Below are 57,671 nucleotides of genomic sequence, written 5' to 3' on the forward strand. Positions count from 1 at the left end.
ACAAACTGGACGATATGGAACTGGACATGGTAACTGGTGGGGCAATAAAGCAAGCCTCTCCTACAAGCAATCCTAATCCTGAAAATCCATTTCGTAAACTTATAAAAGGTTTAAAAGACTTATGGAATTGGGATAAAGAAAAACCAATGCCAAAACCGACTCCTTCTGCTCCCCCAAAACCCACCATCGACCCTGAGGAAGCAAGGAGACAGTACATGAAGGAAATGAAGGACATATTGAATAAGCAGAAACCTATCACTGACACCTGGCCTTGACCCTGAAGAACCAGACAGAGGGCATATCATCAGATGTGCTCTCTTTTTTTTGTGTGCAAGGAAATTTCCTCGAATCGGAGAAAGGATTGTCCTGCTAATCTGCCGAACCTGCACGAAAAGGAGTTGATTATCATGGGATTTACCGCATTGTGTGTGCTCGGTCTGTTGTTCTTTGTGGCATGGGCTACTGATGATTGGCAATAATACCCCCGTTTTTCTGCCGTTTTTCCTAGTCTAATAGTCTATTTCTGACACCTCCAGAGCATTGCCCTATGGTTGGTATACCCCTGCTGATTTTAGGTGTCGATTTTCCTGTAAGTTATCATAGTTTGGATTTGCCGTAACGCCCGTAACGCAAAAAAAGCCCCAAAAGCTGCACAGTAACACCCGTCCTGTTATCGTTGGCAACCTTTGAAGCCTTGAAATTGCTAGGCTCACGCCTAAAAATCGTTACAACTGCCACCTTATTGATAATAATTGACAATATTTCTTAATGACATTATGTCTCGATACTGTTTGTAATAATCCGTTTTCCGTTGAACATAATGCTCCATTTCGGACAATCTGATTTACGATATATGAAAATCTTGCCCCACTATAACCTAATAGTATACCTATATCATTTTTTAGAGCGAGTTCTACGCATAAAATATACAGGCATATCCTTACCACAATATCTGCATACTTTTGCTTCTTTCTTTATATGTTCAGCACAAAACGGACACACACGATAATCCTGCTCATAGTCCTTTACCAATAGCGAATGTACCAACGCTATCGGCCATAAAAAGAAAGCATAGACAAACCATAGGCAAGCGATTGGAATGGGAGAGAAGAAATTTCAAAAAAATCCTAAAATCGTCTAATTTGTCACTGCAAATATATATAAATGGGTGAAAAGTCACTGACAATATATATGGGATTGTGTTTTTTATGTTCCTAGTATGTTGGCGGTGATTTTTTTTATAGAGGTTGAGAAGGGAGGTGAAATTATGACACCACAAAACGCGAGCAGGTTAGGTCGCAAGCTATGGCGCAATAGGGCGATGTATGAGCGTAGGCGCAAGTTTGGCGAAGAAGAAAATCGAATCGAGGAACTGAGGAAATCAAGATACAACTATTTTCTTGTGGACAATTTCAGAACACGGCGAGAAAACAAACAGTTAGCGCGAAAAAATAGGAGGTGTTAGAGTGGCGCGATATGCAAATTTAGAGACAGGCGAAATAGAGGAAGGTGAATTAGCACGAAAAGGAGACAGGATAATTAGGAAGGAGTCTTTACAGTACATAAAATTAGGATTGCAATTTGTAAGACTCCACGAATATCCTAAAGAGCTAACCAAAACAGAGCAGAGAGTTATGCACTATGTATTAGACCACAATCATTTAAGAGGGAAGGACAACGCTATACTAACAGGCAATAACCATGAAATAAAAAAAGCTACTGACTTAGGTGTAGCGGCAGGAATTAAGGACAAGAGACAAGGGCGCAAGGCGGTTGAATCGTTAGTAGGAAAAGGGCTTATAGCTAAATATGGCGGTAAATTTCATCTAAATTGGAGAATAGGCACGATTGGACAAGACACTATATTGAAGGAAATCCATAACTTATTTCAATAAACGGGTTCAAACTGTACCGTTTTTTTAGCAAATACGGGTTCGAACTGTACCGCTTTTCAAATTGGTGTATTCCGCATGGCTGTAAGACTGAACAGCATTTTTAGGCGAGTTCGTCTCTCTGTATATTATCTATCTTAACAATTGACGTAATCTAAAACTTATAGCCGTTGTTATCTGCTCAACTTCGTTTCGCACCATTTGCAAGCAAACGGGTTTTTATTATCGAATCGGAAAAATGAGTATAGGACAAAAGGGGAGTGAGGCGTAAGCCGAATTGAGGGAGTGACCGAAGGGAAGGAGCGAAACAATAGGACGGCGTAACCAGTAGACAGGCTGATTACTAGGCGGGGCGTGAACGAATCAGTTACCCCAAGGATAGGCGCGCAATCAAAATATAGCGCTATTACTGGACGGGGTACGGCGCAACAAAGATTAAGCATGGCAACAGGAGAATTCTTCCGATGTGGTAAAAACATAATATGTAACCTCAATGAATCATGAGTAGGTGCTTTAGAGCCACGCATGATTGAACGAAGTGATTTAAGAGAACGCATATTTCCTGTCGAAAATGATATAGATGGAGGGGAGATAGCACCTATACATATATAGCTTTATGAGAACTAATGAATATGATTTTTTAATATGTTGGCATATTGAACACGTATGGCATTTATGATGGGATTGTTATATCGTTGAGATTTTTTGATGTGCTATAGTATTTGGAAATGTAGGAGGAGTGTTTTTATGAAAAGAAAAATAACAATAGATATGGTACGAGAAGAGGCTAGAGAAAGAGGATATGAATTATTGAGTAAGGAGTATATTAATTGTGAAACTTTATTGGCGTTTTATTGTCCTAAAGAAAATCATCGGGAATTCCAACTAACGTATCATAAATTCCATGCTGGCAGAGGATGCCAAAAATGTAGTGAAATAGAGAAATTGAAAAAGATTAGTTTGTCTTATGATAAAGTGAAAGAGTATATTGAATCGAAAGGGTATGAATTACAGGACAAAGTTTATACTAATAATAGGGTTAAATTAAATTTAAAATGTCCAAATCCTAATCATAAACCGTTCAAAATGGCTTATGCACAATTCGCAAGTGGACAGCGGTGCCCTAAATGCTCAGGTGTGAAAAGACATACATTGGGATATGTAAAAAAATATGCTCAAGAGTATGGATATAAAGTGCTATCGAAAAACTATACGAATAATAAACAAAAGTTGGAATTTTTGTGCCCTAAAGGACATTCGTTTCCTATGAGATTTAATGATTTTCAACAAGAGGCTAGGTGTCCGATTTGTAAGGGGAATGATTGTAGTGAACGGCAATCGTATAGCAATGATAAGGTTAAGAAAGAATTTGCAAAAGAAGGATATACGCTTTTGTCTACATATGTGCATAGTCGTGATGAATTGGAGGTGATTTGTCCTAAGGGGCATGAGATTAAAATTAGATATAATGATTTTCAACAAGGTGTTAGATGCGACCAGTGTGTACGAGAAGGGTTAAGGGGGGGGAATAGCCCTAATTGGAAAGGGGGGAGGACTGAACTGTATCATGCATTAAGAGGGTGTGTAGAAAATTGGAAAATAGAGCAATTTCAAGCAGCGGGAAATAGATGCGAACTTACAGGTGAAAAAACTAGCAGAAAAGATGTGTTGAATGTACATCATATAGAGGTTAGCTTTCGAGAAATATTAGATATGGCATTTTTAGAATTGAAGTTACCGATATTAAAAAAACTAAGCGACTATTGTACGGACGAAATAATAGCGATAGAATCAGAGGTGAAAATGCTAAATAAAGAGTTTGCTGTTCCTGTGGTGATGAAAAAAAGTATTCATAGGGCTTTTCATAAGTTTTGTGGTGGCAATGATAAGCCTACTTCTTTTGAACAATTAAAAGAATTTTGCGATATTAACAATTATATTTTCCCGAAAAGATATATAGAGAAGTTGTGTGAAAAACGTCGACAGTAAGCTGATATCTATCAAAAAAATAAAGTGATAAGGGTGTATAGATATTTTTCGATCTGGAGAACGAATAATGATAATTAACAATAGTAAAGCATAAGTGTTGAGGGATAACTTGCGTAGGTGTGATATTTACTGGTAACCAGTTCTACAAGCACCAGTCCAAATTATCTACTGGATTAAACTTGTCATACTGAGTTTGAATTTCCTTTTCGTTCAAGTTCAAATAACGTTTAGTCGTGGTCAAGTCAGAATGCCCCATGATTTTTTGCAAGCTGAATATATCCCCGCCGTTCATTAAGTAGGATTTAGCGAAGGTGTGCCGCCACGTATGGCAGGAAACACGCTCTCCTTGTAACCCTGACTTCTCCTTGATTCGTTTGAATATACTGTTCACCGTTGGTATGGATAACCTTGCACCGTGGATATTCACAAAATAATATTTACTACGGATAAAAAAATTTTTGCTGTCCCTAATCTCTCTGTATTCGCCTAACGCCCTAACCACCTTCCTACCTATTGGAATAATCCTCTGCTTGTCGCCCTTGCCTGTCACCTTAATTATGCCGTTCTCTATATCCACATCGGAAAGGAGTAGCCCGCACAACTCTGATTTTCTTATTCCTGTGCCTAACAACAATGTCAGCATTGCTTTTTCTCTTTTACTGGTAAAGCCGTACCCCTCGCACTGCTTAAACATAGCCTGCACTTCCTGCGCCGTAAAAGTTCTAGGAATTTTCTTTCCCTGCTTTGGTGATTCGATTTCGTCAGCTATACAATTAGGTATATAAGATTTCTTCTTTAAGTACCGATTCCACGCTTTTATGGCTCTGTAACTATCATGTACGGTAACCTTCCTAACCTTCCGATTCGTCAACAACTCATTATAAAGATAACTTTGTAAGTGCTCCGCCGTTACTTCCTGCCAGTCCAACACGCCTAATTCTGCTACATATCGTGCGAAGTCCTTGCACCAATACGCATAATATTTAATTGTGTTCTCGCTCACCAGTTCCCCGCGCTTTGCCAGTAGGAAAATATCCATGCTCCTTCCTAACATCATTTTTCATTCCTCCGATTCGTGTCCGCGTGTACCGTAAATTACTACAAATAATCCACGCTTGTTTTTTTAAGTTTTTTTCTTACCTTTTACAAGTCTTATATAGTCCCCCTCAGAAGGTGCTTGTTTTACCTATACTTGACTTGTGTTTTTGTACCACATCGAAGAAGTTAAGTAGCTCCAGTTGGGAAAGCCGTTGGCGTGAATACGAAAAAAGACCCCTAGTAAGTATACTAGAAGTCTTATAAACAGCCATTTGACGTGGCTATCATATTTCAAAATGGTGACCCAGGAGGGACTCGAACCCCCGACCCTTTGATTCGTAGTCAAATACTCTAATCCAGCTGAGCTACTGAGTCATGGTTGATATTCTGTTTGCTGACCGCTATCGCAATCAACGGATATTATAATATCACTGGCAGGGGGATATGTCAACAGGTTTTTGTGATTTATTTTAAAATTTTTTTCGATTGTTTTCTGGTGGATGCAGTTGTTGGTAAAATTATGAATATAGTTCATTTTTCTCTTTTCAGCGAAATAGTTTTCGATTATAATAAAAGAGAACGATAATATAGAATGAGCATTAATACAAAATGCAGGCATAGTTAGGAGAGCGATGGAGATGGAGGAGAAGATGGGGCGCCGGGAGCGAAAGAAAATGCTCTCTCGCCAGGCCATCCTTGCTGCGGCTGTGGAGCAGTTCAGCCACAAGGGATTCAAGGAGACTTCCGTAGCAGATATCATGAATGCCGCGGATCTGGGCATCGGAACGTTCTACAATTACTTTCAGTCCAAGGAGGAAATCCTTGTCCAGCTGATGCAGGAAATGGTGCGCGAGGTGGCAACGGAGCTGAAGGAATTGCGCGCCCAGAACCGGCCGGCCAGAGATCTCCTGGAGGCTGGCTGCCGCATCACGGCGGCCTTCCTGGACAAGAACCGCTATGTGCTGCCGCTGTTTTTGTCGGCAGCTGACCATTCCGGCCTGCCGGAGGGGAGCGATAAGCAGACGAAGGTTCTCTCGCCAGGGTTCAAGGTGATCTTTGAGCGTATCCTGCGCGAGGGACAGGAAAAGGGCGAGGTGCGCAGTGATGTGCCGGCAGAACTTATCGCGGAGATGTTCCATTCGATTTATCAGGCGGCGGCATTCAGCAAGCTCAATATCTCGTTCCAGGAGAATGTGGCGATGAAGACGCGCCTGCTGCTGGATGGTATCCGTGCGGAGTGCGCCAACGTTTGATTTGTGTGTGATTCAGTGTGATTTAGGAGAGTACGAAATAATGATCAGTGTAACGAAGCTTTTATTTGCCCGCGATTATTTTGGCGATGGCCTGCGGTATACGAAGAATGCCCATACGATGCGCAATGGAGCAGCGGAAGGGATGGGGCCGGTCGTTGTCTGGAATTCCACGAAAACCTGCAATCTCAAATGCATGCATTGCTATATGGGCTCGGATGCGCAGAAATATAAGGACGAGCTGACGACGGCGGAGGCCAAGAAATTCATCGATGATCTGGCAGATTTCCATGTGCCGGTACTGTTGTTTTCGGGCGGTGAGCCGCTGATCCGGCCGGATTTCTTCGAGCTGGCCGAGTACGCGCAGCAGAAAGGCGTGCGTCCGACGCTGTCGACGAATGGCACGTTGATCACCCGTGAAGTTGCGCAGCGCATCAAGGATATCGGCGTGGGATATGTCGGCATTTCCCTGGATGGCCTCAAGGATGTCAACGACAAGTTCCGCGGGGTCGAGGGGGCTTTCGAGAAAGCCATGCAGGGCATCAAGAACTGCGTGGCAGTTGGCCAGCGCGTGGGCCTGCGCTTTACCATCAACCATCACAACATCAAGGAACTCGATAATATCTTTGACTTCATCGAGCGCGAGAACATCAATCGTGTCTGCTTCTATCATCTGGTCTATTCGGGTCGTGGCGAGCACATGGTGGATCAGGATGTGACGGCAGAGGAATCCCGCCGGGCAATGGATACGATCATCCGCCGCACGAAGGATTTCGAGGAGCGCGGTCTTGAGAAGGAAATCCTGACCGTAGACAACCACTGCGATGGCGTCTATATGTATCTCAAGGCACTGGCTGCTGGCGAGGATAAGGTGGCTGAGCAGATCAAGAAGTATATCGCGATGAATGGTGGCAACCGTTCGGGCATCGCGTTTGGCGAGGTCGACCCGCTCGGCTATGTGCATCCGGATCAGTTCACGCAGCACCATACGTTCGGCAATGTGCGTGACCGCAAGTTCGGCGATATCTGGTCGGATGTATCCAATCCCATCATGGCTGGACTCAAAGACCGCAAGCATCTTCTCAAGGGACGCTGTGCCAAGTGCAGATGGCTGGACAACTGCAACGGCAATTTCCGCACGCGGGCTGAGGCAGTCACGGGAGACTTCTGGGAATCTGATCCGTCCTGCTACCTCACGGATGAGGAAATCGGTCTGACGGAGGGCAAGTAAGATGAAAATCATTTCCTGGAATACGACGAATGCCTGCAATATGTACTGTGCGCATTGCTACCGTGATGCGGGCTGCAAGGCTGAGGAAGAGCTGAATACCGAGGAGGCCAAGAAACTCCTGCGTGAGATTGCCAAGGCCGGTTTCAAGATTATGATCTTCTCGGGCGGTGAGCCGTTGACGCGCCCCGATATCTTTGAGCTCGTGAAGTATGCGTCGGATCTGCACTTGATCCCGGTGTTCGGCACGAATGGTACGCTGATCACGCCGGAGGTGGCCAAGAAGCTCACTGAGGCCGGTGCGCGTGGCATGGGCATCTCTCTGGACTCCCTCGACAAGGCAAAGCACGATAAGTTCCGCAGCTTCCCCGGTGGCTGGGATGGCGCGGTGCAAGGTATGAAGAACTGCAAGGCAGTTGGCCTGCCGTTCCAGATCCATATGACAATCATGGATTGGAATCAGGCAGAAATCGAGTCTATGGTTGATTTCGCCGTCGAGCTTGGTGCCAAGGCTGTCCATTTCTTCTTCCTCGTGCCAACGGGGCGAGCTAAGACCATCGAGGAAGAATCGCTGCGGGCAGAGCAGTATGAGAGCGTGCTTACACGCATCATGAAGAAGCAGGAAGAGGTGGACATCGAGCTCAAGCCGACGTGTGCGCCGCAGTTCCTGCGCATTGCCGATCAGCTTGGTGTCAAGAGCCGTTTCCATCGCGGCTGCCTGGCGGGACTGTCCTACTGCATCATCAGCCCGCGAGGCAAGGTGCAGCCGTGCGCCTACCTCAATATGGAGCTCGGTGATGTGCGCGAGACGCCGTTTGATGAGATCTGGGCGAACAATGAGGTGCTCCAGAAACTCCGCACGCTGGATTACAGCGGCGGCTGCGGTACTTGCCAGTACAAGGGTGCCTGTGGCGGCTGCCGGGCACGTGCAGCCTATTATCATGAGGGCGACTATATGTCAGAGGAGCCGTGGTGCCTGTACCATGGCCGACGTGGCGAATAAGCAGGAAACTCCGTGCGGAACATTGTTCTGCACGGAGTTTGTGTCAGGAGGCTGCCGATGATCAGACTGATACTGTCGGATATGGATGGGACATTGCTGGATGACAAGGGGCGCTTGCCCGCAGGTTTTGATGATATGATCCAGCAGCTGCATGCGCGCGGAATCCTCTTTGCGCCGTGCTCCGGGCGCCAGTATCCATCATTGCTGACGCTGTTTGCCCCCTATCAGGAGGAATTCCTGTTCATCGCGGAAAATGGAGCCTTGGCTCAGTATCGGGGCCAGGAGATTGTTTCGTGTGCGCTGGAGCGGCAGCTGGCGGCAGATCTTTTGGCAAGGTTTGCGGCAGATGAGCAGGTCTGCGTCCTGCTCGGGGGCAAGCGGGCCGCTTATCTGCGCCGCAGGAAGATCGATATGCGGCTGCGGGCCGAGCTGGCACGTTATGGCACGCGGTGGGAGCTGGTGGACGATTGGGCGGCAGTGGACGATGAGGTGCTCAAGCTGGCCTTTTTTGTGCCGGAGGGGCGGGCAAAGCAGCGGATCTGCCCGCAGCTCAGGGAATTCGGTGCGCGGGTGCAGATTGCCTATGCGGACGACCGCTGGGTGGATGTCATGGCCCCGGGGGTGAACAAGGGCGCAGCTGTCAAGCAGGTGCAGCACTATCTGGGGCTGGAAGCTGAGGAATGTGTGGCGTTTGGCGATTATGCCAACGATGCGGATATGTTGAAGGCAGTAGCTTATAGTTTTGCTGTGGCAAATGCCCAGCCGGCCATCAGATCCCTGGCACGTTTTGCAGCACCGGCCAATACCGCTGGTGGTGTCATGCAGGCCGTTGGCCGGCTCATCCAGCAGGGACTCTGCGACAAATAAAGAAATGGTGTAAACCTGTAACTTCGTGAGCGGATATGCTACAATGGGGTTGCAGGTTTTTTGATGGGGAGGTTGATACGATGAAGATCGATTACCATATGCATTTTGAGAAGGGGGCCTACGACAAGGATTGGGTGGAAGGTTTCTTCACGGCGGCCAAGGCACGGGGACTGGCGGAAATCGGCATTTCCGAGCATTCGCATACATTTCCGGAATTCAAGGAGCTCTACTATGAGGACCTGGTGCTCGATGATTCGTTCATCGGACGGTTCCAGCAGCAGTGGCTCAAGTCGAACAAATTCAAGTATACGCTCGATGAATATTTTGCCTTCATGGCGGAGCTGCGCAGGACGCATACCGTGCGGACCGGGATTGAGGTCTGCAACTTCCAGGATCAGGGAAAGGTCAGGGATATCCTCAAGGAGTATCCGTTTGACTATGTGATCGGCTCCGTGCACTTCCTGCATGGCTGGGCGTATGATTCGGCGGAGATCAAGGCGGAATGGGAAAATCATCCGCTGGAAGATATCTACGAATGGTATACGGAGGAAATCGAGAAGCTGGCTGCGGCTGGTTTGTATGATGTGCTCGGTCATCCTTTCAATATCCGCCTGTTCAAGTTCCTGCCTGATTTTGATGTGACCCCGTATCTCGAGCGGGCGGTCAAGGCACTCAAGCAAGCGGATATGATTGTCGACGTAAACACGGGGACGCTGTACCGCTATCCGATTGCCGAGATTTCCCCGTATCCGGAGTTCATGCGGCTGGCAGCGAAATATGACCTGCCGATCATCACGACCTCCGATGCCCATAAGCCGGAGGATTGTGGCGCGTATAACCAGGAAGCTGTTGATTACGCGAAGGGATTTGGCTATACAACGACTCTGCAATTGGCGGGGCGGAAACGCAAGGTTATCGAGCTGGATTAAGTTGATAAAGATTGTTTATCGACTATAAAAAATATTCTAACAAATCTATTGACATGATACCTGCGTGGTAGTAGAATAAGAGTACAAAGTGATATCAAAAGTGGATTAAGGATTTTACATATTTTTGTTACGTGAGCTTAAGTTTTTCGTGATAATCAGCGATATAACTTGTAACAGAGGAGCAATGACAGAGGATTGTACTTGCATGATTGGGAATTGGTCGAGATAATGTGGAGGGTTATTTCATCAATTCGATCAATTGCAATCAGGATTTTTGTTACAAGGAGAGATTATCATGAAAGTGCAAATTTATTCTCAGTGGATGGAAGATGTGTTTATTCCCGTCCGCGTAAAACAGTTCACGAAAGCAGCTAAACTGATGGGCCATACCGGTTTTAAAGCTTATGCTGAAAATCATGACGTGGTCGGCCGGACTTTGTCAGACCGCAAATCTGCAGAGTATCAGGCAGTAGCTGAATGGCTCGATAGCCGTGAGATTGATAACAACGTGGCTGAAGGTGTCGCGTAACAAAATATGTAAGAATGGCGTCCCTGTTTTATCGTGCAGGCGGCGCCTTTATTTTATGCCTTTATTCAGTGCAGGTTCTGTGGCGGCTGGGGAACGGTGATGTCGAGCTTGACTTCTTGGACGGCACAGGCTTGTTCACGCATTTGTGCAGAGGTCTTCTGGGCCCAGATCTGCTGGACTTTCTTGCGATAGCCTTCGGGGGAGAGCGGTTTTTGCTGCTGGTGCTTGACGTGCTTGCGCAGGATGCTCATGAATTTCTCGTTTACCTGGACCTCACGCTGGGCCAGCAAGATCTGCAGAGTAGTGTCGACAAGATAGAGATGCAGTACGGAGTCCCGCAGGCTTTTCTCGGTCGGCATGAGTTCGGGCTTGATGCCCGTAAGCGAGAAGGGCGCATCGCCCCAGCCTTCCTTGAAGATGCCGTCAATCTGATAGAGGAAGAACAGCAGACCATCCTGCTCGTAGAGCGCGAGCTCCATCTTGCCCGTGCGGAAGGCTTCCGTGGCGATGACGTCAGTGCGCGAGAGCTGCAGGATGAACATGCTGCCGTTGGCATCAATCTGGAACATGCCGCCATCCTGCTGGCTCTTGATGGGCAGCGGGAAGCGTTCTCCTACTTGGAAGTTCGTATAATCACTCATGGATGAAGACTCCTTTGTTTCTGTTGATGTACCCATACAGTGTATCATATTTTGATGGGGCTGTGCTATACTGAATAAGAAGAAGGACGCAAGGAGTGAGTAGAAATGAGTCTTAATGATACGCCGCGGGCCAACCGGCTGCACATCGGCCTGTTTGGCAAGCGCAATAGTGGCAAGTCGAGTTTGGTCAATGCATTGACGGGGCAGCAGGTGGCAACGGTGTCGGCTGTACCAGGGACGACAACAGATCCGGTTTACAAGGCGATGGAGCTTCATGGCATCGGACCAGTGGTATTCATCGATACGGCCGGTTTCGATGATGTGGGGGAGCTCGGCGCACTGCGTGTGGGCCGGACCGAGCAGGCCGCCAAGGAAACAGATATTGCGCTGGTGCTTTTCAGCGATGAGGATATGGCTGGCGAGTGCGAGTGGATAAAGCGCCTGCAGGCGGCGAAGACACCTGTGGTAGCTGTGGTCAGCCAGGCCGATGTGCGGGCTGATGGTGGGCAGGAGCTATCCCGGAGGATACAGGAACAGACAGGCCTGACGCCGCTGGTGGTGAGTGCTGCGGAAAAGAGCGGCCTGGACGCGCTGCGGGCAGAAATGATCCGCCAGCTGCCAGAGGATTATGCGGCCGAGAGTATCACCGCAGGGCTTTGTGCTGCAGGCGATACAGTCCTGCTGGTCATGCCGCAGGATATACAGGCACCGAAGGGGCGGCTGATCCTGCCGCAGGTACAGACTTTGCGGGAACTGCTGGACAGGCATTGTCATGTGCTCTGCTGCACGACGGATGAGATGGCAGCGACGCTGGCTTTGCTCAAGGAGCCGCCACAGCTCATCATCACGGATTCGCAGGCATTCCGCAGTGTCCATGCACAGAAACCGGCAGCGAGCCGGCTGACGTCATTTTCCGTGCTGTTTGCAGGCTATAAGGGCGATATTGCTTATTTTGCCGCATCGGCCCGCAAGCTGCTGGAGCTTCCGGCTGATGCGCATATCCTGATTGCTGAGGCCTGTACCCACCGGCCGCTGACCGAAGACATCGGCCGGGTGAAGCTGCCGCAGCTGCTGCGCAAGCGCCTGGGCGGGCAGCTGGAGATCACGGTGACAGCAGGCCGCGATTTTCCCGCGGACCTGCGGCAGGCGGGCATTGATTTTGTCATCCATTGCGGGGCGTGCATGTTCAATCGCAAGTATGTACTGAGCCGCGTCGAAGCGTGCCGCAGGCAGGGCGTGCCGATGTCGAACTATGGCATTGCGATTGCGGCGCTGCTGGGCATCCTGGATGATGTGGAGATGCTGGGCGGGGAAAATGACAGGCAGGAAATTTGCCAGTCACACGCAAATACGGTACAATAATACATATTCCGATAAAATTACCGCTGATAAAGAGGTGGATAGCAATGAGAAAAGAAGCAAGGTATATCTTGGGGCTGGGGGCCTGCTCGCTGTGGCTTTTCCTGGCCGCACCGGTGTCGGCTAAGACGGTCGTGCATACGGATCCTGGGACGGCGACGATACGCCTGGCTGCGACGCAGGCAGAGGCACAGCCAGTAAGCAAGCCGGCACCAACGGGCTGGTTTTGGCTGAGCTCCGACGATAATTACAGCAAGTATATCGATTACCAGTCTGTCGTGACGATGCCACGCCGCAGCAAGGCAGGGGAGGCAGCCTATGAGACGGATGTACAGGCCTGGACAAAGACGGAATACAGCTATGAGGGAGCCAAGGAAACCCTGACGGCATATGGTCTGCTGGATAAGATCGGTGATCCGGGGAAACTTGCGTATAGCACGGCATTGCTGTCGATAAACCCGCAGACGCGTCAGGTGTGGTATATGGAGGAACATTTCCATGATAAGACGGGCGCGGTGATCTGGTCGCATGCCAATGATGCGGCTTATCGCAACAACGATGCCAAGGGCAAGGAAATCAACTCGCAGGCCTTTGATGCGGCATTCTATCAGGCTGCCATCGACCGGGCTTTCCCGGGCGCCGGTGAGACGGCACGGGCTGAGGCGAAAGACCGTTGGTACGATATCTTTACGAAACAGACGCCCGATGGCATCCGCTATACGATCGCTGCCGATACGACGACGATGCGCATGGAAAAGAATAACCTGATCTTCTGGAGCTGGCAGGAGACAAAGGATACCGATGGCAAGGTCGTCGATGTCAAGTTCCTCAAGATGGCGATGAACCTGCCAGAGGCTACATTGCTCGTCATCAATGGCACGCATTGGGCACCTCAGACGGGCTGGCAGTCGCTGGAAAATGAGCTCGATGGCCACTACCGCATGATCCCGCCGACCTCGGATGAGTATCAGATGGTCACGGCCTTGCGCGACTATGCCAAGCAGTATGATACGTGGGTCAACCGCTACTATCGCTTATATGCACCGAAAAAATGAAATGGACATGAGCCGGTTCTGCAAGGAACCGGCTTATTTTATTGTAAGACTGTAAATGAATGGCGCCATTTATGGTATAATGGAAAAAGTATGTGCTCAAGTGTAAAGCTTGGGCGAGATTGCGAAACGAAGGAAGTGGTTGAATGCCAATCAAGATACCGAATGCGCTGCCTGCGGCGCATATTCTCGAGAGTGAGAATCTGTTTGTCATGGATGCGGACCGAGCTTATAGCCAGGATATCCGTCCGCTGAAGATATTGATCCTGAACCTGATGCCAATCAAATACATCACGGAGACTCAGCTGCTGCGCCTGCTGGGCAACTCGCCGCTGCAGGTAGAGGTTGACTTCATCTACACGGAGACTTACGTGCCCAGCCATACGCCCAGCGATTATCTCGCGCAGTTCTATGGCACGTTTGATGAGGTGCGCCATAAGAAATACGATGGCATGATCATCACCGGGGCGCCGGTCGAGAACATGAAGTTCGAGGAGGTAGCCTACTGGGATGAGGTTTCCGAGATCATGGAGTGGAGCAAGACGCATGTCTATTCCACCTTCCATATCTGCTGGGGCGCCCAGGCTGGACTCTACTACCATTATGGCATTCCGAAGTATCCGGTACCGGAGAAGATCTTCGGTGTCTTCAAGCATCATACCTGTGTGGCTCATGAGCGCCTGCTGCGTGGTTTTGATGATGAGTTCTATGTGCCGCATTCGCGCCATACGGAGGAGCATAAGGAAGACATCCTGAAGGTGCCTGAGCTTACGATCCTGGCGGAATCGGATGAGGAAGCCGGCCCGTATATCATCGCGAACCTGGCCAAGCGGCAGTTCTTCATCACTGGCCATGCCGAATATGATCCGACGACTCTCAAGCAGGAGTATGACCGCGACCTCAAGGCAGGTATGAACCCGAATATCCCGCAGAACTACTACCCGGATGATGATCCCTCGCGCCCGCCGATTGTCCGCTGGCGCAGTGTGGCACATCTGCTGTTTGCCAACTGGCTCAATTACTACGTCTATCAGGAGACGCCTTATGAGCTGGATGAACTCTACAAGGAGATGGAAGACTGAGTTCATTGTGTTTTCAGCTGATGGTGTTATACTTACTGACATTTGAATGAATCAATTGCTAAAGGGGAAGATTACATGAAGATGCGATGGGGAGCGGGATTGCTCGCGGCAGCGTTGCTGTTTGCCGCAGCTCCGCAAGCAGACGCAGAGGAAACGATTTCGGAGGAAATCTATCAGTGGGTGCAGTCGACGGCCCGTCAGAATTATTATTTCAATAAGCAGCATATCTATTTCGGCAAAGATGAGAAGGGGAATATCAATCTCGATATCCTGACAGTGCCGGTACTCAAGACGTATGATTCCATCCAGATCCAGGATGTCGTCTCCAAGCGCCGCTGGAAAGGCCAGTCGACGGCAGGCTATGGCGATCTGGCAGGCTGTGCGGAGTATCTGCTGTTCCATGTCAAGGAGCAGACCGTGGAGATCGTCAAGCACGAAGACCTCGATAGCGACTGGGGGACTTTGGGCACGACGACGGTGAAGCGCACGGTCAAGATCGCTGACCTGTCCGAAAAGGATGTTGACGCGAAATTCTATCATGCCATCCTCGAGTATGCAGAGCAGCATGGCTCTGAGATCGCTGCCCGCACGGAAAAGGAAAAAGGCGCCAAGCTGACAAAAGAGGCGCAGAAGCAGCTCGAAAAGGGGCAGCAGACGGATAAGGATGGCAAGGATGCCAAGAAGAATAAGAAAGAGCAGAAAAAACGCAGATAAAGTGTGGCGTATAGCATGAAGAATTATGTAGCAATAGATATCGGTGGAACGGCCATCAAATATGGCCTGACCGATGCACAGGGCAATTTCACAGCCAAGAAGAACCGGCCGACACTGGCCCGGGAAGAAGGCGGTGCAGGTATCGTCCGCAAGGTGGTGGAGATTGTCCGCCAGTATCAGGCAGAGATGCCGATCGCCGGTGTGGCTATCGATACGGCGGGCATTGTCAATCCCGTGACGGGCGAGATTGTCTTTGCCGGTGAGACCAGTTTCCCAGGGTACAGCGGGACTCCGCTTGGTAAGCTGGTACGCGAGGCTTGCGGGGTCCCGTGTGTGGTCGAGAATGATGTCAATGCGGCTGCGCTGGGCGAGTATTGGCAAGGTGCTGCCAAGGGCGCGTCGTCGGCTTTCATGATGACGGTCGGCACGGGAATCGGCGGCTGTTTCATCCTTGAGGGCAAGGCCTGGCATGGTGCGGGATTCAGCGCCGGCGAGGCCGGCTTCATGCGCCTGCATGGTGAGCAGCGCATCTTTGAGGAGGCAGCTTCGACACGGGCGATGCTCGTGGAGGCTGCTGCTTCCCATAATGTCTCCCCGGCAGAGCTTACGGGTGAGCAGGTCTTTGCCTGGGCTCTTGCAGGGGATGCCGATGCGGTGCTGGCCATCGAGCACATGGTGGACAACCTCGCAGAGGGAATCGCCAATATCTACTGCCTGCTGAATCCTGAGGTGTTTGTACTCGGTGGCGGTGTCATGGCCCAGCAGGATTATCTGCGCCCGCGGCTGGAGCAGCGGCTGGAGGCGCTGGTGGTTCCAGCCATGCGTACGTCGACCCGGCTCGAATTTGCCCGTTTGGGCAATGATGCAGGTATGGTGGGGGCGTTATACTCTTTGTTGACTTCTACAACTATTTAATCAAATTTAAACCCTGTTTCAAGAGGATTTTAAGAGAATTTGTTTAATATACAGTTAGGTAAATAACTGGAACAAATACCTTTGCAAAGAAATGAGGGGAAGAAAATGATGAGAGTATCCAAACTCATGGCAACTGTTGTTGCTATGACCGCCATCATGGTGCTGTCCATGACGACGGTTTTTGCCGCGTCAAATGACCATGTGGACTGGGACAACAGCGTCATCCGCGCAACGGGCGGCGGCGTAGCACCGTCACGGGCGCGCACGCAGTCGCAGGCCCGTATGATGGCTCGCCGGGCGGCTATCGTCGATGCCTACCGCCAGTTGGCTGAGTATGTTGGTGGTGTCAACATCGACTCGGAGACGACGGTGGAGATGGCTGAGGTGACGAGCGATGTCATCCGCACGAAAGTCAATGCCACGATCCGCGGTGCCCGGATCGTCAGCGAGAGCGTGACGAGTGACGGCGGCTACGAAGTCACGATGGAGGTGCCGATGTTCGGCGTATCTTCGTCGCTGGCAAGCGCTGTCATGGAGCGTCCGTCAGCAGTGGAGACGTTCCCTGAGCCGGTGCCCTCGGTAGCTCCGTCCATGCCGTCGTCGGTCCATATCGATATCAATGTGGGAACAGGGACGACGACGCCTGGCACGAATACGGGTACGACTGGCTCGGCAGCATCGTCCAAGGGTTCGTCGGCAGCCTCGGCACCGTCAGGACGTGCCATCGGCGGCTATACGGGTCTCATCGTTGACTGCCGTGGCCTGGGACTCAAGCCTGTCATGAGCCCGGTCATCAAGAATGAGAGCGGCCAGCCGATCTACGGTTACAAGAACCTCGACTATGACAAGGTCGTTGCCAATGGTATGGTCGGCTATACGACGGATATGAACCGCGCTGCCCGCGCAGGCAGCAATCCGCTCGTCGTCCGGGCCGTATCGCTCGACAACCACAATGGCAATCCCATCCTCTCGACGGCAGATGCCAACCGCGTATTGATCGAGAATGGGGCAACCCATTTCCTCGATGCGACGAATGTCGTATTCCTGCGTTAAAATGAGGAATATGGAATAACAGCATATATTTGAGCGGCAATGTAGAACTTACATTGCCGTTTTTTATGTAGAAGAAGGAGGTCAGGGGAGAAAACGCGAATGAATATAATAGCATGATTAAAAAATGATAGCGAATTATTGTAAAATGTGTGGTACGAAATTGCAACCTGGGAATAAATTTTGTATGAAATGTGGAACACCAGTGCAAGAGCAAATGGCTGTGCAACAGACAGCAATGAAAGATCTTCAAGCCACGAGAAGCCCAAATCATGGCAATAATCTTGTAGGTATGGCGTTGATTGCAGCGGTGTTGTTATTCATCGGTGCTGGGGGGTATTATTTACATACGCAATCGATGGCGGGCGATATAGAAAAAACTGCGATTGTTGATAAGACAACTGCTAATGATATGAGCAAGGGGCATCAGAAAAATCAATCAGCCATGGTATCGGCAGCGAAAGGGGATAGTTTAGAGGAATTCGTGCGGGAAAAAGATATGCTTGATACGGATATTGGTACGACAGCAAATCGTGTCAATGAATATTTGGCTAATCATTCGAGCTTTCGAGGTTATGATGGTTTGAAAAATGATGTACGTAATTTAGTGGAGCGAGCAAATCAAGCTCGTGTACGTTTGGATTCTACAGCGGCAGCAGATTCGAAGAAAAAGCAGGCATTACTGGAGTTGTTTTCGCTGGAGGAAGATAGGGCGCGTGGTTTATATAAAGGAATTGTTGATAATCAAAATGGTGGTGATTACAGCGCAGGATTTAAACAGGGGACACAGGCTTCCTATGCGTTTGATTCAGCGAATAGCAAGTTCAATGTTAGTTTTCGGTAATGGAGATATCCTATAAGGAAAAAGAATAGTATGTTCTGTTTAAGATACAACGAAAGGGAGCTGTTGCATGTTTCGATGCAACAGCTCCCCTTCGTTGTAGATATAATGTATGAAGCGTTATTTATATTTTGTAATAGAACGAATCTCTATAGATATAAGATGATTTTCCTAGAAAGGAATTATATTGAGGTAGTAGGCTGGACTTTAGAATCATAATCATAGCCTTTTATTGGCATGACGATGATACTTTTTCGTAGCAGGAGTAAGACAATATATTGTCGAATATAAATTTGATTAGCCTTATTGTATCCTTTGACCTTGGAAGCGATACTTGGGAAAGGCGTCTTCTGTAAGAAATTTAAGAATTAAACCCATTGTTTCGATATAATTATATATGGGAAATATTATATGATTACGAAATGATATGGGAATAGATGGGAGCTATGTAGATGAAATCGTTCAAATCGTTGGGGGTATCTCTTGTTGTGGGGATTTTGGCAGGGAGTTATGCGATGCCTGCCGCAGAAGCTGAAATGGGACCAGATGTTGCTGGTATTCAGCTGGAAAAAGACCGCAGGGATATGGAACGGGAGCGTGTGCGGGAACAGATAGCAGAGGATGAAGCTGCGAAGAATAAAAAGGTGGAGCAGGAAAAAAAGAGCCAGGAAGCAGAAGCAGAAATAGCAATTAACTTCGAACTCAGGCAGGTAACGTATAATTCCTCGGAAATCCTTACCCCCGAAGAAATTCATGCGGTAACGGCAGAGTATATCGGCCGTAAAGTTACCGTAAAGGATTTGCAAGCGATGGCAGAGAAAATCACGGCGCTTTATCAGCAAAAGGGGTATATGACTTGTGGGGCGGTACTGCCGCCGCAGCGTATTCATGAGGGCGTAGTTGAAATTCGTCTCATAGAGGGAAAAACAGGCGGGATTACTATCACAGGAAACCAGCATACCAGAGCGGGATATATCACAGACCGACTGGGGCTGAAGTCTGGAGAAGTTACTAATACGGATAAGTTGAATCGTGATTTGCGCTGGTTTCACGGTACCAACGATGTTCAGCTGCGGGTAGTGGTAAAGCCTGGAAAGCAGGAGGGGACTACCGACTATGAGATCATAGCCTTTGAGCCACAGAACCAGACGGTTACGCTCTATATGGATAATGATGGCTATGACAGCAGCGGGCGCTGGCGGCAGGGAATATTCTACACACTGCGGAGCCTGACTGGTAGCCGTGATGTTTTACGGGCCACGTTCCTTCGCAGTCAGGGAACCAGGGCCTGGTCGCTAGGATATAGTGTTCCTATCTCGCAGAAGGGGATGCGGCTTGAGCTGGATTATTCGGCCAATAAGACGGAAGTGACGAATGGGGAGTTAAAACCTTTCGGTGTAGAAGGTAAGTCAACCTCTTATTCGCTGACTTGGCGTGTGCCGTTTCAGATTACGGAACATTCTCGTCATGAGGCAGGTCTTCAGTATGCACACCAAACTGCCAAAACGGAAGCGGGACATGGAACAAAATCAATAGTTCCCTGGGTCGATGATAAGATACAGCGGATTATCCCCTATGTTTCCTTTACCCATTATGGCGACAACAGTGTATTCTATCATAAACATTCTTTCGTCTTTTCACGCAGCAGCGAACTTGATGGCAAATCGGATACGGCAAGGATATACCGGCTGAATTCCTTTTGGCAGAAGCGCTACCATGGCGGTCAATTCTTGCAGGCGCGTCTGGATGGCCAGTGGAGTTCGAGCAGCTTTCTGACAGCATCGTCGAATCGCTTCTTTATCGGCGGCGTCAATAGCGTCAGGGGCTATGAAGAGGGATTCATTGGCGGTGAACGGGGCTTGTCGGCAGGCGTGGAATATCATATTCCCTTAGATAAGGCAAGGTATTTTTCTGTGTTTCCTTTCTTTGATTGGGGAACGGTGGCGGGCGATACAGCGCCTGAGCATCGTACCTTGATGAGTGCAGGTTTTGGCTTTGAGGAGAGGTATAGAAATTGTTATAGTACCTTGACTGTGGGGTTCCCTTTGAAAAAAGATTTTTATGAAAAACGTCAGGACAGCGCACGGATCGATTTCAGTGTAGCGGCTACATTCTGAGTGAGTTGCAAGGCTTTTGCTGCCCTGATAATGCAAGGATAGCAAACAATATCGACACCGAGAAAGTGGGTGCTTATTATGACATACGGATATAAAGTAAAAAAGACGGGTAGCGATTGGCAGCTTTATGATGAGACTGCAACGAAGTGGATGCCAAGACGGGAGCGCAGAAAAGCCACGGCCAAAGCCCGCCAGCGGGAGCAGCAGCGGCTGTTGGCCTCGCTGTCTATGGCTGCGGGTATTTTTGCCTATCCTTATGGCCTTAGCGAAGCTGCTATTGTGGATAGTGAGGATAAGACGCTGAGTGCTTCGGGTAAGGTATATAATATCAATCCGCAGCATGAGAGTGGCGATTTTGCTTATAACCGCTTTAAAACATTCAATTTGGAGCAGGGCTATATTGCCAATCTCAAGTTTGGCAGTGCGTCTATGCTGGCTAATCTTGTGCGTGATAGAATAACCATCAATGGTATTGTCAATGCTGTGCGTAACAATAATATTGACGGTCATCTTTTGTTCCTGAGTCCTAACGGAATCGCTGTGGGCGCTACTGGTGTCATCAATGCGGGACAATTTACGGGTGTTGTGCCGGCACAAACGGATTTTGACAAGCTGTACAATTCGGCAAATCCGGCTGTGGATATCACAAAGACGGCTATTGAAAAACTTAGGGATGGTTCCTTTGCTAAGGGGGGGACCATCGATATCAGCGGGCAGATCAACACGCATAGTGGTGTCATACTTGGTGCGGGAATCATTAACCTCAAGGATGGGGCGAAAATAGATAGCACAAAAAATCTGAATTTTACCAATTTGGTAAATATCAATGGTGGAGCAAGTGCTGGGCTGGGTAGCTTGACGGCGGTTGCAGGTTCAGGTGGCGACATTATCCTGAAAGCAAAACAGGAGTCTGTGGTTAAGGATACGAACGAAGCGAATCCTATCCGTTGGAGTGACCGCTCCACGGATATTACTGCTGCTATAAATATTGGCAAAGACGAGATAGCTAAAGGGGTGGCTGTTGCCAGCAGTGACGGGGCGGTAAGGCTTACTGCAGAAAGCAGCAGCACTTATGAAGACAGCACCCCGATGACCCTGACGGATACTCTGAAAGGCATTGTTCTTGGGGATGACAGCAAAATGCTGAATGGGCTGACAGACAAGCTGGCTGGCAAAGAAGCTGGCGCGAACAAGTATCTCTTTGTCAACTATTCCAGCAAGAAGAATAAGGCATCTGTCAACATTGGGGAAAACAGTGCCATTACAGGCAAAAATATCGATATTGCTGCCACTTCCAAGGTGGAGATAAAGCAGACTATTACGGTGCCTGCGGGAGAGAATAAAAAAGACAGCGAAGGCAATACGGTGCCAAATGGCGCCAAAGCGGTAGCTGCCGTTGCTGTTTCCCGTGTTTACAATACGGCTGATGTCGTTATTGATGGCAATCTGACGGCGAAAAATGCGGATACGGATGGCAATGCCATAAAGATTGCGGCCAATGCTGATACGAAAGCGGCTATTTCTGCTACTGGCAAGGGCAGCGATGCTAATGCTGTGGCGGTAGGTGTGGCAGTCTTGACGGGGGATACCAAGTCCAAAGTAGCGGTGAATGCTCCAGCAAATGCAGAGGCGCTTTCGGCAAAAAAGGGGAAGGCGTCTATCGAGGCTATTACCAATAGTGATGTCAACATCAATGTGGGTGCCGAGGGAAATACGAGCTATGTGGTTTCCAGTGTGGGCGTGGCCAATTACGATACCAGCGCCGATGTGACGATGGACCGCTCCCTTACGGCAGGCGCCGTGAATATCAAAGCGGAAAACGGCGTTACCGGACTGAAGATGACTGTAGACAATACCGTGAAGGCACCTTCGGAAGGCAATAAGGGGAAAGATACTGCTGTGGCGAGTGATAAGGATAAGCAGGATGATGAGGCTGCGGCAACGGCAGAGAAAAACAAACCGGATTCGGAGAAGTCTGAGGACGAGAAAAAAAGTGAGAAAAAATCTGGCGATCCGGCAAAGGTAATCAAGGATGCTTCGGTAGATCCAGCGAAAGATGAAAAGACGAAAGACGCTGCCGGGACGGACGGCAAAGGCGGTGTCAAGGATGTCAAAGACAAGTTGGAAGGAACGAATGAAGGCGGCAATAATGCAGCGAAAACTTCGGCCTTTGGCTTGGGGGCCAGCGTAGGCGTTGTGGCCAATCAAAACGATGTCAATGTAACCTTGGGGAAGAATGCTGTCATTACCGCTGCTAAGCAGGATGGGGCAGCAACGGCGGACGGTTCTGTCAATGTTGCGGCTAAAACTTTACTGACTGCATCCACCGGCAAGGAGGATAGCCTGCAGTTTACGGTAAAGAATGCCCAGGCTAACTCAGCTAAAGTAGAGATTGGTGCTGCTGTATTGGTCAGCAATGTAAAGAATAATGCAAAAATTTTGCTTGACAACGAAGGGGATAAGTCTGCCCAAATCAAGGGCAGCGGCACAGTAAAGCTGGATGCCCAGGCAGGCATGGGAAAATATAAGAAGACAGAAGACAAGGTGGAAACGAGCGTCCTTTCCTACACGGTTAATACGGAGGGGGCAGCGGACAAAGATAGATCGGCTACGGCAATACTCGAAGGTTCTGTGGGCATTAATACCCAAAAGAACGATGCTGTTGTACTTTTGGGGCAAAAAAGCAAGATCGAAGGGACGGAGGTAAGTCTGTCTGCAGATGCAGTGACCAACGTCAAGGGCAGCTATGGTGCAAAAGAAGAAAACAGCAAAGTTGGAATCGGCGCGACTGTAGGCCTGCAGAATATCCGTGGCAATAGCCTGCTCATGGCCGGAAAAGGCGTAGAAATTACAGGAACGAAGTCTGTAAGTATGACAGCAGACAATTCCTTCGATGCGAAGAATGAAGTCAAAAATGCCGGCAAAGGAGATTCTTTAGGCATCGCGGGCATGGTTGCTTTGAGCTATGGCGATAGCAATAGCATCCTATCGCTCGATGATGAGGTCAAGGTTAAAGCGCCGGAAGGGGTCAACATGACGGCGACCAATGCCACATCTGTGGACAATTCTGCGCGCAGTGAATCGGAAGGTAAGGAAAGCTCCAAGGCATTTGGCATTGGCGTAGGCATCATCAATTATGATGTAAACAATATCGTGCTGGTCAGTGATAATGGCAAGGGGATTCTTGCGCCTTCTGGCAGCACGACGGATGCAGAAAAGGCTGCACAGAAAATCTATCAGGATGCTGCTTTGGCACAAAATATCGCTGGCGAAACGTTTACGGCAAAACTGGGGCAGAAAACGGCTGCAAATGCAGAAAAAGGCAATATCGTTACGGATAGCCTTACGGCGTCTGCAATTACCACTGGCTCGTTGCAGAATGATGCAAAGGCCAAGGTCGTTTCCAAGACTGCTGAAGATAAATCAGAGAATGCAAACAGCCGTAAAGACTCTGAGAAGTGGACACAGTGGTCCAAGAAGGGGAAGGAAGGCGCGGACGACGCCAAGAAGAATACGGAGCAACTGGAGCAGGATAAAGTAGAAGCACAGAATGAAAGTCCTGCACCGCCAGCAGCAGGGGCGGAAACGCCGAAAAATAATGCATCGCAAGCAGCCGGAGAAGCCAGTAAGGCAGCAAATCCGGATGAAACGCCTAAGGATGAAGGTTCGGCACCTGCTGCTGGTTCATCGGCAAGTGCCGGTGCATCTATCGGTATCGAGGGGAGCGCAGCGCTGACTTTTTTGGGCGGGCGAACGGACGCCATTTTGAATCATGTGACAGTGAAGAATGAGACGGCAGAGCAGGCAATTGCTGCTGTAGATACCGTTAAACTTTCTGCGATGGATATCCTCAATACGATGACGACGGGCGGTACGGATATCAAAAATTCCGTGAAATCGGGGAATTCTGCTACCAAGGTTGGTATTGGCGGCACGTTTGCTATGAACAGCGCCAATCGGGATGTGGACTCCATTTTGCGTAATTCCGAATTGCAACAGGTGAAGTCTGTCGCCAATTCGGCTTCCAAAGTGGGGATTGAACTTGCTGCGGGCATGGGAGTTACTGCCTCCAAAGGCAATGGCACCAACGTTTCCGGTGCAGGTGTCGTGTACTACAATAAAGCCAAGCAGGACATCCATGCGCTTATGATCGATAATACGATTACAGCTGCAGAAAACAGTACGATTCTCAATAATGCCGGCAGCACGGACTTCCAGATCGCGGGGGGGCTTGCGGCCAATTCTGCCAGCGGTCAAGGTACGAATGTGGGCGTGGGCGGTGCTGTGGCCATCAGCAATCTGGAAAACAATATGTCCAGTGGCATCATCGGCGGTACCTATGCGAATAAATTCCAGTCGGTAGACGTGACGGCGCAGAAAGGAACCACGCAGATTAATGGGGCATTAGCGGCAACTTTTGCCGGCGGCAAAAGCGGGTATGGCTTTGAGGGCGCCTTTGCTTATGGCAACGTGAAGAATACCACGCGTGCGTATATTTCGGGTGCTGCAGGCGAGGGGCTTAAAGCGGAGACTGTGAATGTCAAGGCAGGCGAGATTCCTCTGCCGGATGCAGAAGATAGTCAGGCGAAAAAGAATAAGGACTTACTGACTGAAAAAGGCATTGATACCACGGGAAAACAATACCTGGATGAAAATGCAGTGACTTCTAATTTGGACGCCAAGGCAACAGGTACTGATGCTGGCAACGCAGCGAATGAGGCGGCTCAGGATGAAAACGATGCCAAGGCAGAATTGGGGCAGAACAAGAATCTCATTATCAGTGCTGCAGTTGCTGGTGGCTGGAATGGCAAAGCCGGTGTGGGTGCAGGTATTTCCTACAACTATGTGAAGAACGATATCGCGGCTGATATCAAGGATTCGGTCATTCACGCCGGTAATCTGAGTGGCGAAGCAGCCAGTGATTCCGTGATCGTTTCCGTAGGTGCAGGTGTTGCCATTGGCGGCAAATCGTTCAATGGAGCGGGGTCCGGCAGCTGGAACGACCTGAAAAACGATACCAAGGTTACGTTTGCCAACAATACCATCACAGGAAAAACGATTACGGAAAAAGCGGCTAATTCTGCATCTATCATCAATGTTGCGGGCGAAGTAGCAGGTGGTCAAGGATCTGCTTTAGGGCTGAGCCTTGCATACAATTCGCTGAACAATACCACGGGTACCTATTTACAGGGCAATGCTATCACGCTGGATAAAGAGGTGGATAATGCGATTATCCTTGAGGCAAGCAACACGGGCAAAGCACTGGCCGTTGCAGCCGGGGTACAGGTGAGTGCAACGAGTTCGGGCCTTGTAGGGGCTTCTGGGACGGTGGCCATCAATAAGGGCACGAACAGCACGGAAAGTGTCATTGACGGTAAGAAGGAAGGTAATACGTTTACCAATACCAAGCTGGATAATGTGAAAAATCTTTCCGTCAAGGCAACGGATGTAACGAAAAAGACCACTGTAGCCGGCGGTGTATCGGCAGGTGGCACGAAAGTTGGCATTGGCGGCTCTGTAGCTTATACGGCAATTGGCAACTCGGACAACAAGGAAAAACTGCGGGCAGAAATCAACCATGCGGATATTACAACCAGTGTGGATGGGAATATTCAAGTTTCTGCCGCAGATAGCAAGACGGATGGAGCTAATCTGGATAAATCCCGTATTACCACTGTGGGGGCGGGCATTGGCGTGGCCTGGGGCAAGAACTTACTCAACCTTCAGGGCGCAGCCGCTGTTTCGGATCTCTACAAGGATACCCATGCGGCCATCAATAATACGAATATCAACCCGCAGAATTCTGACGCGCATCCTGAGATTCGCGTTGAAGCGGATTCCAAGGGGAAAATCAATACGGTAGGTGCCGTGGGCGATATCAATGTAACAGGTACGGTAACAGGTGCAGCAGGGATTGCCATCAATCGCCTGAATCAGGATATTACGGCAGAAATGGCTACGGATACGGGCAAGATAACTACGGTGAACGCCGGACTTACGCAGGTGCGGGCAACTGGCGACAGCGATATCCATTCGGTAGGAGTAGGTGGTGCTGTATCCGTTGCTGGACAGGTCGCTGTTGCTGGTTCTGGCAGTTACAACTATCAGGGCAATAATGTCAATGCACTGGTCAAAAATCAGAAACTCGCGGCTAATAGCAGTGTGGGCGTAGTAGCGCGCAGTGATGACCGTATTTATAACTTTGCTGGAGGCTTTTCAATCGGCATCAACAGCAAGGCGGCTATTGGTGCGGCGGTATCTATCAACAAAATTACAGGCAATACGAATGCGCTGGTACAGGGTGGCTCAATTACAGCGGCCAATACCGGTTCTATTAAGGTTACCCGTCCGCAGGATGGTAAGTTATTTACCACGGATACGTTGGCTCTTACCACGGATAGTGACAAATTGAGTGCTAGCCGCGAAGAGAAAGACAAAACAGGTATTGTGGTGGATAGCTCGGCTACGCATACCCTTATCTCGCAAATGGCTTCTGGTGGTGTAGCAGCTTCCTCCAGCGTGGGTGTGGGGCTTGCGGGTACCGTGAATCTCAATACGGTCAAAGGGGATACTGCGGCCAAAATAGAGAATACCGCAATCAACGCCAACGTGGAAGATAGCAATGATCTTTCTGATGTGAATGTGAATGCTTTGGATTATACAAACTTTGGCACCTTCACGGGGACTCCGTCTGTGGGAGCAGCGGCAACTGCAGGTGTCTCCGTTGGTGTATCCGCTACCTGGGAAACCTTTGACCGCAAGACGACAGCAGCACTATCTTCGGCTAGTGCTGCTGACCGGAAGACGGTCAAGGCCAAAGACCTGACGGTAAATGCCGTGACCAAGCATGGTTCTTCGAATTTGTCCTTTGCGGCAGCTGTGGGGGCAGCGGCGACAGCGGGCGTAGCTTCTGGTGACAGCATTGTCCGTCGTAATAACACCAGTGAAACGACAGCATTGCTCAAAAATACGAATGTGACCTTTGCGGGAAAGGCCGACATCTTGGCCCAGCATCTGGCCAACAGCCGCAGCAAGAATATTTCGGTAAGTGCTTCTGGCGGGTACGCTGCCGTGGCGGCTGGAGCCGGTGTGTCCGTCATGGATGATAGTTCCAAGGTTAAAGCAGATGTGGCAGACAGCGATTTGAAGGAAACGCAGAAAGCCACGGGTGACAGTGATAAGAAGACGATATCCGTACAGGCTAAGAATGAGAATAATTGGAATAATACGCTGGTTACGGCCAGTGCCGCCATTGGTATCGGTGCGGCTTTGGCGGGGAATGTAGGCATCAACAACACCACGAGCGAAACTGCGGCTACGGTATCCGGCAACAGCCATCTGCAAGCGACGGAAGTTTCGGTAAAGGCAGAGGATAAACTCACTGCGGATGCTACGGGTGGTGTGGGCGCAGCCGGTCTGGCTGGCGTCGGTGTATCTGTGGCGCTGAACAATATCAACAGCAGTGTTAGTGCCAATGTCACGGGTGGCACGGTTGAGGCCTCTAAGGATGTGCAAGTGAGTGCGGAAGAAGTGCGCAAATTTGCCAGCAGTGTAACAGGCGTAGCTGCTGGTGGTCTGGGGGTAGGCGTCAACGTGGCGGTCACCTCTGTGAATAAGGGCATTACCGATGCGCAGCTCAGCAATACCAGCGATGAAAATGGCAATTCCACGAATACGGATAAAATTACCAAAGATGAAATCAACATGCATCTGAAAAAGGTGAATGACGCCAAAGGGGCAGTGGGTGTTGACAACGGGCGGTTCTTTGGCCTGTCGGCAGAAGGCAGGGAAGCCCTGGCAGACGCTAAAAATGTGACGGTCAGCCTTGCAACGCCGGATAACAAGAAACAGGGCGTGCATACGACTGTTCAGGAAACGACGCTTACTGCTGATGGTGATGTCAAGGTGTTGGCGCAGGAGAAAAATGATATTTCTGCGCAAAACACGACGGTCACGGTCGGTGGCAGTGCTGTGGGCGTGACGGATGCTATCATCCATACGAACTACGATACGGATGTGACGATTAACGATGCCTCGATTATGGGGAAGAATGTTGCAATCGAAGCCAAACAGGGACAGACGGATAAGGGGGCTGACATCACTGTGACGGCAGTCTCCGTAGGTGCCGGCCTGGGCGTAGGCGTAGGCTATGCTGGTATCGTCAACAAAGGGGCAACGGATATCAATATCGCGGGCAGCACCATCACAGGCAAGGAAAATGTCAATGTCAACGCATTGGACGAAAGCAAGAGCAAGACGCAAATCACCAATGTAGGTGTCTCTGCGCTTAATGTCACCACCACTTTTGCCAGTGTAGAAAATGGGGATAATGTGGGCGTTACATTGGGCGGCACAAATAATATTTCTGCGGCGAACAATATCGTTATTGATGCAAAGAAAGCCAATGCCCTGGAAGCCCATACCCAGGGCGTGGGCGTAGGCGGTGTCAATGTGGCGGTGAACCATGCCACGATTGAGGACAAGGGGACAGCTGCGGCCAAAATCAAGGGTACAGATGGCACGTTTAGTGGGAGTTCCTTCCATCTTGGTGCGACCAACGATACTACGGCCAAACTCAGTGCCGGTAATGTGGCCGTATCCGTTCTGGGGGTAAGCCGCATGCGTGGCAAAGGCGTTATGGACATGGGCGCTGTGGCAGACGTAGCTGGTGGCCGCTTTAACGCGAAAAATGTAGAGTTTACTTCTCTGTTAGGCAATGCCAATGGCCGTACCCTGGAGGGGAATGTCAAGGGGCATAATATTTCTGCGGTAGCAGTAGCGCCGGATGCGGTGGTATTGAATACTACGGTCAATGGCACGGTCAAGGTGGCGAATAGCACCTTTGCTGAAAACACCGATTTGTTGCTTTCAAATGCCGCCTATGTGGATCGCAAGGCCTATATCTATGATGTTACGGCCGGTGCGGTAGCCGTGGGCAATACCAGTGCTGATATCAGCGGTACGGAGACGCTGACCAGCACCCTTGCGGGGAAGAATACCGTTACGAAGCTGAACAGCCTGCAGGTAAAGACGCGCGGTGAAAATACGGGCAAGGCCTTTGCCGATGCGGGTGGCGGCGGTGCCCTGGGCTATGTGGGTGCCCATGTGAGCAATAAATCAACCAATAAAGTCAAGAGCATTATCGGTGGCAAGTGGGATATCGCAGAGAATGCCTATATTCTTGCTACCCAAAATGACGAAACCAGCCTCACGGCCTCCGAAGGTCATGGAGGCGTTATCGGCGTGGGCGGCACTAGCGTGGATAATGTCCTTGATACTGCCACGAATGCTATCGTGGAAAATAACACGGAAATCACTGCCAACCGTATGTATGTCAGTACGACCAATGTTATTACTACCGGGGCTTATGATGATACCAACGGCAATGGAGTAAAAGACGTACAAGCCTATACGCTCAAAGACCATTTCGGCGGTGTTATTTCCGGCAACCGTCTCAGAAGCCTGTTGGATATTACGGAAAAAGGCACGGTCACCATCGGTAAGGGGGCAAAGATTACCACGGATAATCTGCAGGAATTCGTTGCCTCCTCTCAGAACGATCTGGTGAACCATGCACAGGCCAAGGGCGGCGGTGGTGTAGTCGCTACGGATGCTGTCACTGAAAACAAACTGACCATCAGCAATACGGTGGACGTACAGAGCGGCGTGGCGCTCAGTAATGAGAAGGCCGCTTCGACAGAGGACATCCTGCTTGCGGCCTATGACAATCAAAACCTGAATTCCCATGTCGATGCCACCGTGCTGGCCGGTGTGGTCAGTCCGCTGGTTGCCAAGAATCTGACCACCATGAACCGTACGAGTGAGGTTAAGGTTGCCGGTATCATTGAAAGTGGCAACAATGTTGGTCTTTATGCGGGGGCGAACAGAGACGGTGTGCTGTCCAATCTTAAAGTAGACCTCAAGGCTGGTGCCTACAACTATTCCGCTATTCCCATCACGTCCCCCACGGTGGATTATACCATCAAAGCGGACAAGGGGATGGTGAATGTTAGCGGTACTGTGCGCTCTACCCGGGATATCAACGCTACTGCCAGTGGTGGCAGGGAAGATATTGTTACGGATGAGAGCAAATGGGCTTGGGTAAGCGGCGGCACCGGCATCAACAAGAAGTTCCTGTCCTCCAATGCAACGACGGGCAGTGAAAGCAGTGCCGAGATGCGAAAGAGCACGGTAAATGTCACCGGTGCTCTCATTGCAGGGACTGCCAATCCCATCAATGTAACGATCGGTGGCAGTGTGGCTGAAGGTCTGACCATTATGGCAGATGACAACAAGGCCAATGACCGGGTTAAGAATGGGATAACGCAGGGAACCTTTGACTATGCCAATACTTTGGGCGCGCGTTTAGCGGAGCTGAATAAGCTGATTTCTGCCTATGATGGAAACAACTTAAATGCTGAGCAGATGGCAGCATACATCAATGAGCGTAACCGTATCCAGGACGAAATGAAACGCCTGGGGCTGGTGGAGAAGGATGCACAGGGCAATGTGACGTCCTATGTGAATTCGGGCCGTTCGGTTTACTATGTGGAGATTCCGGATATCGCCACCAGTGGCGGTAATATTAACGTGAAGGCCGAAGATTTTATCGGCACAGGAAAACTTCATGCTAATTCTGCGCCCTCCATTACTATCACAAATGCATCGGATGCTTATCTGAAGCTCAACAATATCCTTATGGGAGAGCAGGGAGGCAGCATTAATTATAGCGGCTACGGTGCGTATCTGCAGAATACCGTCATACCTCCGGGAACCGTCGAAGGGAATAAGAAAATCAATGAAATGAATCGCAACGAAAGTGGCGGCAGTGTTGCCAATTTCAGCGAAATCTACGGCAGAACCGATGGTACGGCAGCCGGGCTTTTGGTGCAAAATACCAAAACGTTCAGCGGCGGCAAGGACAGCACAATCAACCTGACCGACGAAAAGAAGCAGCAGATGATACAAGAGGTTAATAATGACAAGGACTTGTCGGCAGAGGCCAAGGCAGATTTGATAGAGCAAATCAATAATAACAGCAGCATCACCTATACTGCCCTCACCGATATGGAAATAAACGGTAAAATCAGTAATTTCTATGGGAATGTGACCATCAGCAACGCCAGCGGGGATATCCGTATTAGCGGCGGCACACAGGCGCGTCCCACGGGTGTATTCGGGAATACGGTCAAGCTTATTGCGGGCAATGGCACCATCGCGCAGGACTATAAGGAAGGCATTGTCAATATCAACGGCGATCCGGAAAAGTACCTGGTGGATTATGCCAATACGATGAAAAATAATCTTGGCTTAAGTACAACGGATACGGATACAAAGAATGCAACTATCGATTATCAGCGTTCCAGCAGTTCTCCTGAGGCTACGGGCTATATTGCCGGACGGGATATCTATGTGTCTGCGGCGAATATCAATGTGAATGGCCTTATCCAGAGTGGCTATAAGACGTATCAGGCAACGGTGCGTCAGACGGATTTGGATGCGGCCAAGGAAAAATCACGTGACCGGGCGGCTATTGTCCAGAACCGCACCATGTTCAAGGTCAATGATGGCGGTGCTAAGTGGAACGATACGGAAAAGGTCTTTTACTATGAAGCACAGGTCTATTGGGATCCTGCCACGAACAAGCTGGTGGTGGAGGATATCGACACCCAGGGTGGCAAGGTCTATCTGACGGGCAAGATTGCCAGCACCGGTGACGGTCGGATCTTGGCGGCAGACGGTGCGGCCGAAATCACGGTGGAGAACCAGACAGCTTTAGATATGAATGTGGGCAATGTACTCAATAATCAGCGGGAAGGCATTATCACCATTGCCGATACGGCGAAAGATACCTGGAACGAGTATAAGCGGGGGCAGACCCGCACCATCACGGGCTATGCCCAGTATTTGTTGGATCATAGGAACGACAATGATCTCTATGCGAGCGCCCAAGTGCAGGCCAATAATGGCCTATCCGTCGGTACACCCATAACTTACAATGTAAAAGAGAATCAGACGTACAGCTGGGTTAACGGCAATAGCGTAGAGACCACGAGAACCTATGAGCACTATGTGCGCAAAGGCATGTGGGGGGCAATCGAGACCGTGAATGAAGATGGTCTGAAGGCTTGGGAGCAAAACTCTAAACCCATTGATACAAACGAAGGAAAGAAATTAGGCCTTCCGGAAGGTGCGGTTATCAATCAGGGAAGCAGCAGTGTCCCGGAAAACGGCAAGCTGCAATTAGATGGGAGCACGCAGGTTCTGAGTTCTACGATTTTCGATCGGACGCACGAAACCTGGAGTTCTGGCTTCCTCGGCTGGTTCAAGCATAGCAGAGACCGGTGGAAAAATGGTACTTCGACGATTCAGCTCTATAACTATACCATCAATGCTTCTCAGCCGATTAACATTGGCCTGATTGGTGCTGAAACGGGCAAAATCGACATCAAGAGCACCAATACAAATGGTGGCAGCATCAATCTGACGGGCAATGTGGCGAACTCGCAAGCAGCAGCTACGCTGTCGGTGAACTCTGCCGCAGGCGGCATTGCGCAGTTTGGCAACACTACCTTAAAGAGTGAAATTGTAAATCTTACGGCGAAGGACGATATCCAGAATATCCATATCGCTTCGTTGGGTCAGGATGGCAACTCGGCAACGGACAATATCCAGCTCACGGCTATTTCGACGAATGCGGGAGATATTGATATCACAGCCACGGGTGGGATAAAGAACAACCAGTCCCTGCCGGGGAACGTGCAGATTATTGCCCTCAAGAGTCAGAAGGGAGATAGTTTCCACAATGATGCGGCTTTAGGCGATGTGACGCTAAATGCGACGGGTACTATTACTCAGATCGATAGCAGCACTACCATTGAAGGCCGGGGAATTAATCTGACCAGCAAGAATGGTGGTATTGGTACGGCAAGTCAGGCGATTAATCTTGCGGCGTCAGATTTGGCCTATGCTACGGATCGCTATGGTGCGCAGGTCAATGCTGATGCCAAGGAAAACATCTATCTGACTGAAGTGGCAGCGGGCGGCTCCATGCGCGTGGGTAAGATTGAATCACGCGAGGGCGATGTGACGTTGACTGTGGCCAGTGGCGGCTTTATAGATGGCCTGCCTGGAGATGACAAAACCGGCTCCAAGGATGCTGTAGATGATATGGTACATCGTTGGATAGATGCTGGCTTGATTGATGGCGAAAAGGACGCAAGTGGAAATTATACGTACGAGGGGGCGTATATAAAAGGACTGAAAAAGAACCGCGATGATTACGTGGCAGACGTGACGGCGGCCTACGCTGGCAAGACTCAAAGTGACTGGCAGGCTGAGTATGCACGGCAAAAGGAAGCCGTAGCGAAAGTTTACAACTCTGCGGATTACAAGAACTACAAAGCCGGCAAAGGTGCCTATGCAGGGCTTACTGAGACGCAAATGGCGGCAAAACTTGCTGCTGACGGTCATCAGAACTATATCACCTATGGGCAGTATGCTTCAGCAGACGCTTATCTGCAGGATACCGCCGCTTACAAGTATTCCCAGTATGCCGACGCAAATGCATATTTGGCGGCAGATACCACCTATAAAGACTTGGTGAATAAGGCAGCCAATCCTACCTTTGAGTGGACGAAGGACATGATGCTCTATGCCGTCAGCGAAAAGCTGGTCAACAAAGACAGCGGCAGCAGTGCGCAGACGGAACGGGCAGCCAATATCCTGGGGAGAAATATCACGCTGAACGCGGCTAGTGGCACCGTGGGGTCCTTTGACGGCACGGCCACCAGAATTACTGTGGACGAGCTGACTGGTGCTGGAGGCACGGACAAGATGAAGCAGCTCTTAAATGTGTCTGCGGCTGATGTTACGGCTAACCGTGATGCAGATGGCAATTTGCTGTCCTTTGATATCAAGGGCAATATGCCCTTGGGCGTGAAAGCCAGCGGTATGCTGAATGTCACAGCGGGCGGCAGTGTCTCTGTGGCGGGGCGCGCCGATGCAGCTGGCGAGCATTCGGCCATCAATGTGGGTAGTATTGCGGCCGGACAGAATGGCAATGTACGCTTGCATTCCGACCAGGGGATCTATAATGCGCAAACGACTGATGCAGCCAATATCATCGGTAAGAATTTGACCCTGGCTGGTGGAAAAGAGAGTATCGGCACGGCTGATAAGCCCCTGACTGTTTCCCTTAACGGGGAACAGGGAGAACTTGCCGAGATACGCGCTGACAAAAATATCTTTATTCGCAACATGAATAATGATAAGTTCCTGAGACTGGGTGCTATGTATGCTGGCGATACGCTTTCGCTGCATAGTGAAAAAGGTTTCTTGATGGGCAGTGCAGGCGGCAATATTGCTGATGCGTACATCAATGCCGGAAAGAAGTTGGAATTCAATACGAATGCGACCACTGGCATTGTCGGTGAGAAGGATAATGCTATCCGCATTTTGAATGACCGGGCAACTGTGAATATTGCGGCAGAGTCTGCGCATATACATGGCTTGGGCAGTCTTATGCTGGGCATTCAGAACGGTACATTGACGTTAGGGAACATTCAGACCCAGGGCGAGTTTACCGCTGTCAGTGAAGGTTCGCTGTCTGTGGGGCGTGAAGTGGAGAAAGACGCCAATGGAAAAGTAAAAAAGGAGGCGGTGGCAGGTGCCATTGCTGCTGGCGGTGATGTGACTCTTGCGGCCAAAGACAGTCTCGAATTAGACGGCAGCGTGAAGGCCGAAGGAAAGAAACTGACACTAAAAGCTGCCAATGGGGCAATCATGCAGACGGGCAAAGGGGCTATTACCGCTGCTGAGGTCAAGACCTTCAACGGTAAATCATTGCTTTTGGAGAATAAGGACAATGCATTTGCCAGCATCGAAGTGGATGGTATTGAAACGACTGCGTCTGTAAAGCCAGACATTGCTGGTAATGTCCGTATCAAGGATAATGCTGACAATCTGTCGGTGGCAATTAAGCGGAACGTGGCAGGTGATATCTCTGTAGGCAATCTTCGTGCGAACGGTACCCTGGCGAATGCAAGCGACCTCACGGCTACGGGGACTATTGCCCTTGGGGTGCAGGGAACATTGTCTCAGGCAGCTGATACCACCATCAAAGCAGGCAAGAAAGTGGAGCTGACTTCGGCAGCGGCAGATATCCAGCAAGCTGCTGATGCAGGTATCAAGGCTAAAGCAGTAACAGCAACCAGTGCCAAGGGTGTGGATCTGCAGGGGACGGGAAATGCATTCCAGGCTATTGCAGTGCAAGGTTCGCAGGCTAATAAGCCAATTATTGGTGATGTTTTGGTCAAAGTGAACACAGACGATTTGGAACTAGCTGTTTCCTCGGCAGTTCAAGGCAATATTGAGGTAGAAAATAGGAAGGCAAATGGCAGCATTGAAGTTCTGTCGGCACTGCAGGCGAAAAATAATGCGGATGCACTTCCCGATAAGGGAAATATATCGTTGACTGCAGGAGCTGATGTGCATATCCATAAGGACATTACCACTGGGCAGATAATGCCTGCGCCGGATAAGACTTTTGTGGTAGACATGCTGTTGAGCGATAAGGCTGCCTATAATTCGCTTACCATTACAGCCGGAGGTGTTGTTCAAGAGGCAAATGGTGTTAAAATCGAGGCGCCGGTGGTGGATACTTACACGGGTAAGGGGGTATCGCTGGAAAGCATCAAGAATCGGTTTGCAATCTTCGTAGCAAATGGTGTAGATGGCAACACGCAAAATATCAATGGCAGTGTCAAGGCTGTGACAAATTATGGCACTGATGGTACGCATAATGGAATCTATGTGGCAGGAGTGAGTGTAAATACCGTCCGAGGAGATGTGGATTTCATCAATTTAGCTGAACATGGCGATGTAAGATTCTTGACGGATAATGAAATACAGGTTCTTGGAGGGAATAATGTACAGACTGCTCCGGGAAGCTTGCGGCTGACTGCTGATAACGACCTAACATTGCTAGGGGATGTATATGCGAACAAGGATATCGTACTTGCAAGTACAGGCGAAGGTTCTATCTATGGCATTGGCAAAATGGATGCGGGAAACGATGTCTTTATGTTGGCTAAGAATGCGATTTACTATATTGGTACCATGACCGCAGGAAATAATATTGATGCAGAAGTATGGAATGCGACTTCGGTAAAAGATGGTAGTGGTATCCATATCGGTACTATGGCGGCTATGCTGGATCGGCCGGCAGATAAAGAAACCGGACTGAAAGCTGGCAAAAATATGAACTTCATTGTGAAGGGCAATGGAGATATCGACTTAGATGGTAAGCTTGTTGCAGAAGCTGGGAAAGTTATGGCTAATGTTTCTGGACAGGGGCATATCGCAATCGGTCAGACAGACGAAAAGAATGAAAAAACAATAATGGCAAAAGAGGATATCCATCTGAGCACAGGTAAAGGCGATATTTCGATTGTCAAGGGAATAGAATCCACGAATGAAAGTATAAAGCTGGAAACGGGCAGGGGAAATATTACTGTAGGCCGTGAAAATGTGCGGGAGGAGGAATCGCTGATAGCAAATAAGAGTGTCAGCATTGGAACAAATACGGGCACGATTACCATCCAGGGGCATGCAATTACGGCATCGGGTGATATCAGCATGAAAGCAGGAAAGGATGTGTATATACAGGGCATTCAGAATAGCAACTTCATTATCAAGGATGATGGCATGATTAATTCTGGTGGTGGCATTAATCTCTATGGACGTAACGGTGATATCTACATTACGGGAAAACTTAACGCCAAGAAGGGCTTGTCAGCCACAATCACCGAACGGGGAAGTGTTGCTTTGGGAACGGATGTAAACGTAACTAAAGATGTAAATATTTCCACGGAAAAAGGCACGATAGATGTAGGTAATACCATCAATTCCATAGAAGGTACAGTCAATCTGACGACTGGGACAGGCGATATCCAGATTGGCAAGGATATCACCGCCGAAAAAGCTATCACGATTTCCAGTCATAAGGGCAATGTCGTTATAGGCAATACGGAAACGGGCGATGATGGTGATGTGTTAGTGAAGAATGGCGATGTGTCCATCAATACCGATAAGGGCAATATTGAAATTGCCAAGACGGTGACAGCACAGACGGGAAGTATCGGTATAGCATCACGGCAGGGCGATATCCTCATTGGCAACAATGGTCCGGATGTGGAAACCGTTACTGCGCAGGAGAATATCAATATCAGCGTGGATGTAGGTCAGGTCAAGGTTTATGGCAAGACATCTACGAAGACAGGCGATATCTCTATGGCTGCTGGGGCCAATAATTATACACCGGGTGCACAGAATTTCATTATCGAGCAGAATGGATTGCTAGAATCCGGACGGGATATCCGTTTGACGGGGCGCAATGGCGATCTACATGTGACGGATGCCATTCAGGCTAAGCGAAATCTGTATACGCAGGTTCATGAGCAAGGCAGCATATTTTTCGATAAAACGGCAACGTTGACAGGTGATGTAACGGTGCACACGGAAAAAGGACAGATAAGTATTGGCGGACAGGTAGATGCCAACCTGGTGGATTTAGCTACTGGAATGGGAAATATAGCTGTTGGCGGCGATATTGCTTCTGATTCGATTGTCAGCATTCAAACGAATACAGGGGATATAAACTTGCAAAATATTATCGCTAAAGACGATATCAAGGTGGCTGCACAGAATGGCAATATTCATGCGAACAATATTATTTCCGGGAAAACCACACATGTAGCGCTGGGAAGTGGCGACCTCTTCCTCAACTTGGCAGAGGGGAAGGCTGTATTGCTGAAAATGGAGAACAATACCGAAGCATCGAAAGTCAATCAGATATTGGCAGTGGCTAGTGGTGGTACGGCTCCGGATGTTACGCTGACAGGTAATTTCATTCAGATTGGCTCCTTAGAGGCTAAGGACGGAGACGCGGCATTTGAACTTTCGGCTATGGGGGCAGGCGGTAAGAAACTTATCGCTGGTAATTTCTACGTAGGAAGCTTGCGCTCCAGCAAGGGAACGCATATGGAAAGTCTCTGGTCAAATCGTGGATACGTTCATGTGGCTGAAGGTGATATTGCTCTTGATGATGTACTGGCTGTGGACAAGATTCATCTGGAAAATGAAAAGACAGATCTGGCGGTCTATGGCCGCACGCCTACCAGAGATGGTGAACAGCTGGTTTACTGGAACAACCTGGAGATGGCTTATAGCAAAGAGAGAGCTTTCCAGCTTTATGCGGACGGAATGCTCAGAACAAGGAAAGCTGTTCTGGTTGATGCTGGCAGGAATTACCGAAAACTTTATGGCGATAACCTCAGTGTAATGGACATGATGCGGGAACGCGAGACTCATGTACATGGCGCATTTACGTTTGACAGCACTTTGCTGACTGCTCCAGCCAAGGCGATGAAGGAAGTGTTCTTTGACATGTCACCCGTAGAAACTGATTTCCAGCAGAAACGGGCTGCTGATGAGGAAATTGTGGTAGACTAAGAAGGGATTAGGAGGCTGAAACAGATGAATAAGAAAGCAGCAGCATTTGAAGCGTATTTGAAGGAAAAAGATATCATGGTCTTTGCCGAGGAAGAATTGAAGGGGGACAGCCAGCATACTGTTGTGTTCCGCTCCCATATCACTACGGAAGGGCAGCAACTCCCGACGGTTGTAATCCTGGATGATTCTATATTCGCTTTAGTGCGGGTGCAGATTATGTCCCAAGCTTTATCGGAAGAGAATCAGTTGGAACTCTTAAAGATGGTTAATGAAGAATCAGCTGGTTACAAGCCGTTCAAATTGTATCTGAACAAAGAAGGAGACTTGTTGCTGGATGTATGCTTGACCATTGAAGACGAGCTGCATGGCGATAGTATTTATGCTATGTTTGCGTTGATCATTGATTATCTGAATTCGAATTATCGCAAATTCATGAAACGCATTTGGTAACGGCCGATACCAAAAGACGTGTTGCCCCTATGACGGTAAAAGTCAGGGGGCAACACGTCTTTTCTGTTAGTGAAAGAGTATCATAGTAATGCCGCCGATAGTTGGCAGGGCGACGATGGCGGCTTTGAGGAGGGGGAGTGGTGCAAGGTGTGTGCCTTTGGCGCCGAACCAGGCACCAAGCATCAGACCGGCTAGTGTCTGGATGAAAATCATGAAGTCGAGGCGGTCGTTGAACAGGTAGCCAAGTCCGCCGGCGGCGGAGATCGGCAGGATGATCATCATGCAGGTGCCGATGGTCTGCAGCAGGGGCACGCCGAAGATGACCATGAGGGCCAGCTGGATATAGGCGGCTGCACCGATGCCGAAGGCACCGGAGAGAAAGCCTGTGATGATGCCTGTGATAAGGCCGTAGATCCAGAGCTTGTGACCGGTCAGGAGCTCGCTGCGCATCGGTGTATGGGCTGCAAGCCATTTGTCATGGTAGAGCTTGATATAGAGGATGATGGCGCTGGAAAACAGCATGAGGCCTGTAATCTCGCTGAGGAAATCAGCGGGCATCTTATTGGAGACGTTGGCGCCGATAAAAGCGCCGCTGATGCCGCCAAGGCCGATGATGGCACCGGTCTTGACGATGACTTCCTTCTGCCGGAAGTGGCTGATGGTGCCTGAGAGCATCGTGAAGACCATCGAGGCCAGTGCGACGGCCAGTGCCGTGTGGATCGGGACATGGAAGCCGACGGTCAGCAGCGTGATGGTGACGCCGGCACCGCCAGCGCCGACGAAACCGATGACAGCACCGAGCAGCAGCATGGAGAAAAATAACATGGATGGAGTCACAGCCTTTCTATAAGGGTACAGTATTACACTTCATTATAAGAGCTGGGGATGAAATGTCAAATCCGTGGGCTGCTGCTGCATGCAACAAAAAAGCCAGGATATATATCCTGGCTTGTGATTTCCTGGTGACACCTATGGGATTCGAACCCATGAACCCGGCGTGAGAGGCCGGTGTCTTAACCACTTGACGAAGGTGCCGATTTGGTGACCCCTATGGGATTCGAACCCATGAACCCGGCGTGAGAGGCCGGTGTCTTAACCACTTGACGAAGGTGCCGATTTGGTGACGCCTATGGGATTCGAACCCATGAACCCGGCGTGAGAGGCCGGTGTCTTAACCACTTGACGAAGGCGCCACGTAACAGACATGATTTATTATATTACATGTTTTGCAAATTTGCAAGGCTTTTTTTCAATCTTTCTAAAGAAATTTTCTTGCCCAGCAAAGAAAGCAGCTCGGTAGCGCCACCTGGCGTTACTTTCTGGCCAGCGACGGCAATGCGCAGCACCCACATCACAAGGCCTTTCTTGAGTTCGTTCTCCTCGATGAAGGCTTCGAGTTTTGCGTAGAGGTTGTCGTTGTTCCAGTCTGCTTCGTCCACCTTCTCGATGAGTCCGATGAGCGTCGGCAGCAATTCGGCAGCTTTTTCTACCGTTACCTTGTTGCGCTTGTTGACATAGAGCTCAGCATCAAAGGCCGGCATATCGATGAGGAAGCTGATCTCGCCAGCAATCTCGCCAAAGCGCGTGAGGCGCGTCTTGAGGAGGGCAGCGAGGTCATCCCAGTTGGCTGCAAGGTTTTCCGGCAGCTCGCCAGCAAATTTGCGGGCCATACCAGCAAAGGTTTTGTCGTCCATGGCTTTGAAGTATTCGCCGTTGATCCAGCCGAGCTTGTCGTAGTCAAAGACTGCTGGCGACTTGGAAAGACCGTCGAGGCTGAAATGCTCGATGAGTTCGTCCATCGAGAAGATTTCCTGGTTGGTCGTCTTCGGGTTCCAGCCGAGCAGGGCCACGTAGTTGACGATGGCTTCCGGCAGGTAGCCCATGTTGACGAGGTCGTCGAAGGACGTAGCACCATGACGTTTCGAGAGCTTGGAGACGGAGCCGTCTTCGTTCTTGCCCATGACCGGTGCGAGGTGGATGAACGTCGGGACTTCCCAGCCGTAAGCTTGATAGAGCAGGTTGTACTTCGGCGTGGAGGTGATGAACTCAGCGCCGCGCATGATGTGAGTGATGCCCATCAGATGGTCGTCGATGACGTTGGCGAAGTTGTACGTCGGCATGCCGTCGCGTTTGAGGAGAACCTGATCTTCCAGCTCTTCGTTCGGGATCGTGATGTTGCCATGCAGTACGTCGAAGAAGGTCGTCTCGCCCGTCAGCGGCATTTTCTGGCGGATGACATAGGGATCGCCATTTTTGAGATGCTCGTCGATGACCTCCTGCGGCAGGTCGCGGCAGGTGCGGTCATAGCCGCCGAACTGGCCGACGGAGTGATCCTCGTTTGGATCGCAGAAGCAGTAGTAAGCGTGGCCGCTCTTGACGAGCTCTTCGGCGTATTTCTTGTAGATGTCCATGCGCTCGCTCTGGATGTAGGGGCCGCAGTCGCCGCCGATGTCCGGGCCTTCGTCTGGGACGATCTTGGCGAGCTCGAGCGTGCGGTTGATGAAGTCGACAGCATCTGCGACATAGCGCGTGCGGTCGGTATCCTCGATGCGCAGGATGAAGTCACCCTTCTGTGCCTTGGCGTAGAGGTAGCCATAAAGCGCGGTGCGCAGGTTGCCGATGTGCATGTAACCCGTCGGGCTCGGGGCAAAACGGGTGCGGACTCTCTGTTCAGTCAATGTTGTTTCCTCCTATTTATACAATCCTGTATTGCGTCGAAATTTCTTCTATGAGTATACTACAAACCCGTGAGACGGGCAAACAAAAACCTTCTCCGCGGCGTTGCCAGGGAGAAGGCTGGTTCGTGCTTAGTTTTTCAGGAACTGATACAGGGCACGGTACATGATCATGGAGCTTACAGCTCCCGGGTCTTCAAAGCCGATGCTGCGCTCGCCAACGAGGCTGGCACGGCCTTTGCGGGCAGCGATGGTCTTGGTGTAGTTGACGCCCTCGCAAGCGGCTTTGGAAGCCTCCTGCAGGACCTCGAACAGTGTCTTGCCCTGGGCGTTTTCCGGCAGGAAGCATTCATGGATCGGAATCAGCGTGTCGAGCATGGTCTTGTCGCCCTTTTCCGCCCGGCCGCGTTTCTGGATGGCTTCAATGGCTGCACGCAGAAGTTTTTCCATGCTGACGACATTCATATGCGTGTCCTCGTCACAGGCTTCCCCGGCCCGGACGAAGCCTGCACCGTAGAGCGGGCCGGCAGCGCCGCCGACGTTGTGGATCAGCGCCTTGCCGATGGCCTGGAGAACCGGGCCGGGCTTGGAGGTGTCATCCATTTCTTCGACGACTTCCTGCGCGGCACGGAAGCCGCGGGCCATGTTCAAGCCGTGATCGCCATCGCCAGTCTTGGCATCAAGGTCCGTGAGGTAATCCTTCTGAGCGATGATAGCAGCGGCAACGGCATCCAATGCATCTTTGATTCTGGTCATTCGAAAACTCCTTTATCGTAATCGGTTCATTTAAATAGTATGTATCTATTGTGTGGAGAACAATAGAATGTGAATTGGTAAATTTTCCTCATAATATTATAGCATGCGATAGCTAAATCACAAGTGTGAATTGACAGAAATATGGGATAAGAGTTACAGCTTTACAATCTGTTGGTGTGTAAACTTTGTTCGTACTATGAAATTCCGGTAAAATTATTTGCCTATTTCGGAGGAGAAAAGTATAATAGAACTAACCATAGTATACCTACTATAAAATAAGAGTATACCAATAGGGAGAGCAAGAAAGAGGATTGTTATGGAAATCAAGGATATGAGAGCGTTCTATGCCATCGTCGAGGAGGGCAATATCAGTCACGCAGCCCAGCGGCTAGATATTGCCCAGCCGGCATTGTCGCGGCAGATGAAGCGCCTGGAGACGGCACTGGGGGTTCAGCTCTTCGAGCGCGGCAGCCGCCGCATCCGCTTGACGGATGCAGGCCGGGTCATGTATTCGCGGGTAGAGCATATTCTCGGGATGGTTGATGGCACGGTGCGCGAGATCACGGAAATCGGTTCAGGGGTGGCTGGTTCTATCCGTATCGGCACGATCACTTCGTCGGGGGCCATGCTGCTGCCGGAGCTCATCACGGAGTTCCATGCGCGGTATCCGAATGTCAACTACCAGATCTGGGAGGCCGAAGGATCGCGGATCCTGGAGCTGCTGGATAACCGTGTCATCGAGATCGGCGTGACGCGTACCCAGGTCGATTCGAAGGTCTACGAATCGATTGTCCTGCCCAATGAGCCCTTTGTGGTGATTATGAACAAGAACGACGAGATTGGCGAGGCCAGTGACCGGGTTCGCATGGAGGAGCTCAAGGATGCGCCGATCATCATTCCTTTGCGCTGGCAGTCGATTTTCGTGTCGAACTGCCGCAAGCTGGGCTTCGAGCCCAATGTGGTCTGTGTCAGCGACAGCATCGTGCAGGATCTCCTGCTGGCCAAGATGGATATGGGCTATGCGCTGGTGCCGATTTCGTCGAAGAATCTGCTGACGGATGGCAATCTGATCTATAAGAAACTGGTAGAGCCGGAGATGAGCACGCATACGGTGGTGGCTTGGCTCAAGAACCGCACGCTGTCTTCGTCGAGCGCGCATCTCATCGATCTGTTCCGGGAAATGTATCTGAGCGAGGGCTGTGAGGCCGTCGATGGAGGCGAATGGTAAATGGAACTGACGGAAATCAAGACGGGAATCAGCAATACGGTAGAGGAAAAGGTCACGGCTGCCAATACGGCGGCCGCCATGGGCAGCGGCAGCCTGCCAGTCTACGCGACGCCGGCCATGACCTGCTTGATGGAGAAGGCAGCGACTGAGGCAGTGGAAGCGCTGCTGCCTGAGGGCTGGACGAGCGTAGGCATTTCGCTATCAGTCCAGCATAAGGCGGCGACGCCGGTCGGGCTTACGGTACGTGCTGAAGCTGAGGTCACTGCGGTGGAGGGCCGCAAGATCACTTTTGCTGTCCGCGCTTTTGATGAGCGCGAGGAAATCGGCTGCGGCATCCACGAGCGGTTTGCTGTGCAGCAGGAAAAGTTCGTGAGCAAAGCCGCTGCGAAGGTCTGAGCCGCTGCGGGGGTTATATTTGAATTAGAAATGGAAGGCAGGGGTTTAATTTCCCTGTCTTTCGTTATATCATAGTAATAGACTATATTAGAAACATTATGTGATGGCTGTGATCACGTAGATTCCGGAGGTAGTTTTAGTATGACGAATACACGTATTTTTATTGTTGAGGATGAACGAAGGATTGCGCGTTTTCTGCAGATTGAGCTTGAACATGAAGGTTATGAGACGGAGACAGAGGAGAACGGCCTGCGGGCTTTTGAGCGCATTGCGCAGGAGGACTACGACCTCGTGCTGCTCGACATCATGCTGCCCGATATGGACGGCATGACAGTCTGCCGCAAGGTGCGTGAGATTTCGGATATTCCCATCATCATGCTGACGGCCCGGGATGATGTCGAGGACAAGGTGAACGGTCTCGACATCGGTGCCGATGACTATATGACGAAACCATTTGCCATCCAGGAACTGCTGGCACGCGTCCGCAATGCCCTGCGCAAGCCGCGCGCTGATGGCCGCGAGGTGAGCCTCGAGGGAGAGAAGCTTCAGGTCCGTGATCTCATCATGTACCCGAGCCGCTATGAGGTACGCGTCAAGGGCGAGGAAGTCCAGCTGACGAAAAAAGAATATTCGCTGCTCGAGTACCTGCTGCGCAATAAACGCAATGTGCTTACGCGTGACCAGATCCTGCAGGAAGTATGGGGGTATGATTACACGGGAGACACGAACGTTGTCGATGTCTATATCCGTTACCTGCGGGCTAAGATTGACGATCATTTCGATGATAAATACATCTTTACTGTCCGAGGCGTAGGATATGCGATCAAGGATTAAAGCTTGGCTGCGTCATCCGGAGATGATGTTCAACCGGCTGCGTTATGCGCGGATTTCGACGAAAATCACTTGTTTCTATGCGTCGGTCCTGTTGCTTGTGCTGATTCTTACCAGTGTGCTGACAGGACTCGGCGTTTATTTTTCGTTTTACCACCAAGCTGAGGTGGAAATCGAGATCAGCATGAATCATGTACTCGAGCGCATGCGGCAGGGGCGCCCCATGGGGGACAGCTTCTGGCGGGATGATCCGGTCATGCCTGGCGTAGTGCTGCGCATCACGGATCTGTCGGGACAGGTCGTCTATGAAAACGATGCCCGCTATCCGTCCCTGCAGCGCATCGAGGGAAGCTCGGTGAAGAATCCGCCATTCTGGGCCAACAAGAATATGCAGGTTGCTGAGGTTCGCAATATGACCATCTATCATGCCAAGATGGATGTCGAGTACCAGGGGCAGATCTATCAGCTGCATTTCTTCAAGACCATAACGGCCGAAAAACATTTCCTGGAGACGCTGCAGAAAATTCTATTCCTCATGACGATATTGGGCTTTCTGCTGGCTCTGCTCGCTGGCTATTTCGTCAGCAAGCGCATCCTGCTGCCCATCCGCGAGATGACGGCTACGGCGCGCAAGATCGAGGTCGAGAAGATGGACCGCCGCATCACGGTGCCGCCGGCCCGTGATGAGCTCTCGGAGCTTGCCGATACGTTCAACCATATGCTCGAGCGCTTGGAGATAGGCTTCAAGCAGCAGCAGCGGTTTGTATCGGATGCCTCCCATGAGCTGCGCACGCCGGTCACGGTCATCCTAGGTTACTCAGATCTGTTGTCGCGCTGGGGACGCTCGGACAAGGAAGTGCTTGATGAGGGGATTTCGTCGATACGCTCGGAGGCCGAGGACATGCAGCAATTGATCGAGAAGCTGCTGTTTTTGGCGCGTGCCGATCAGAAGCGGCAGGTACTCCATAAGGAGCGCATCGAATTGTCAGAGCTCGTCGAGGATGTCATGCGCAAGATGAAGCTGGTGACCAAGACCCATTCGGTGGATCTGCTCCAGAACGACGAGGGTGTCATCTATGCCGATCAGGTCACGATGCGGCAGATGATGCGCATCTTCTTGGAAAACAGTGTGAAGTATACGCCACAGGGCGGACATATCACGGCCAGAGCGCGCCGCCTGCCGGATGGCGGCCATATCATGCTGGAATTGGCCGATGACGGTATCGGTATCGCCAAAGAAGACCAGCAGCGGGTATTCGAGCGGTTCTACCGTGTGGATGCGTCACGTACGAAGGCTGACGGTGGGGTCAGCGGTACGGGACTGGGCCTGTCGATCGCCAGCTGGATCTGTGAGCAGCACGGCATCGAGATTTCTATGGAGAGCGCACTCGGCAAGGGAACGAAGATGCTCTTGAAGATACCGCTGGCGGGGGAGAAGCCGCCGGCAGAGAGAAAGGATTAGGAAGCATGAAAGTATTGGTTACAGGTGTGACGGGGCAGCTTGGCTATGACTGCGTGCAGGAGCTGGAACGCCGTGGCATCGAGGTGAGGGGCGTAGCAAGCCGGGATTTTTCGCTGACGGATCATGCCGCAGCGAAACGGTATATCGAAACCTATCGCCCGGATGTGATTATCCATTGTGCTGCATACACGGCTGTGGACAAGGCTGAGGATGAGCAGGAAATCTGCGAGGCGATCAATGCGGAGGGCACGCGCAATCTGGCGAAGATCGCGCAGGAGCTGGCGGCAAAGATGATCTACATCAGCACGGACTACGTATTCCCCGGAGATGGTGAAAGGTTCTATGAGCCGGCAGACAAGAAAGAGCCGCAGAATGCCTATGGCCTGTCCAAGCTCCACGGCGAAGAAGCTGTGCAGGAGCTCGTGGAGAAATACTTCATTGTCCGCATTTCGTGGGTGTTCGGCATCAATGGCCGGAATTTCATCCGCACGATGCTGAAGCTGGCGGAAACCCATGATACGCTGACGGTTGTCGACGATCAGATCGGCTCCCCAACCTATACGCATGACTTGGCTGTACTGCTGGCTGATATGGCCCAGAGCGATAAGTACGGCGTCTATCATGCTACGAATGAAGGGGTCTGCTCCTGGGCTGAGCTGGCGGCAGAGACGTTTCGTCAGGCGGGGCGCAAGGTGACGGTCACGCCGGTACCTTCCTCGGCTTATCCGACGAAGGCTGTGCGCCCCAAGAATTCGCGCATGAGCAAGGATTGCCTTGAGGCGGCGGGGTTCCATCGCCTGCCGGCCTGGCAGGATGCTGTGGGCCGCTACCTGCACGAACTTAACAGTAAATCAGAATAAATACTTAATATGTCCATGATATACGCACATATCCCAAAGATATGTGCGTATTTTAGTACACAATATAAATAGTTCACTCTAGGAAAACATTTTTACTGAAATATCTTGCAAGGGTGTAAAGTTTGATGTATACTAACATATGTATTCCTAGCATAGACGGACTGATTTTACGTAATAAGAGTTGTAAGGGAGATGTTTCTGATGTCCAACCAGTTGAAGAAAATTGGTAGAAAGTATCAGGAAACGGCATTGATCAAATTGATTGCCGTAGGCCTGGTCATAGGTATTATCCTGGCGGTAGCCGCACCACAGACGGTGCCGGTCATCGCCATCTTCGGCGATCTGTTTGTACGCGCATTGAAGGGCGTAGCCCCGATCCTCGTCTTTGTGCTGGTCATGAATGCGATGGCACAGAAGAATGCTGATGCGAGTGCTTCGATGCGCCCGATTGTCAAGCTCTATGTGATTGCTACTTTCCTGGCGTCGCTGGTAGCGGTTGGCTTTTCCTTTGCCTTCCCGACCAGCCTGCAGCTGCAGATGGCTGATGCCAAGCTCGCGCCACCGAGTGGCATCCTGGAAGTCCTGCACAATCTGATCCTGAGCGTGGTGGACAATCCGATCCATGCAATCGCTTCGGCTAACTACATCGGTATCCTGGCTTGGGGTGTCCTCTGTGGCGTTGCTTTGCACAGCGCTTCTGATACCACGAAAGTCATGATCAATGATCTGGCGAAAACGGTAACGAAAATCGTCCAGTGGGTTATCCGCTTTGCACCGTTCGGTATCATGGGCCTCGTTGCCAATGCGATCGGGGAAAGCGGTCTTGGGGCACTCTTGGGCTATGTCCAGCTGCTCGGCGTGCTGCTCGGTGCCTTCTTCTCGGTGGCACTCATCATGAATCCGCTGATCGTCTATGCGCATATCCACCGCAATCCGTTCCCGCTGGTTTGGACGACGCTGCGGGAAAGCGGTATCTATGCCTTCTTCACCCGCAGCTCAGCTGCTAATATCCCGGTGAATCTGTCGCTCTGCAAGCGCCTGCGCCTCGATGAGGATACCTATTCGATTTCGATCCCGCTGGGGGCGACAATCAATATGAGCGGTGCGGCTATCACCATTGCAGTGTTGTCGCTGGCGGCAGCTCATACGCTGGCCCTTGACATTGACATGCCGACGGCGCTGCTGCTCTGCATCATCGCGACGGTTGGTGCCTGCGGTGCATCCGGTGTCGCTGGTGGTTCGCTGCTGCTGATTCCGGTAGCCTGCTCGTCCTTCGGTATCGGCAACGACATCGCCATGCAGGTCGTTGGCGTCGGTTTCATCATCGGTGTGCTGCAGGATTCCTGTGAGACGGCCCTCAACAGCTCCAGTGATGTCCTGTTCACCGCTACGGCAGAGTTTGCCAAACGGGCAAAAGCTGGCACGCTGACCGCAGATGACATGGTTCCAGCTGTGGATGAAGACTGAGTGAAAAGAAAAGCATGTGTCAACCGCCTGTCCAGGGGGATCCTTGGGCAGGCGGTTTTGCTATCGGGAAAGCAGGATATGGATGCAGCAAAAAACGCCAGGTTTGAAACCTGGCGTTGCTTTTCATATGGCGGAGTGGAGAGGATTCGAACCTCCGCACCGGTTACCCAGCCTAACGATTTAGCAAACCGTCCTCTTCAGCCTCTTGAGTACCACTCCATGTATTTATATGGCGGAGAGGGTGGGATTCGAACCCACGCACCTGTTACAGCCTACCGGTTTTCAAGACCGGACTCTTCAACCACTTGAGTACCTCTCCATAATGAACAGATATATTATAGCAGGAATGCGGATATCTTGTCAAACAAGTAGCAGATTGCTATAATAGCCATTGGATTATTTTTATGTATGTTATAGATGCGTTTTAGGAGCTGAGTGCATGAAAATCGCATTTTTTGATTCAGGAGTTGGCGGCTTATCGGTGCTGCATCACGCGATGAAGGTCCTGCCGCATGAGCAGTTCGTTTTTTTTGCTGATGAGGATAATGTTCCATACGGAACCAAGAGCAAGGAACAGGTCCGTGATTTCGTGGCGGGCGCCTTTGATTTCCTTATGACGAAGGATGTCAAGGCGATCGTCACGGCCTGCAATACGGCGACGTCGGTGGCAGTGGCAGAGATGCGCCGCCGCTACGATATCCCCATCATCGGGATGGAGCCGGCGGCTAAGAAGGCGCTGGATATGGATGGCGAGCATCGGGTCTTGGTGACGGCAACGCCTATAACGGTGAAGGGCCGCAAGATGGAACTGCTCATCGAGAAGGTCGATAAAGACCATCTCGTTGACCGGCTGGCACTGCCGGAGCTGGTGGAGTTTGCAGAGCGCCAGGAGTTTGAGTCACAGGCGGTGACGGACTATCTGGTCAGTCAGTTCGCACCCTTTGACTTCAGTGAGTACTCGGCTTTGGTCCTGGGCTGCACGCATTTCAACTATTTCAAGGATACGATGCGCCGCCTGCTGCCGGATAATGTGGCGTTTGTCGACGGCAACGAGGGGACGGTGCGCGAGCTCATACGGCGGCTCAAGGAGCGCAACCAATTGGAAGACCAGAGGCAGACCGTGGAGTATTATTATTCGGGCCGGATGGTCAAGGAAGCAGCGGAACTTGACCGCTTGCAGGCGTATCTGCGGCGGTTGGACAAGATGTATAGGATTTGACTTGACTTTAGACGGCAATTGTTCTAGGCTATACATTGTGTATTTCATTTATTAATGAAAGAAAATTTTTCCGTTGGGAGGGATTGTATGCCGGTCATTACGGAACATCACGTGAATTTCTACGACACGGATGCGATGGCGGTCGTACATCATTCGAACTACATCCGCTGGTTTGAGATTGGCCGTGTGGAGTATCTGCGGTCCATCGGCATCACGCTGGGCGAGCTGATGGAGGATGGTTTCGTGTTTCCAATCACGGACGTCCGGGCCAAGTACGTATCGCCGGGCAAGTTTGACGATGTCGTGCTCATCGAGACGACACCGACGGCGCTGACAAAGGCCAAGATGGCCTTTGATTACCGCATCATCCGCAAGGCCGATGGCGAGGTCATGGTAACCGGCCATTCCCAGAATGTGTTTACCAGTCAGGAAACAGGACGCATCACCCGTTTGCCGGAAAAATATTATAGTATATTAGCGGCAGCCATGGCAAAAGAGAAAGCCATGCAGCCGCAATAAGCATCTGGATTTTAGGAGGAATCATTGTGACAATCGTTTACGTTATCGTTGGTCTGATTGTTCTGGCTGCAGTGGCCGCTAAACTCTATCTCGCAGCTGCCGGTATCGAGGACATCCGTGTGGACACGAGTGCACCGGTCGTTGTTGAGGCGCAGGATGACAATAGCATCGTGCTGTCGAAGAAGCTGAACTTCTATAATGAAGGCAAGCAGTGTGCGACCATCATGGATGCAATCTGCCGTTCACAGCTGCCCTATGAGCAGTATGACGGCATCGAGGTTCGTGGCAAGGCAGAGCGCGAAGGGGAGGTCCGTGAGGATGACTACTTCGAGGCTGTGCTGATCCAGAAAAAGGGCGATGTCCATGCTGAGGACAAGCTGAATATCTTCGCGAAAGTCAAGCTGACGCCGCGCAAGGGCCAGGATCTCAAGACGGCGCTTTCGCATATGGTTGACCTGCCGCTGGATTTCATCTGGATGGAGACGGGCCGCACGCCGTGGCATTACCGCAAGATCCGTCTGGTGTTCACGGCTGAAGAGATTGCCCAGCTGGCAGGCGTCCAGCTGGTACAGGACTAAGGAGGTAGCGAGCAATGGCAGAAGAATTAGAACTCATCCCGGTGCCGACGCGCATCCTGACAGAAAAAGACGATATCGTTGATGCAATCGAGCGTTATACGAAAGACAAGATTGGCGAGAATGATCTGCTCTGCTGCGCAGAGAGTGTCGTGGCCATCACGCAGGGACGTTACGTACGTCCGGAGGATCTCAAGATCAGCCGCGTGGCACAGTTTTGCTGCCGCTTCATCCCCGACTATGGTTCGCTGGCATCGCCCCATGGCATGCAGTCGCTGATGGATGTCGAGGGCAAGTGGCGTGTGGCCTTTGCGCTGTTTGCTGGCTTCATTGCCAAGATCTTTGGCAAGTCCGGCATGTTCTATGTCTGGGGCGGCAAAGAGACGGCTATGATCGATGACGTTACGGGCACGATGCCGCCGTTTGACAAATGCATCGTCTACGGCCCGGGCGAGCCTAATGAGGTCGTAAAGAAGATCCAGCAGCGTCTCGGCTGCTTCGGGGCGATGATCGCCGATGTCAATGACCTCAAGCGTTCGCGTGTGGTCGGTGTCACGGATAAGGTCGATGGCCCGAAGGCTGCACAACTCTTGATCGATAACCCGTTCGGCAATGCTTCCCAGAAGACGCCGATCTGCATCATCAAGAACTATCGCCAGTATCAAGAAAAGAATTGAAGATGAAGAACCTCCCCGCAGGGGGAGGTTTTTTTGACAGGAGGGATATCATGCAACGCATAGACCGGCGGAGCGCGGACCAGCTCCGTCCATATACGATACATCGTCATTTCCAGAAATATCCGGCCGGTTCGGTGCTCATCGAGATGGGCAACACGAAGGTCATTTGTGCCGCAACGGTCGAGGACAGGGTGCCGTTCTTCCTAAAGGGGACCGGCGAGGGGTGGATCACAGCCGAATACTCGCTGCTGCCGAGCGCCACAGGCACACGCACGCAGCGTGAAGCCGTGCGTGGCAAGCAGTCGGGCCGCACACAGGAAATCGAGCGGCTGATTGGCCGCAGCCTGCGCTCGGTGGTCGATACGAAAGCCATCGGCGAGCGCACCATCATGATCGACTGCGATGTCATCCAGGCGGATGGCGGTACGCGTACGGCGTCGATCACCGGTGCCTTTGTCGCTTTGGTGGAGGCTTGTGCCTCCTTTTACGTGAAAGGCAACATCTTCCCGGTCAAGGACTTCGTTTCGGCCATCAGTGTCGGTATCAGCCACGAAAACGAGCCGATACTCGATCTTTGCTACGAGGAGGATTCGCAGGCTATCGTCGATATGAATGTCGTTATGACTGGTGAGGGCAAATTCGTTGAGGTTCAAGGTACTGGTGAGGGCAGGCCGTTTTCTCATGCGGAACTTGGCGCTTTGCTGCAGCTTGGCGAGAAGGGGTGCCGTGAACTCATTTCGTATCAGAAGGATGTGCTGGGCGGCCAGCTTGTCTGGCTGGTCGGCCGTGAAGGATGAAAGCAATGGGGAGGAAATCCATGCAGAAAATCGTGATTGCAACCAAGAATCCAGGCAAGGTGCGCGAGATGGCGGCGGCGCTCAGCGCGCTGCCGTTTGATGTCGTATCGCTCGCGGAGTTCGGCGAGCTGCCAGATGCCATCGAGGATGGCAAGACGTTCGCTGAGAATGCGCTCATCAAAGCGGCTTATTATCAGCAGCAGACGGGCTGTGCCTGCATTGCTGATGATTCGGGGCTGGAGATTGCAGTGCTGGATGGTGCGCCAGGCATCCATTCGGCTCGTTTCGCCGGCTTCCATGCCGATGATGCGACCAACAATGCGAAGATGGTTGAAGAGCTGCAGCGCGCTGGTGTCAGCGAATCGGCAGCCGATTACCGCTGTGCTATCGCCTTCGTGGATGAGGATGGGGCGGTGCTGACGGCTGAGGGACGCTGCGATGGGCAGATAAAGCTCACGCCGCGCGGCACGAATGGCTTTGGCTATGATCCGTATTTCTATCCGCAGGAATATCCGGGCCGTACGATGGCTGAGCTCACGCTGGCAGAAAAACAGCAGATCAGCCATCGCGGCAAGGCACTCAAGGTGTTAGCGCAAAAGCTGGAGGCAGGACAGGAATGAAAATCGGAATCGTAAGCGATAGCCATGGGGACACCCAGGCACTGGACCTGATGCTGGCCAATCCGGAAGCCCAGGAGGTAGAGGGGTGGTTCTTTGCCGGTGATATCGCCATGGACGCGGGATATCTGGCGATGGTCACGCAGCTGCCTGTGGCGAAGGTGGCTGGCAACAATGACTGGCCATATACGAGCCTTGAGGATGCCCTCGTGACGGAGATCGAGGGACACCGCATTCTGCTGACCCATGGTCATCTCTACGGTGTGCAGTTCTCTACGGATATGCTGGTGCAGGCAGCGGCTGCGCAGCAGGCAGATATCGCCATATATGGCCATACGCACGTCGCGGATATCCAGCCGGGCGAGGTCACGGTGCTCAATCCTGGCAGTATTGCCCGGCCGCGAGATGCGGCCAAAGGGTCATTCATGGTGGCGGAGCTGCAGGCTGATTGCGAGCCGGTTGTGAAGCTTATACGGATATAAATATTTTAAATTCTGCAATAATCCAGCAATAAAAAAAACGAATTTTTTTTTTACGAAAATAAAAATTACAGCAGGAATTTTCCCGTAAATCGCTAATATACTAATTGATGTGATAGTTGTCACGCGCGTCTCCATGGGAACTGGGGTAAAAAGTGAACTGGGTTCACTATTTATGCGGGTTTGCGGCACTTTTCCTTTCGCTTGAAAGGGGCGAAAAAATGTGCTATGATGAACCCACAGATGTGTGATAAGTTGTATTTATGGGAGGGATTACTTTGCGAGAAATTGACGCAAAACAAATCACGGAAACCGTAGCACAGATGTGCAAAGAGGCAGCTTATTATCTGCCGAAGGACGTTTACGAAGGCCTCAAACGCGGCCGTGAGACGGAGAAATCTCCGGTCGGTCAGAACGTCCTCGACCAGATTATCAAGAATGCTGAGATTGCACGCGCTGAGGATCGTCCGTACTGCCAGGATACTGGCATGACGATCGTCTTCCTCGAAGTGGGCCAGGACCTGCACATCACGGGTGGCCAGCTTGAGGATGCCATCAATGCCGGTATTGCCAAAGGCTATACTGAGGGCTATCTGCGCAAATCTGTCGTTGCTGAGCCGCTGTTCAATCGTGTCAATACGAAGGACAACACGCCGGGCGTCATCTACACGAAGATCGTGCCGGGCGATAAGCTCAAGATCACGGTAGCACCGAAAGGCTTCGGTTCGGAGAACAAATCCGGCGTCAAGATGCTGGTTCCGGCCGATGGTGTTGAGGGTGTCAAGAAGGCTGTCATGGACATCATCCTGCATGCCAGCATGAACCCGTGCCCGCCGATGGTTGTCGGTGTAGGCATCGGCGGCACCATGGATCGTGCCGCACTCCTTTCCAAGAAGGCTCTGACCCGTTCCATCGATGAGCGCAATCCGATGCCGGAATACGCAAAACTCGAGGGCGAACTCCTGGAACTCATCAATCAGACGGGTATCGGACCGCAGCTCGGCGGTACGACCTCTGCACTCGCTGTCAACGTCGAGTGGGGCCCGACGCATATCGCAGGCCTGCCGGTCGCTGTAACGATCTGCTGCCATGCCATGCGCCATGCATCGCGTACGCTTTGATTTGAGGATAGGAGGAAACAGAAATGGCAGAACCAATTAAAATCCAGACTCCGTTTACGGAAGAGATGTCCCGCAAGCTGCATGTCGGTGATGCGGTACTTATCAGCGGCACGATCATCGCTGCCCGCGATGCTGCGCACAAGGCTATGACTGAGGCGCTCGCACGCGGCGAGGAGCTGCCGGTTGATTGGAAGAATCAGATGGTTTATTATCTCGGACCGACGCCGGCAAAACCGGGTGATCCGATTGGCTCCTGCGGCCCGACGACTTCTGGCCGTATGGATGCTTATACGCCGACGATGCTCGACCAGGGCATCAAGGGCATGATCGGCAAGGGCTCCCGTTCGGCTGCTGTTGTCGAGTCGATGAAGAAGAATGGTGTAACGTATTTTGCTGCTGTCGGCGGCGCCGCTGCCCTGATCGCAAAATCCGTCAAGAAGTATGAAGTCCTCGCTTACCCGGAGCTTGGCCCGGAGGCTGTAGCAGCTCTTACGGTTGAGGATTTCCCGGCTATTGTCGTCATTGACTGTGAAGGCAATAACCTTTACGAGACGAACCAGGCGAAGTATCGTACGCTGAAAGGCTACTGATAGGGGTAAAGGAATTATTTTAGGAGGTACAGAATGTTCCACACAACTTTTTATCTGCGTCGTTTGCATTCTTTAGTGGGTCTCCTGGTGCTCGGTATCGTTCTCTTTGAGCATATCTTCACCAACTCGATGGCCCTCGGCGGCGCTCCGGCACTCAATGGTGCACTTGCTATGATGGAGCTCATCCCGAAACCGATCTTCCTCGGTCTTGAGGTGTTCGGCATTGCCGTTCCGCTCCTGTTCCATGCCATCTATGGCGTTTACATTGCCCTGCAGGCTAACAACAACCCGGGCCGTTTCGGATATATCCGCAACTGGCAGTTCGCGCTCCAGCGCTGGACGGCATGGTTCCTCGTTGTGTTCCTCGTATGGCATGTATTCTATCTCCGTGTATTTACGAAGGGCATCAGCGGCACGCCGATTTCCTATGAGCTTCTCCAGAGCTACTTTGTCGGTCATCCGATCTATGCTCTGCTGTATATCCTTGGCATGTTTGCAGCTATCTTCCATTTCTGCAATGGTATCACGACCTTCTGCATGACCTGGGGTATCGCTAAGGGCCCGCGCATCCAGAACGTCATCAGCGTTTGCAGCATGGGTCTTTGTGCTCTTCTCTGCCTGGTTACGCTGGTATTCATGGGCAGCTACTTCGTGATGTAAGTGGAAGCTTAGCAAAGTAAAGGAGAATTTCAATGGCTAATAAACCTGAAAATAAGATTATTGTCGTAGGCGGCGGCCTTTCGGGCCTCATGGCTGCGCTGAAAATCTGCGAAGGCGGCGGCAAAGTAGACCTGTTCTCTTACTGCCCGGTAAAACGCTCCCATTCCCTGTGCGCACAGGGCGGCATGAACGCCTGCATGGATACGAAGGGTGAGCATGACTCCGTCTATGAGCATTTCGATGACACCGTATATGGCGGTGACTTCCTCGCTGACCAGCTGGCTGTAAAAGGCATGGTTGAGGCAGCTCCGAAACTTGTCAAGATGTTCGACCGCATGGGCGTACCGTTCACGCGTACGGCTGAAGGCGTTCTCGACCTCCGTAACTTCGGTGGTCAGAAAAACAAACGTACGGTATTCGCCGGCTCCACGACGGGCCAGCAGCTCCTCTATGCTCTCGATGAGCAGGTCCGCCGCTGGGAAGTCAAGGGTGGCGTCAAGAAATATGAGTTCTGGGAATTCATCAAGATCATCAAGAACAAAGATGGTATCTGCCGTGGTATCGTTGCCCAGAACATGAACTCCAACGAGATCGTTTCGTTCCCGGCTGATGTCGTCATCCTGGCAACGGGCGGCCCTGGCCAAGTATATGGCCGCTGCACGGCTTCCACGATCTGCAACGGTTCGGCAGTATCGGCTGTTTATCAGCAGGGTGCAGAGATCGGCAACCCGGAGTTCCTGCAGATCCATCCGACGGCAATCCCGGGCTCGGACAAGAACCGCCTGATGTCGGAGGCTTGCCGTGGCGAGGGTGGCCGCGTATGGGTTTACCGCGAGAATCCGGAGACCCACGAGAAAGAGCGCTGGTACTTCCTCGAGGATATGTATCCGGCATACGGCAACCTCGTACCGCGTGACGTTGCTTCCCGTGCTATCTACAAAGTCGTTGTCCACATGGGCCTCGGCATGCAGAACCCGAACCGCGTATACCTCGACCTCTCCCATATCCCGGCTGATTACCTCGAGCGCAAACTCGGCGGTATCCTCGAGATGTATGATGACTTCGTAGGTAAAGATCCGCGCAAAGTACCGATGGAGATCTTCCCGTCCATCCATTATTCCATGGGCGGCATCTGGGTTGACCGTGAGCATCATACGAACATCCCGGGCCTCATGGCTTCCGGCGAGTGTGACTACCAGTATCACGGTGCAAACCGTCTGGGTGCAAACTCCCTGCTGTCGGCTACGTACTCCGGTACGATCTCCGGCCCAGAGTCCCTGCGT

The 57,671-nt window shown here is 51.0% G+C and carries 42 protein-coding genes and 6 tRNA genes (1 of these 48 running past the window's edge); 36 read left to right on the forward strand and 12 right to left on the reverse strand.

Translation table 11 applies throughout. From position 1 onward, the window contains the following. On the forward strand, positions 1–275 hold a 275-nt coding region (locus BM181_RS09930), incomplete at its 5' end, for a hypothetical protein (protein ID WP_218150112.1). A 619-nt stretch (positions 276–894) separates the two neighbouring features. Here BM181_RS09930 and BM181_RS15780 read toward each other — a convergent pair. Next, the gene (locus tag BM181_RS15780) at positions 895–1,002 is read right to left on the reverse strand and encodes a zinc ribbon domain-containing protein (protein ID WP_371263030.1); all 108 of its coding nucleotides are present in this window, start codon (positions 1,000–1,002) and stop codon (positions 895–897) included. 464 nt (positions 1,003–1,466) lie between these two features. On the opposite strand from BM181_RS15780, the gene BM181_RS09945 reads away from it, so the two are divergent. Further along, positions 1,467–1,895, forward strand: a complete 429-nt coding sequence (locus BM181_RS09945) for a hypothetical protein (protein ID WP_075444540.1) — start codon at positions 1,467–1,469, stop codon at positions 1,893–1,895. A gap of 744 nt (positions 1,896–2,639) precedes the next feature. Then, entirely contained in the window at positions 2,640–3,881 is a 1,242-nt protein-coding gene (locus BM181_RS09950) for a hypothetical protein (protein WP_075444542.1), read from the forward strand. Positions 3,882–4,023: 142 nt separating this feature from the next. Here the strand turns inward: BM181_RS09950 and BM181_RS09955 are convergent, their stop codons facing one another. Further along, positions 4,024–4,938 (reverse strand): tyrosine-type recombinase/integrase, encoded by a 915-nt coding sequence (locus BM181_RS09955; RefSeq protein WP_075444544.1) that lies wholly within the window; start codon positions 4,936–4,938, stop codon positions 4,024–4,026. 278 nt (positions 4,939–5,216) lie between these two features. Then, positions 5,217–5,294 (reverse strand) — tRNA-Arg (locus tag BM181_RS09960). A 263-nt stretch (positions 5,295–5,557) separates the two neighbouring features. On the opposite strand from BM181_RS09960, the gene BM181_RS09965 reads away from it, so the two are divergent. The 6 genes from BM181_RS09965 to BM181_RS09990 all read left to right on the forward strand — a co-directional run bounded on the left by BM181_RS09965 (position 5,558) and on the right by BM181_RS09990 (position 10,725). Beyond that, on the forward strand, positions 5,558–6,172 hold the full coding sequence (locus BM181_RS09965; protein WP_082336262.1) for a TetR/AcrR family transcriptional regulator: 615 nt from the start codon (positions 5,558–5,560) through the stop codon (positions 6,170–6,172). A gap of 40 nt (positions 6,173–6,212) precedes the next feature. Then, a complete protein-coding gene (gene nirJ1, locus BM181_RS09970; RefSeq protein ID WP_075444546.1) occupies positions 6,213–7,400 on the forward strand; it encodes a putative heme d1 biosynthesis radical SAM protein NirJ1 in 1,188 nt (395 codons plus the stop codon). A 1-nt stretch (position 7,401) separates the two neighbouring features. Then, positions 7,402–8,400, forward strand: coding sequence for a putative heme d1 biosynthesis radical SAM protein NirJ2 (gene nirJ2, locus BM181_RS09975; RefSeq protein ID WP_075444548.1), 999 nt, complete (start codon positions 7,402–7,404; stop codon positions 8,398–8,400). A gap of 57 nt (positions 8,401–8,457) precedes the next feature. Further along, positions 8,458–9,267, forward strand: coding sequence for a Cof-type HAD-IIB family hydrolase (locus BM181_RS09980; RefSeq protein WP_075444550.1), 810 nt, complete (start codon positions 8,458–8,460; stop codon positions 9,265–9,267). A gap of 80 nt (positions 9,268–9,347) precedes the next feature. Continuing rightward, positions 9,348–10,196, forward strand: a complete 849-nt coding sequence (locus BM181_RS09985; protein ID WP_075444552.1) for a histidinol-phosphatase — start codon at positions 9,348–9,350, stop codon at positions 10,194–10,196. Positions 10,197–10,491: 295 nt separating this feature from the next. Then, complete coding sequence (locus BM181_RS09990; protein ID WP_075444554.1) at positions 10,492–10,725, forward strand: hypothetical protein; 234 nt, start codon at positions 10,492–10,494, stop codon at positions 10,723–10,725. A gap of 65 nt (positions 10,726–10,790) precedes the next feature. Here the strand turns inward: BM181_RS09990 and BM181_RS09995 are convergent, their stop codons facing one another. Beyond that, positions 10,791–11,366 (reverse strand): hypothetical protein, encoded by a 576-nt coding sequence (locus tag BM181_RS09995; RefSeq protein WP_075444556.1) that lies wholly within the window; start codon positions 11,364–11,366, stop codon positions 10,791–10,793. Between the two features lie 105 nt (positions 11,367–11,471). Here BM181_RS09995 and hydF point away from each other — a divergent pair, with 105 nt between their 5' ends. The 10 genes from hydF (at position 11,472) to BM181_RS10050 (ending at position 39,459) form a co-directional block, all read left to right on the forward strand. Then, positions 11,472–12,728: a [FeFe] hydrogenase H-cluster maturation GTPase HydF gene (gene hydF / locus BM181_RS10000; protein ID WP_075444558.1), complete on the forward strand. Its 1,257-nt coding sequence runs from the start codon at positions 11,472–11,474 to the stop codon at positions 12,726–12,728. A gap of 44 nt (positions 12,729–12,772) precedes the next feature. Continuing rightward, complete coding sequence (locus BM181_RS10005) at positions 12,773–13,780, forward strand: hypothetical protein (RefSeq protein WP_075444560.1); 1,008 nt, start codon at positions 12,773–12,775, stop codon at positions 13,778–13,780. 143 nt (positions 13,781–13,923) lie between these two features. Beyond that, positions 13,924–14,859: a homoserine O-acetyltransferase MetA gene (gene metA / locus BM181_RS10010; RefSeq protein WP_075444562.1), complete on the forward strand. Its 936-nt coding sequence runs from the start codon at positions 13,924–13,926 to the stop codon at positions 14,857–14,859. Positions 14,860–14,934: 75 nt separating this feature from the next. Further along, a complete protein-coding gene (locus BM181_RS10015) occupies positions 14,935–15,573 on the forward strand; it encodes a hypothetical protein (protein WP_075444564.1) in 639 nt (212 codons plus the stop codon). 15 nt (positions 15,574–15,588) lie between these two features. Then, the gene (locus BM181_RS10020; protein ID WP_075444566.1) at positions 15,589–16,488 is read left to right on the forward strand and encodes an ROK family protein; all 900 of its coding nucleotides are present in this window, start codon (positions 15,589–15,591) and stop codon (positions 16,486–16,488) included. Between the two features lie 108 nt (positions 16,489–16,596). Then, entirely contained in the window at positions 16,597–17,541 is a 945-nt protein-coding gene (locus BM181_RS10025) for an LPP20 family lipoprotein (RefSeq protein WP_075444641.1), read from the forward strand. Between the two features lie 124 nt (positions 17,542–17,665). Beyond that, complete coding sequence (locus BM181_RS10030; RefSeq protein ID WP_075444568.1) at positions 17,666–18,382, forward strand: zinc-ribbon domain-containing protein; 717 nt, start codon at positions 17,666–17,668, stop codon at positions 18,380–18,382. Between the two features lie 449 nt (positions 18,383–18,831). Next, complete coding sequence (locus tag BM181_RS10040) at positions 18,832–20,496, forward strand: ShlB/FhaC/HecB family hemolysin secretion/activation protein (RefSeq protein ID WP_075444572.1); 1,665 nt, start codon at positions 18,832–18,834, stop codon at positions 20,494–20,496. A 78-nt stretch (positions 20,497–20,574) separates the two neighbouring features. Continuing rightward, positions 20,575–39,009: a hypothetical protein gene (locus BM181_RS10045; RefSeq protein ID WP_075444574.1), complete on the forward strand. Its 18,435-nt coding sequence runs from the start codon at positions 20,575–20,577 to the stop codon at positions 39,007–39,009. A gap of 24 nt (positions 39,010–39,033) precedes the next feature. After that, a complete protein-coding gene (locus BM181_RS10050; RefSeq protein WP_075444576.1) occupies positions 39,034–39,459 on the forward strand; it encodes a hypothetical protein in 426 nt (141 codons plus the stop codon). 66 nt (positions 39,460–39,525) lie between these two features. Here the strand turns inward: BM181_RS10050 and BM181_RS10055 are convergent, their stop codons facing one another. The 6 genes from BM181_RS10055 to dhaL form a co-directional block, all read right to left on the reverse strand. After that, positions 39,526–40,284 carry a sulfite exporter TauE/SafE family protein gene (locus BM181_RS10055; protein WP_075444578.1) on the reverse strand — a complete coding sequence of 253 codons (759 nt, stop codon included), beginning with the start codon at positions 40,282–40,284 and terminating at the stop codon, positions 39,526–39,528. Positions 40,285–40,419: 135 nt separating this feature from the next. After that, a tRNA-Glu gene (locus BM181_RS10060) sits at positions 40,420–40,494 on the reverse strand. Positions 40,495–40,498: 4 nt separating this feature from the next. Beyond that, positions 40,499–40,573 (reverse strand) — tRNA-Glu (locus tag BM181_RS10065). Between the two features lie 4 nt (positions 40,574–40,577). Beyond that, positions 40,578–40,652, reverse strand: a tRNA-Glu gene (locus BM181_RS10070). Positions 40,653–40,676: 24 nt separating this feature from the next. Next, entirely contained in the window at positions 40,677–42,137 is a 1,461-nt protein-coding gene (gene gltX, locus BM181_RS10075; RefSeq protein WP_075444580.1) for a glutamate--tRNA ligase, read from the reverse strand. Positions 42,138–42,266: 129 nt separating this feature from the next. Next, positions 42,267–42,890 (reverse strand): dihydroxyacetone kinase subunit DhaL, encoded by a 624-nt coding sequence (dhaL, locus tag BM181_RS10080; protein WP_075444582.1) that lies wholly within the window; start codon positions 42,888–42,890, stop codon positions 42,267–42,269. Between the two features lie 316 nt (positions 42,891–43,206). Here dhaL and BM181_RS10085 point away from each other — a divergent pair, with 316 nt between their 5' ends. From BM181_RS10085 to sstT, 6 genes are all read left to right on the forward strand, one after another. Further along, positions 43,207–44,118, forward strand: coding sequence for a LysR family transcriptional regulator (locus BM181_RS10085; protein WP_075444584.1), 912 nt, complete (start codon positions 43,207–43,209; stop codon positions 44,116–44,118). Then, the gene (locus tag BM181_RS10090; RefSeq protein WP_075444586.1) at positions 44,119–44,514 is read left to right on the forward strand and encodes a thioesterase family protein; all 396 of its coding nucleotides are present in this window, start codon (positions 44,119–44,121) and stop codon (positions 44,512–44,514) included. A gap of 141 nt (positions 44,515–44,655) precedes the next feature. After that, positions 44,656–45,348, forward strand: coding sequence for a response regulator transcription factor (locus tag BM181_RS10095; RefSeq protein ID WP_075444588.1), 693 nt, complete (start codon positions 44,656–44,658; stop codon positions 45,346–45,348). After that, positions 45,332–46,807, forward strand: coding sequence for a sensor histidine kinase (locus tag BM181_RS10100; RefSeq protein WP_075444590.1), 1,476 nt, complete (start codon positions 45,332–45,334; stop codon positions 46,805–46,807). Before BM181_RS10095 ends, BM181_RS10100 begins: the two co-directional genes overlap by 17 nt. Before the next feature lie 5 nt (positions 46,808–46,812). Then, on the forward strand, positions 46,813–47,667 hold the full coding sequence (gene rfbD, locus BM181_RS10105; RefSeq protein ID WP_075444592.1) for a dTDP-4-dehydrorhamnose reductase: 855 nt from the start codon (positions 46,813–46,815) through the stop codon (positions 47,665–47,667). A gap of 201 nt (positions 47,668–47,868) precedes the next feature. Then, entirely contained in the window at positions 47,869–49,134 is a 1,266-nt protein-coding gene (gene sstT, locus BM181_RS10110; RefSeq protein WP_075444594.1) for a serine/threonine transporter SstT, read from the forward strand. Positions 49,135–49,262: 128 nt separating this feature from the next. Here sstT and BM181_RS10115 read toward each other — a convergent pair. Together BM181_RS10115 and BM181_RS10120 are read right to left on the reverse strand one after the other, a co-directional pair. Continuing rightward, positions 49,263–49,353, reverse strand: a tRNA-Ser gene (locus tag BM181_RS10115). Between the two features lie 11 nt (positions 49,354–49,364). Continuing rightward, a tRNA-Ser gene (locus BM181_RS10120) sits at positions 49,365–49,453 on the reverse strand. Positions 49,454–49,573: 120 nt separating this feature from the next. Between BM181_RS10120 and murI the strand changes: the two genes are divergently transcribed. From murI to sdhA, 11 genes are all read left to right on the forward strand, one after another. Continuing rightward, the gene (gene murI / locus BM181_RS10125; RefSeq protein WP_075444596.1) at positions 49,574–50,353 is read left to right on the forward strand and encodes a glutamate racemase; all 780 of its coding nucleotides are present in this window, start codon (positions 49,574–49,576) and stop codon (positions 50,351–50,353) included. 87 nt (positions 50,354–50,440) lie between these two features. Then, positions 50,441–50,872, forward strand: a complete 432-nt coding sequence (locus tag BM181_RS10130; RefSeq protein ID WP_075444598.1) for an acyl-CoA thioesterase — start codon at positions 50,441–50,443, stop codon at positions 50,870–50,872. Between the two features lie 26 nt (positions 50,873–50,898). After that, complete coding sequence (locus BM181_RS10135) at positions 50,899–51,450, forward strand: hypothetical protein (protein ID WP_082336263.1); 552 nt, start codon at positions 50,899–50,901, stop codon at positions 51,448–51,450. Positions 51,451–51,464: 14 nt separating this feature from the next. Beyond that, a complete protein-coding gene (locus BM181_RS10140) occupies positions 51,465–52,124 on the forward strand; it encodes a coenzyme F420-0:L-glutamate ligase (RefSeq protein WP_075444602.1) in 660 nt (219 codons plus the stop codon). A 50-nt stretch (positions 52,125–52,174) separates the two neighbouring features. Further along, a complete protein-coding gene (gene rph, locus BM181_RS10145; protein ID WP_075444604.1) occupies positions 52,175–52,921 on the forward strand; it encodes a ribonuclease PH in 747 nt (248 codons plus the stop codon). A gap of 20 nt (positions 52,922–52,941) precedes the next feature. Beyond that, positions 52,942–53,541: an RdgB/HAM1 family non-canonical purine NTP pyrophosphatase gene (rdgB, locus tag BM181_RS10150; protein WP_075444606.1), complete on the forward strand. Its 600-nt coding sequence runs from the start codon at positions 52,942–52,944 to the stop codon at positions 53,539–53,541. Continuing rightward, complete coding sequence (locus BM181_RS10155; RefSeq protein WP_075444608.1) at positions 53,538–54,020, forward strand: metallophosphoesterase family protein; 483 nt, start codon at positions 53,538–53,540, stop codon at positions 54,018–54,020. Before rdgB ends, BM181_RS10155 begins: the two co-directional genes overlap by 4 nt. Positions 54,021–54,295: 275 nt before the next feature. Beyond that, positions 54,296–55,138, forward strand: a complete 843-nt coding sequence (locus tag BM181_RS10160; RefSeq protein WP_075444617.1) for a fumarate hydratase — start codon at positions 54,296–54,298, stop codon at positions 55,136–55,138. Between the two features lie 23 nt (positions 55,139–55,161). Beyond that, the gene (locus tag BM181_RS10165) at positions 55,162–55,728 is read left to right on the forward strand and encodes a Fe-S-containing hydro-lyase (RefSeq protein WP_075444619.1); all 567 of its coding nucleotides are present in this window, start codon (positions 55,162–55,164) and stop codon (positions 55,726–55,728) included. A 33-nt stretch (positions 55,729–55,761) separates the two neighbouring features. After that, complete coding sequence (locus tag BM181_RS10170) at positions 55,762–56,388, forward strand: succinate dehydrogenase/fumarate reductase transmembrane subunit (RefSeq protein WP_075444620.1); 627 nt, start codon at positions 55,762–55,764, stop codon at positions 56,386–56,388. 32 nt (positions 56,389–56,420) lie between these two features. Further along, a protein-coding gene (gene sdhA, locus BM181_RS10175; RefSeq protein ID WP_075444621.1) for a succinate dehydrogenase flavoprotein subunit crosses the window boundary here: on the forward strand, positions 56,421–57,671 show its 5' portion. It continues 657 nt past the right edge of the window; the window shows 1,251 of its 1,908 coding nt (coding positions 1–1,251); it begins with the start codon at positions 56,421–56,423; its stop codon lies off the right edge, out of view.

Source organism: Pseudoselenomonas ruminantium (assembly GCF_900113715.1).
Classification (GTDB): Bacteria; Bacillota; Negativicutes; order Selenomonadales; family Selenomonadaceae; genus Selenomonas_A; species Selenomonas_A caprae.

What these genes read in the sequence shown, in the direction of transcription:
- BM181_RS09950 (WP_075444542.1), top strand. Translation starts at nt 2,640, where the DNA reads ATGAAAAGAAAAATAACAATAGATATGGTACGAGAAGAGGCTAGAGAA.
- BM181_RS09955 (WP_075444544.1), bottom strand. Translation starts at nt 4,938, where the DNA reads ATGATGTTAGGAAGGAGCATGGATATTTTCCTACTGGCAAAGCGCGGG.
- BM181_RS09965 (WP_082336262.1), top strand. Translation starts at nt 5,558, where the DNA reads ATGGAGGAGAAGATGGGGCGCCGGGAGCGAAAGAAAATGCTCTCTCGC.
- nirJ1 (WP_075444546.1), top strand. Translation starts at nt 6,213, where the DNA reads ATGATCAGTGTAACGAAGCTTTTATTTGCCCGCGATTATTTTGGCGAT.
- nirJ2 (WP_075444548.1), top strand. Translation starts at nt 7,402, where the DNA reads ATGAAAATCATTTCCTGGAATACGACGAATGCCTGCAATATGTACTGT.
- BM181_RS09980 (WP_075444550.1), top strand. Translation starts at nt 8,458, where the DNA reads ATGATCAGACTGATACTGTCGGATATGGATGGGACATTGCTGGATGAC.
- BM181_RS09985 (WP_075444552.1), top strand. Translation starts at nt 9,348, where the DNA reads ATGAAGATCGATTACCATATGCATTTTGAGAAGGGGGCCTACGACAAG.
- BM181_RS09990 (WP_075444554.1), top strand. Translation starts at nt 10,492, where the DNA reads ATGAAAGTGCAAATTTATTCTCAGTGGATGGAAGATGTGTTTATTCCC.
- BM181_RS09995 (WP_075444556.1), bottom strand. Translation starts at nt 11,366, where the DNA reads ATGAGTGATTATACGAACTTCCAAGTAGGAGAACGCTTCCCGCTGCCC.
- hydF (WP_075444558.1), top strand. Translation starts at nt 11,472, where the DNA reads ATGAGTCTTAATGATACGCCGCGGGCCAACCGGCTGCACATCGGCCTG.
- BM181_RS10005 (WP_075444560.1), top strand. Translation starts at nt 12,773, where the DNA reads ATGAGAAAAGAAGCAAGGTATATCTTGGGGCTGGGGGCCTGCTCGCTG.
- metA (WP_075444562.1), top strand. Translation starts at nt 13,924, where the DNA reads ATGCCAATCAAGATACCGAATGCGCTGCCTGCGGCGCATATTCTCGAG.
- BM181_RS10015 (WP_075444564.1), top strand. Translation starts at nt 14,935, where the DNA reads ATGAAGATGCGATGGGGAGCGGGATTGCTCGCGGCAGCGTTGCTGTTT.
- BM181_RS10020 (WP_075444566.1), top strand. Translation starts at nt 15,589, where the DNA reads ATGAAGAATTATGTAGCAATAGATATCGGTGGAACGGCCATCAAATAT.
- BM181_RS10025 (WP_075444641.1), top strand. Translation starts at nt 16,597, where the DNA reads ATGAGAGTATCCAAACTCATGGCAACTGTTGTTGCTATGACCGCCATC.
- BM181_RS10030 (WP_075444568.1), top strand. Translation starts at nt 17,666, where the DNA reads ATGATAGCGAATTATTGTAAAATGTGTGGTACGAAATTGCAACCTGGG.
- BM181_RS10040 (WP_075444572.1), top strand. Translation starts at nt 18,832, where the DNA reads ATGAAATCGTTCAAATCGTTGGGGGTATCTCTTGTTGTGGGGATTTTG.
- BM181_RS10045 (WP_075444574.1), top strand. Translation starts at nt 20,575, where the DNA reads ATGACATACGGATATAAAGTAAAAAAGACGGGTAGCGATTGGCAGCTT.
- BM181_RS10050 (WP_075444576.1), top strand. Translation starts at nt 39,034, where the DNA reads ATGAATAAGAAAGCAGCAGCATTTGAAGCGTATTTGAAGGAAAAAGAT.
- BM181_RS10055 (WP_075444578.1), bottom strand. Translation starts at nt 40,284, where the DNA reads ATGTTATTTTTCTCCATGCTGCTGCTCGGTGCTGTCATCGGTTTCGTC.
- dhaL (WP_075444582.1), bottom strand. Translation starts at nt 42,890, where the DNA reads ATGACCAGAATCAAAGATGCATTGGATGCCGTTGCCGCTGCTATCATC.
- BM181_RS10085 (WP_075444584.1), top strand. Translation starts at nt 43,207, where the DNA reads ATGGAAATCAAGGATATGAGAGCGTTCTATGCCATCGTCGAGGAGGGC.
- BM181_RS10090 (WP_075444586.1), top strand. Translation starts at nt 44,119, where the DNA reads ATGGAACTGACGGAAATCAAGACGGGAATCAGCAATACGGTAGAGGAA.
- BM181_RS10095 (WP_075444588.1), top strand. Translation starts at nt 44,656, where the DNA reads ATGACGAATACACGTATTTTTATTGTTGAGGATGAACGAAGGATTGCG.
- BM181_RS10100 (WP_075444590.1), top strand. Translation starts at nt 45,332, where the DNA reads ATGCGATCAAGGATTAAAGCTTGGCTGCGTCATCCGGAGATGATGTTC.
- rfbD (WP_075444592.1), top strand. Translation starts at nt 46,813, where the DNA reads ATGAAAGTATTGGTTACAGGTGTGACGGGGCAGCTTGGCTATGACTGC.
- sstT (WP_075444594.1), top strand. Translation starts at nt 47,869, where the DNA reads ATGTCCAACCAGTTGAAGAAAATTGGTAGAAAGTATCAGGAAACGGCA.
- murI (WP_075444596.1), top strand. Translation starts at nt 49,574, where the DNA reads ATGAAAATCGCATTTTTTGATTCAGGAGTTGGCGGCTTATCGGTGCTG.
- BM181_RS10130 (WP_075444598.1), top strand. Translation starts at nt 50,441, where the DNA reads ATGCCGGTCATTACGGAACATCACGTGAATTTCTACGACACGGATGCG.
- BM181_RS10140 (WP_075444602.1), top strand. Translation starts at nt 51,465, where the DNA reads ATGGCAGAAGAATTAGAACTCATCCCGGTGCCGACGCGCATCCTGACA.
- rph (WP_075444604.1), top strand. Translation starts at nt 52,175, where the DNA reads ATGCAACGCATAGACCGGCGGAGCGCGGACCAGCTCCGTCCATATACG.
- rdgB (WP_075444606.1), top strand. Translation starts at nt 52,942, where the DNA reads ATGCAGAAAATCGTGATTGCAACCAAGAATCCAGGCAAGGTGCGCGAG.
- BM181_RS10155 (WP_075444608.1), top strand. Translation starts at nt 53,538, where the DNA reads ATGAAAATCGGAATCGTAAGCGATAGCCATGGGGACACCCAGGCACTG.
- BM181_RS10165 (WP_075444619.1), top strand. Translation starts at nt 55,162, where the DNA reads ATGGCAGAACCAATTAAAATCCAGACTCCGTTTACGGAAGAGATGTCC.
- BM181_RS10170 (WP_075444620.1), top strand. Translation starts at nt 55,762, where the DNA reads ATGTTCCACACAACTTTTTATCTGCGTCGTTTGCATTCTTTAGTGGGT.